Below are 57,671 nucleotides of genomic sequence, written 5' to 3' on the forward strand. Positions count from 1 at the left end.
GGGTAAAACGGGGTGAAACAAAACCATGTGGACGAGGAAACCGGGGCTTTCTCCAAGTGAAGGTGGGGCTCTCTGATCGTCCGGATCGATTGGAGTGGAAGGAAGAAGGCTTCGCTTCCCCGACTTCCGTTCCTCGCCCTTCGGGCTGCGGTACGGGTTCGGCTACGCCCACATCCCCCATCAAGTAGAGGTGCCACCATCACTTATATATTGGAAATTCATTTAGGCTCTTTCCCGTTGTCCGGATCAACTGGAAATTCGCTCAAAATGAGCTTCTAAACTGATTATACGAGGAGGGATAGTATGATTCGCGTTGCCGTAGTCGGCGTCAACAATATCGGTCTTATCCACTGCCGCTTTTACAGCCAACATCCGGATACGGAGCTGGCGGCTGTATGCGATTTGATGGAGGACCGCGCCCGGGAAGCGTCCCGGACGTTCGGTGTGAAGGCATATACCGATCTTCGCACGTTGCTGGATTGCGAACATATCGACATGGTCTGCGTGGCGACCGGCGGCGAGGAGAAGGGCAGCCATCACTACGAGCCGGTCATGGCGGCGATTGAGGCAGGCAAGGACGTGCTGGTCGAGAAGCCGATTTCGAACCGGATCGAGGAAGCGAGAGCGATGGTCCGGTCCGCTTCGGCCAAGGGCGTCCGCTTCGCCTGCAATTTGAACCATCGCTTCACGCCGGCGGCTGCGAAAGCCAGGGAGCTGATCAGGGAAAATCGGCTGGGCCAGCCGCTGTTTCTGAATATGCGGCTGACGATCGACAATAAGGCCGATTTTACCGAATGGTTCCATATGCGCGCGCTGCATCCGCATTCGATCGACGTCATGCGCTATTTGTTCGGCGATATCAAACGGGTGCAAGCCTTTATGACCAAAGCCGCCGGACGCCAAACCTGGTCGACGGCAAGCGTCAATATGGAGTTCGCGAACGGAGCTGTCGGCCATCTGACCGGCAGCTACGACATGTCGATGCTCCATCCGATCGAATGGTGCGAGGCCGCAGGTACGGAAGGTCGATTCGTTATCGAGAACGTTTACGAAAGCTTAAGCTTTTTTCCGCATCGCAGCAGCGAGCAGCTCGTGATGAAAAATTCGATCATGCGCGGCATGCAGGGCTTTAACGATACGTTCGGCAACCGGATCAACCGGTTTATCGAACAGCTCAAGCAGCAAGCGGCGCCAGCCGATATCGAAGGATCCGGTCTGGAGGCGCTGGCCGCGCAGGAGGTCATTGAAGCCGCCATCCGCTCCCATGAGTCCGGCGGACATGCGGTCGAGGTGCCGGACGTTGCCGCTCTATAAAGACGGAAGAATTCACAGACAGGGGAGAGAAGACCGTGGCTAATCCGATGCCGTATGGTCCGTCGCCGCACTTGCGTGCGGCGTCCCGCCGCAGGAGACGAATACGGCTGCATGTGAAAGCGTATTTGTTTCTTGCGCCTATTTTCATTTCCATAGGGCTGTTCAAATATACGCCGTTTGTTCACGCTCTCATCCAGTCGTTCTATGAGTGGAACGGGGCCAACATCAACCGGTTTATCGGGCTCCGCAATTTTTCGGAGCTGTTCCGCGATCCTGTTTTTTATGCGTCGATGAAAAATGTCGGTTTGTTTACGGCAAGCTTCATCGTTATCCAGCTCACCTTGCCGCTGCTGGCCGCGGTCGGAGTGTTCCGGCTTCGCCGGACGCGGCTGCAGTCTTTTTTCAAATCGATGTTCATCGTTCCGATGGTCGTACCGCATATTATCGTGTTTCTGCTGTGGCGATGGATTTATGTGGGCGACGGACTGCTGGACCGGACGCTGGAGGCCGTCGGGCTCGGGTCGCTGATTCACGCCTGGCTGGGCGAAAGCGGCACTGCGTTATGGTCCATCGTGTTTATCAACTTCCCCTGGATTTCGGGCATCTATTTTTTGATTTATTTGGCGGGTTTGATCGCGATTCCGCAGGAGCTGTTCGAAGTCGGGCATATGGATGGGATGGGCGGCTGGCGCCGTTTTTGGCATATGGAGCTTCCCCTGGTTCGCAACCAGATGAGGCTTGTCGTCATCTTGGCGTTCATTCAGCAGTTTCAAAGCTTCGAAAACGTGCTGGTGCTGACGAACGGCGGTCCGGGCTTTTCCACGCTGACGCCGGCTCTTTATTTGTATAAAAAAGGGTTCGAGTACAACGAGCTGGGCTATGCGTCCGCGATCGGCGTTATCGTTTTTGTTTTATTGCTGTTCGTTACGCTCGCGTTCAACCGCTTTATTCGAGCGGCGGACCGGATGGAGTAGAAGGGAGGACGTTATGCGGAAATTTTCGTTCGGTGCGGCAGTCAATTTCAGCTGCTTATCGGTGCTGTTGGTATTGACGTTCATCCCGTTTTATATGCTGATCATTACGTCCTTCAAATTTCGCGAGCAGATCGTCCACGAATTCTGGTTCCCGGCGCTGCCGCTGCATATCGCCAATTACGGGAACGCGTTTCTGCAAATTTGGCCGTTCATATGGAACTCTGCGCTGATTACAGGCGGGATTATCGTGTGCGTGCTGATCAATTCCACCCTGGCCGGTTATGCGTTCGCGCGATTTGCTTTTTTCGGAAAAAGCTTGCTGTACTATTTGATTCTGATGCTGATGATGGTACCGGCTTTTTTGCTGCTGATCCCGCAATTTATATTGTTTAAAAACCTGGGACTGCTCAACACGTATTGGGCGCAAATTTTCGGTCCGATGGCCGGCGCTTCGGCGATGGCGACGATGCTGATCCGGACGTTTTTCGAGGGCTTGTCTGGAAGCCTGCTGGAATCGGCCGAAGTCGAGGGTGCGGGAGACCTGCGAATATTTGCACAAATTGCCGTCCCGCTGTCCGTTCCGATCATTTCAACGGTTGCCGTCATCAATGCGCTGCTCGGGTGGAACAATTATGTGTGGCCGCTGGTCGTCACTTCCGGCGACAAGGTGAAGCCGATCATATTGGCGCTTGGCAGCGTGCACGGCTCTCTCGATCAGGTTCAAGGCATGCAGTTCGCGGGCTTCGTTATTTCATCCGTTCCGCTGCTGCTGCTGTTTTTGTTCGCTACCCGTTCGTTCGTCTCCGGCCTCACTGCAGGCGCGGTCAAAGGATAACGCAATGCGGTCAACCGCCAACTTCATGAAAGAGGTGTTAAATAATGAAAAAGGAAACACGGAGGAACCGCGCTTATTCTCTGGTGGCTGCACTTTGTACGGCCTTCCTGCTGAACGGCTGCTCCGGCGATCAGACGCCCGCTCAAGGAACCGGCAAAGCCGGCGACGGGAAGCCGGTCGAGCTTAATGTCATGGTTATGCTGGAGAGCAGCGGCGACGAGGCCGAGCGCAAATCATGGCAAAGCATCGCTAATCTGTACATGGAATCGCATCCCGGCACCAATATTAATTTGCTGATGCAAAACTTCGCGGGCGTCGAGCAGCACCGGACCTGGGTAACGACGCAACTGATCGGCCAGACGGCCCCGGATATTTTTACAACCCGTTATATTTGGGATCAGGAAGATTTGAAGAAAGGACTGTTGGTCGACCTGACGCCGTATTATAAAAAGAGCAACGCTTATTCCGGCGGCCAGCCTTGGGAGAAGCTGTTCTCGCCGACGATTTTGCAGCAGCTGATCGGGGACGACAAGACGTACGCCAGCATTCCGAACTACGTGAATTCGGTACGCGTGCTGTACAATAAAGATTTATTCGCCAAAGCGGGCATTGCGGACGTGCCGAAAACTTGGAACGAATTTATGGCCGTGCAGGAAAAGCTGAAAAACATCAACGTCGTGCCGTTCGCTTTTCCGAACTCGAAGCCGGGGGATTACAATTACAACTGGACGGTGCGCATCCTGACGGAGGAACTGATCGCCGGATCTTACGCCAAGCTGGACGTGGACAACAGCGGGGTCATCGAGATGAACGAATATGCGAGAGGCGTCGACCAAGGCATCATCGATATCGAAAAATCGCCGTATAAGGACGTTTTTGCGATCGTGAAGGATTGGAGCAAATATTGGCCGAAAGGCTATAACGGGCTTGATTTTGAAACGGCGGGAGATATGTTTTTGCAGGGTAAAGCGGCAATGGTGATGAGATCGTCCGCACAAAGCAAGGTGTTATTCGAGACGTCCGCGCGCAAATTCGAAATCGCAGCCTTTCCGCTGCCCTATTTGACGAAAGAGAATCATCCCGATGCGGCCGGTAAATTAATGGAAATCGGCGGCGTGCCTGCGGGCAATATGGCCATTCCGAAAACAATCGCGCCGGAAAAAATGGATAAAGCCATCGATTTCCTCGCCTTTACGACTTCGGCCAAGGTTCAGGGGCTGCTGGCGGAAAATTTGTACCGCACGCCTGTCATCGGGAACGCCGAGCTGCCCGACAAGCTGAAAGGGTTCCAGTTCGTGGGCGATCGGATGCAGCTGAACATTTACGCCGGCGAAGTCGACAAAAACGTGACGGAAAACAATCAAAAGCTGGGCCAGCTTTATTTGGAAGGTACGGTTACGCAGGAGAAGCTGCTGGGCGATCTGAAAAAAATTATGGTCGACGGCGTCAAGAAAAAAATGAGCGAGAACCAATGGACGGCGGAAAACAATTACGGCATCAAAAAATAACGTACGTGCAGAGGCTGTCGATTCAATGGGAGTAATCAATCGACAGCCTCATGCTTCCAAACAGCTAACCGAGAAGGAGAGGAGCCGTCGGAAACCGATGAAACAGCCGAATTTGTTGTTTATTATGCTCGACCAGCTGCGGTACGATTGTATCGGCTTCAGCGGGATCAATCCGGTCAAGACCCCGAATATAGACCGGTTGGCAGCGGAAAGCGTATGGTTTGCGAACGCGTTTACCCCGATTCCTACCTGCTGCCCGTCGCGGCAGTCGTTGATCAACGGGCGCAGAGCGGAAACGTTCGGAGCGCTGTGGAATTTCAAGAACGGGTTGAGCATTCCCGCTCTGGAGCCGGCCGAATACGCTTGGCCCCGCGAGCTGTCCAAGCTGTCCTACACCAATGTGCTGCTCGGCAAATGGGATGTCCATCCGTCAAGGACGCCTCTGGAGTACGGCTATGACAAGCATGTCGGGTTCGGGCCGTATAAGGAGCTGATGGCGCAAAAGTATCCGGAAATCCGCTACGAAGCCGGCTATATGGGTGAACGCGATCCCGTGCCGCTGGAGCATGCTCAGACGCACTGGCTTGCGGATCGGGGATGCGACGCGATCCGCGAGCTGTCGGCGCGGGATGAGCCCTGGTATATTCAGCTCAACTTCACGGAGCCGCATCTTCCATGCCGGCCGGCGGGTAAGTTCGCAGACATGTATCGCCCCGAAGATGTTCCCGTATGGGGCAGCTTCGGCGAGACATTCGCCGGGAAGCCGTATATCCAGAGACAGCAGCTGCACAGCTGGAATATTCAGGACTATACATGGGACGACTGGGCGCCCATCGTCGCCCGCTATTACGGCATCATCAGCCAGGCGGACGACGCGATCGGCAGCGTGCTTCGGGCGCTGGAGCTTTCCGGAGCCGCGGATCATACGATGATCGTCCTCACCTCCGATCACGGCGATATGTGCGGCGCGCACCGGATGATGGATAAGCACTATATTTTGTATGACGATGTCGTCAAGGTTCCACTCATGATCAAATATCCCGGACTGGCGAAGCCGGGCCACATCTGCGAGCAGTTCGTCTACAATATGCTCGATTTGCCGCCGACGCTGCTGGACGCTTTGAATGTGGAGCCGCCTTCGTTTTTTCACGGACGTTCGCTGCTTCCTTTGCTGAAGCAGGAGGAAGTTGCGGATTGGAGGACGGAGATCGTTTCCACTTATAACGGGCAGCAGTTTGGACTGTACACGCAGCGGATGCTCCGCACGGAGCGGTGGAAATACATTTGGAACACGACCGACGTCGACGAGCTGTACGATTTGACCGGCGATCCTTATGAATTGAACAACCTCATCTATGATCCGGGTTGTACGGAGCGAGTGCAGGAGTTCAGGCGCTTATTGTATGCCCATTTATCGGAGGAAGGCGACGGACTGGTGCAAAATGAATGGATGAGAAACCAACTGCTGCATAATCACAAGCTGTAAACCGGTGCACTCCGTACGAGCGGATTTATGTGCATGGACCGGGGCATCATATTGGCGGCAGGTGTGCATGCCGGGTATGGCTAGGGGACAGTTCATTGAAACAGGGAGCCGTCCTCTATTTGCTTAGGAAAGCGGGCAGGAAAAAGCCGGTTGGAGGCGAACTATACAAACATATGATCCTTGCGGATGGGAGGCGAAGCCATGGGCAATCGAAGCTGCGCCGCTGTGTTAAATCGGGAACGGCAGTTAATGGTCAGGCAGCGTTATAAAGGCGAGCAAATATGGACATTTCTCGGCGGCGATATCGAGGACGGAGAGACTGCAGAAGAAGCGGCGATTCGTGAGGTTTATGAAGAAACCAATCTGCGAATTGAAATCGTTCAGCCTCTGCTCCAAGGATATAACGATCGGATTCAAGGCATGTATTACTGTTTCTTGGGTATCGTAATGGGCGGAGAGCTGAGCATGGGCACGGACCCGGAGCTGCCGGAACAGGAGCAGGAGCTGCAGGAAGTAAGGTGGTTTCAGCTGGATGAGCTGCCGGTAACGAAAGAAGTTCAAGCCGTTTTGCCTTATATTCGGAATTCCGGGAGGATGCCATGACCTATCATACTCGAATCAGGTCGTCAGCTCTGATTATTGAAAATGATTCCGTTTTATTTACGCCATAGGACAGAAAAATGTCGAGCTGATTGAAGATCATTCCGGGCATTAACGTAATTAAGGATGCTGTGACACTCAACTATCGCCTCATATTTGGTAAAATATCGTTATAATCAAATGTTCGCAATCATTTATCCGGCCGTTCGTGTAAAATGATAAAATTGTGTCAAATCGCATCCACAACACCAGATATGTATCCTCTACATCAGGAATTAGCTGCTTGTTCCTTCTATTTGGCACATTCGCGGACTTTATCCCAATAAAGCGAGGCGAAACGGCAATGTCTATTTTGATAAGACAGTATCGTCAGGAAGATCGGCAGGAGGCTATGCGGCTTCATGTAACGGGACTTAACCAATTCGGCGCAAGCATAGGCGACCCTTTGCTGGATCAGGACATGTCGCGGATCGAAGATGTCTATCTTCGAAATCATGGACAGTTTCTGGTAGGACTACTGAATGAGCGGATTGTTTGCATGGGCGCCTACAGAAAGTACGACAACGAGACGGCGGAGCTGAAAAGAATCCGTGTCGATCCCGACTTTCAACGGCAAGGCTTCGGGCAGCTGATATTGACCACGTTAGAGCAATCCGCCCAAGAGCAAGGCTACAGTCGGCTTGTACTGGATACGACGTCCAGACAATCACCGGCTCAGCGATTGTTTGAAAATAACGGATACAAAGAGACCCGACGAATGCGGTACAACGAGCTGGAGCTTATTTTTTACGAAAAAAGGATCGGAATATGAGCGGATGGAGCAGACGATGGTAACTCTGCCAAGCCGGTATTGGATATGGGCCCTGACGGCTCAAGGAAAGAGGGGCTGGCCATGCAGATCAGAAATGCGGTAAGAGCTTTGATCATACACGATGATAAGCTGCTGTCGATTAAAAAGGAAAGAGCGAACGTAGGCATATACTATGCGCTGCCTGGTGGCGCTCAGGAGCTTGATGAAACATTGGAGCAAGCGCTGGTCCGCGAATGCCGGGAGGAGCTTGGCGTGGAAATAACGGATAGCCATTTGCTATGCATAAGAGAATATATTTCGAATAACCATGAGTACTCGTTTATTATGAAGAAGGTCCATGCTATTGATTTTATGTTTTTGTGCAAGATCGACCCGATCGCGGACGATTTAAGAAGCGTCCGTGCGGACATTGGACAGATTGGGATCGAATGGCTTCCCATTCCACATATTCGGGAATCGCTTCTGCAACCCGACAAATTGGAACGGCCTTTAAAATTTCCCGGAAGACTTCACGAATTTTATTATGATTTTTTTGTTACCGGGAAAGTAGGGCTTTTACAAAGTGAATCTTATTTACATACAGCTGCAAGCCGATCGGATAACAATAACAGGGGGAATTGATATGCTGCAGGACGTGGAGCTGACTGGAAGCAGGGTCAAGCTGGTGCCGCTTGATCCCACACACATTGACGGGCTATTCGCCGCGGGGCAAGATCCGCAAATATGGAGGTATCTTCCGATACAGGTGGCGGCGAAGGAAGATATGGTCGCACTTGTTTTGGAAGCGCTTGAAGAGAAAAGCAGGGGCTCGCAGCTTCCATTTACGGTATTCGACTTAACCAACGATCGGATTGTGGGGAGCACCCGGTTTTTACTTATAAACGAGCCGAACAAAAATTTGGAAATCGGCTGGACGTGGTACTCATCTGACGTTTGGAGGACGGATGTCAATTCGGAATGTAAATTTTTATTGTTGACCTACTGCTTCGAGGTTCTCGGCTATGTACGCGTTCAACTGAAAACTGACGTGCGGAACGAAAGGTCGAATCAGGCGATCCAAAGAATCGGCGCCAAGTACGAGGGGACATTACGGAACGATCGGATTCTCCCTGACGGCTACATTCGGAATTCAAATCTTTACAGCATCATTGATTCCGAATGGGCAACGGTCAAACACAATTTTCAAAGCAAGCTGCTGCGAACGAACTGATGTGAGCATCAATCAGAGAGGCGGGACGGCGGTGAGGGTTCAGATTCCAGACGATGTCCTTTCACTAGTATCGGATTTCGCATTCACGAGGAGCGGGGACCGGAATGAAGGGGGTTGAATGCAATTGCAAATTCGAAAAGCGCATCCTGACGACATACCGAGGCTTGTCAAGCTAAGATGGGATTTTACAGCTGATTATAAAGAAATAGCGGAGGCCCAGTTTGAACCGTTTTATGAAGAATGCTCGGCCTTTTTAAGTCAGGCTATAGACGGAGATCGGTGGGGGGATTCTCACCCTCGCTGGAAATGCTGGAGAAACATCTGAATCCCTATTAAATAACGCCGGAGATACCGGTTAATAAAAGGAGCTGGGAGCCATGGCCGAAAGAACAAGAGTGATTGAAGTGGTGCCGTATGATGCCGAATGGAAGATACAGTTCGAACGGATCAAAGAAATGATTGTCGGTTATATTGGCGATCTCGTCCTTGCCGTGGAGCATGTCGGAAGCACCTCTGTCGAGGGGCTGTCCGCCAAACCGATTATCGACCTTGATGTCGTGATGGACAGCTATGACGTATTGCCGACAATTATCGAGCGTCTGGAGCAAGCGGGCTTCGAGCATCAGGGCAACCTGGGGATTGAAGGGCGCGAGGCATTCCGCAGAACTTACGACGACGGATTCATGAAATACCATCTGTACGTATGTCCCAAAGACGGCAAGGGCTATTTGGAGCATATCGCCTTTCGCGATTACTTGCGAGCGAACGAAGAGGCGAAAAAAGAATATGAAGCGTTAAAGCAGCGTTTGGCCGAAGCTTACCGCTATGATATCGACAGCTACGTCGACCGCAAAACGGCGTTCGTCAGGGATATATTGAACAAGACGATATACAAGACCGATGATTCCAAGAAAGCCCGTGAATCCGGCTAAGCAGCTTTGCCGGTGACGCAGGGCTTTTTTTGCGTGTTCATATTTGTTAACACTTTTTTAATAGTTTAGTCTTGTTTTCAACATAGAACGGTCATTTTTTTATTGTACATTGTAGATGTGCTTAAGGAAGCGGTAATGCTTAAGTGCGAATTCAACGATAGGAAGGAGATTGTGAACATGAAGAAAACATTGGCTTATGCGTTAAGTGTGATGATGATTTTTGCAGTGATAACAGGGTGTTCCGGGGGCAGCGGCGGCAGTGGTGAAGGTGGAAGCTCGGGCAGCGATTCCAGTGTTCCGACAACGACGACGCCGTCGGGATCTTCATCCGGCTCCGGATCGTCGCCGAGCTCGTCATCGGGTAAGAGCGATACGGGAGCTTCATCCGGCTCGACGTCCGGCAGCACGTCTTCCGGCGGAAGCTCGGGCAGCACCGGTTCAACCGGCAGCTCCGGCAGTACAGGCTCGTCAAGTACCGGCTCCGGTAGTACGGGATCCGGCAGCACAGGATCGACTGGTAAATAAAGTTAACATACACAACGGTTACCGCCTTTCTTCCGTCCGGGAGAAGGGCCGTTTCCATTTTAGCCCCCGAAAACACGGTCTGCAAAACGAAAACTATACATATAACGCCAAAAGAAAAGGATAAGCCTATGAACCCTTATAAAGTATTGGTTGTAGATGACGATCCTAATGTGCGTGAAATAATACGCTTATATTTTGAAAAACAGCATATCGAGATGATTGAGGCGCAGGACAGCTTCGTTGCGCTTGAGATGATGGAGAAGGAAGCGCCCGATATTGTCATTTTGGATGTGATGATGCCGGTTATGGATGGCTATGAAGCCTGCAGGGAAATTCGGAAGCGGTACGAGACGCCGATCATTATGCTGACGGCAAAAGGGGAGGAGTTCGACCGGGTGCTGGGTCTGGAGCTGGGCGCGGACGATTATGTGACCAAGCCGTTCAGTCCGCGGGAGCTGACCGCCAGAATCAAAGCGATTTTTCGCCGCATGCAGCCGAGAAAGCAGAGCGAGGAGGCGGAAGCGCCGCAATCCTACGAATTCGACGGCCTGACGATCAACGTGGAACGGCGCGAAGTGATTGCCGGTTCGGAAAAGCTGACGCTGCGGCCCAAGGAATTCGATTTGCTCGCCCATATGGCGAAATCGCCGGGCAGCGTCTTTACGCGGGAGCAGCTGCTTGAGCAGGTTTGGGGCTATGATTATATCGGCGATATCCGAACCGTCGATGTTCATGTGAAAAAGCTGCGTGAAAAATTAAACCCGTACGTCAACGACTGCATCCAGACCGTATGGGGGGTCGGGTACAAGTTTGCGGTGGAATCATGATATTTGATATTAACAAAAGCATTTTCCGCCGCATCTTATTCAGCAGCATGTTCACGGTACTGCTCGGGCTGTGCGTTGTCGGGCTTCTGATTTCGTTTTTAACGAAGGATTACATCGTAACCTCGAAGGAAGACGAATTGCTGCGAAAAGCGAAGCGGGTCAATCTGGCAGTGCAAAATATTACCGTGCTCGACGAAGGCATAAAGGATCTGCTCATTTTTTTCGATCAATCGTACGAAACCCGGATATGGATCTTCGATCTGCAGGGCAAAATCGTCGCCACCTCGGCCAAGGATGAAGTTTATATCGGCAAATCGGTCGACAATTCGGTGGTCGCTAAAGTCAGCAAAGGCGAAAATGCCGTCATGAATATCCAGTTCGAAGGCATGAAGGAATCGATGCTGTCCGTCATCGTCCCATGGGGCAAAGATAATAAGGTGTTCGGCGGGATCATCCTTCAGGCGCCTGTAACCGGCATCAACGAGACGATTACGAATCTGCGCGAAACGATTTTATGGGGCACGCTGTTTGGCCTTCTCTTGTCGGCGGTCATCGCCTCGTATTTGTCATGGACGATCTCCCAGCCGCTGCAAAAAATAGATAGGGTCGCCGCCAAAATCGGCATGGGTGATTACAGCCAACGGATTCACATCCAATCGAAGGACGAGATCGGCGATTTGGCGGCGACGATCAATCATATGGTGGAAAAGCTGGAAATCGTCGATCTGGAAAAGAAAAAGCAGGAACAAATCCGGCAAGATTTCCTGGCCAATGTCTCGCATGAGCTGCGGACGCCGCTTACCGCCATGCAGGGCTTTCTCGAGGCGCTGCAGGACGGCTTGATCGATGAAGGGGCCAAGCCGCGCTACTACGGAATTATATATAATGAAACGCTGCATATGAACCGGCTGGTCGACGATATTATGGATTTGATCAAGTTGGAAAATAACGAAATAACGCTCTCCCGTTCGGCGGTCGACATCGCGGCGGTGGTGACGCAGGCGGCGTTTAAATTCGAGCCGGAGGCGACGGAGAAAAACACGTCCATTTCAATTCATACCGAGGAAGACTTGGCGAAAGCATTAGCGGATTCCGGACGGTTGGAACAAATATGCAATAATCTCATTAAAAATGCGATCAAATTTACGGAAAATGGCCGCATTACGATCCAGGCGTTCAATGAAGAGCCGTACATTCACCTCGTCTTCTCCGATACGGGGATCGGGATTTCTGCGGACGACCAGGAAATGATCTGGGAGCGGTTTTTCAAAGTTGATCGCGGACGCTCAAAAAAAAATCAAGGCACTGGTCTGGGGCTGGCCATCGTTCGGGAATTGGTCGAGCTGCATGAAGGGAAGATCGAGGTTCAAAGCGAAATTGGAAAGGGTACGACCTTCGATGTATGGATTCCGAATGTGGAATCGTCGCAAAAATAGCGTGCGTCTGCCGTACAGCCGGAAATTAGGGTTGGAATTGCGAAGGCGTTTGGCTATGACCTATAATACGTATAACGGCCAGACATTGGAAAACATCATGAGCTACTCGCGCTGGAGTATCGTCATGATGTTTTTTTCAGTTTCTGGAAGGGCGGCGAAGCCGTATATCATTGGTTGAATAGATCCTTTCAGAAAAAAGGAGGCAGCGTATTTGGAGACGAATGGCGGTATCCGTACAAAACCGGAGACGACGATACGATATGTGGAGGCGGTAAGCCTAAGCGCAACCCACACGTTTAGCAAAATGTCTCAGAGCCGCATCCGATTATTAGCCGGACTTGGCGTCGAAGGCGATGCGCATCTGGGCAGGACGGTCAAGCACCGTTCGCGTGTTGCGGCCGATCCGACGCAGCCGAATTTGCGTCAGGTTCACCTTATCCATGGCGAGCTGCATGATGAACTGCGGGAAGCCGGCTTTATCGTATCGCCCGGACAGATGGGCGAAAATATAACGACCCGGGGAATCGATCTGCTTGCGCTGCCGACCGGTACACGACTATATATCGGCGAAACGGCGGAAGTTGAGATTACCGGCTTGCGCAATCCTTGCGACCAGCTGGATCGGCTGCAGCCGGGACTGATGGCGGCCGTACTGGGACGCGACGAGCAGGGGCAGCTGATCCGCAAAGCCGGCATCATGGGCATTGTGATCGCTGGCGGCGATGTTAAGCCGGGCGACCCGATCCGTATCGGGCTGCCGACGGAGCCGTATCGGCCGCTTGAACGGGTGTAGCGCAGGCAAGGCGGACGCAGCAATCGGTAGCGGTTGCTTCCTGCATCCTTATAATTTGAAGCAGCCGGGATAAGCGCCCGCGCCTTTCGGGTGAATGCCACATAAATTGTGGTGTATCATAAAACCAACCTTTTTTCGCACGGCCTTCTTCCTTGATGAGGGTCGTTTTTTTTGTATATGCGTAATCATGGCCTGTGAACGGTTTTTAAATGCTGCACATTCCAGCAGATGATGTCCCCGTTGGCATTGACGAGCTCGATGATCGGATAATCCGCCTTTTGCAGCAGCCCTATTTTGTTGGAATTGTCGCCAAGATCGAACACGACCAGTTGGCCCTCCATTTTTTTACATTGATCCTCGAACGTTCGGGACAGCGGAAAGTTAATTGGCTGCAAAGAATAATTGCTTAATGAATAAGGCGCCAGACCCGGGCGGTAAGGAATCAGCCATTTCAGATGGTTCATCGAGATAAACATCGCTTTGTATACCGGCGAATAAAAGACGAAGTAGTCGTTCATAATGCTCGTCAAATAGCCATGAATCGCTTTATTTCCGGTCATATTAATTTCGACAAAGCTGCCCTTTGCATTTTGCAAAATTTTCCGGAATGAAAGGCTATCCGTCTGATAATCGATCGGTTCCACCGGGACCATGTCGGGATCTTCGTGTAAATAGTAGCTTAGCTTGACGTTCTGGATATGGACAATAGGAATATAATAAAACCGCTGTTCGTGAAAAAGAACGATCAAATCCGAGCCGACGTCGATGACTTTCCCTTTAATGAACTGCTTTCCGGATATTTCTACCTCCACATCTTTATTAATGAATTGTCGTAGAGCGCTCATAGCAAAACCTCCAAATCTGTATGATGGATTAAAAGATCCAGTTCACCCAATAGGCCAGAATGACCAGTGTAAATAACAGGGTAATTGGAATGACGACGGAAGTGACCTTCAAATATTCCCCCCAGCTGATCATGACTCTTCCTTTTTTCAGGATATGCATCCACATTAATGTAGCCAGAGTTCCGATCGGTAGAAGCAGAGAACCGATATCGCTGCCGATTACGCTGGCCAAGTAAGAGATTTTCAACGTAAGCGGATCGAGTCCCATATTTGTCAAAGTTAGCGTGCCTACCATCAAGGCCGGATGATTATTGAATATATTCGATAAAATGGAGAGCAGGAAGCCCATGACCATGCTGGCATGCAGCAAGCTGCCGGAAACGACGGGCTCGAAGATGTAAATGAGCAATCGGGTTAGACCGATGTTGTGCAGGCCGTAAATAATGACATACATGCTGAAGGCAAATACAAGAATATACCACGGCGTTTTGCTCAGCATGTCAGCAGGAGATATTTTCAAATAAAACCACCGCCAGCCGAGCAAAAAGATCGAACCGATGACCGCCATTAAAGGGACGGGAAAATGAATATAGGAAGCGGCAAACAGGCTCAGTCTTACGCAAAACACGAAGATCAAAATATTCCGCATGATGGCAGCCCGTTTTTCATTGGGAATGGGTGAAATATTGTCCTGCAAAGGATGCCTGCCGGCGACCAGCGGGTAGCTCCCGATTTTAATTTTGGGTGTAGGCAGATTTCGCGGCAGTATGCGGTAAAACATCGCGAACAGCAGCAAGGTGAGCAGCCCAAGGCCCAACGATGCCGGGACGAACATCATGGCCGTATGCATGTAAAGGTCCATGTTGACGATTTTTAATGCAATCAGATTGACAATATTGCTGACGCCGATGGGCGCGCTGGAGGCGGTTGCGATCAATGCGCCCGATAGCAGGTAAGCGATTTTTTGCTTATTTTTCAATCTCAGGTTGCGCAGCACCATTAATAAAATCGGCGTTGTAATTAATATACTGCCGTCATTGTTAACAAACAGCGTCATCAGAAAGCAAAACAGATTCGTATACCAGAAAAGCCGGATGCCGGAACCGCTGGCCTTTTCCAGCAGCTTCTCGGCCGCCCAATGGAAAAATCCGAAGCTTTCGAGTACGATCGCCATGACGATCGTCGCCATAATCGTAATCGCTGCGCCGCCGATCGTTTCCGTAATGATGCCCAGGTCCGACAAGGTGACGCTCCCGCTTATAAGCACAAGCACCGCACCGGCGGTTGCCGGTATCGCCTCATTGACATTAGGGCGCCAAAAGATGAAAATAATGGTGCATAGAAAGCTGATTACGGTCAGGGGAATCATAATATCATGCATTGGAATTCAACCTCTTCTCGCTAAAAGATGCTTCAAGCTCTTTTTTATCTATTTCTATTAAACCGAGCGATGTGCAGTAGTCGAATGGCCCGACAGTTCATTTCACCTCCCTCTGCATTTGTCTTCTATTCACATTTGCAGTGTATGTTTACATCGCATAGCGTGTACTAGACATTAGCTCTATTTCTCATAAATTCAACTAATAGAGACCCGAGATATATATCTTCTACGGATATTTGCTAGGGAATGACATTCGTCCCCGGCGGATCAAGCGCCCTCAACAATAAAAGTCACATAATGACAACAGCATTCGAGCGTATTTTCAGCCGTTTCTTGGTAATCTGGTAACAAATGATAGATTCATATGAGGAGGGCTAATGAAGATGTCGCATGAGCTCGCAATATATGGTTTGGGTGGTTTGTCGGTTATCATTATGCTAGCGCTTTGTCTGGATATCGTAAGAAGAAACAGCGAAATTGCAGCATCCTATAAAAAAGCATCCGTTCAGGTCATAGAAACGGCGGCGGCGCAGCAGAAAGATACGCCGGTGTATCCGATCTATGTCGATTGCAGTCAAGAGCTTCTCGCTTACGAGCCGGAGACGCCGAATACTGCGGATTTGAACGTTTTGGCAAGCCGGCCGAGTGCTTAATACCTTCATACGGCTGCATTCCCGACCATGGGGCAATCATTCCAATGTCAAATAAGGAAGGAAGATATGAGATGCAAATCAAAAAGAAAGTCGATATCGAGTCCATCCTGGACAACTTTCATGCGATCGCCCGATGGGACGCCCTTGGAAACAAACATTATCTCGTGTTTCCCGACCGCAAGCGCGGTGGCCAATGGACGTTGATGAATTACGGCGGCGACCGGTTCAGTGTGCATGGACTCGGCGACAATTATTCGGATGAGGACGAATCTTTTTTTGACGAACGCGGCGGTATCGTAGCGTTTATCTGGGAGCATCGTTCCGCAATTAACAACGCGATTAGACAAGCGATTTAACGATCATATGGAGGCTTACGGTATGCATCTGCTTGGCGTGGACGGAGGCGGGACGAAAACCGCCTTTATGGTAATGAATGAGCAAGGACGTATCGTTTCACGGGCGACGTTGGGCAGCCTGGATTGGTTTCAAATCGGCGCACAGGGCCTTGCGCGTACGCTTGAGCAAGGAATCGGCCTCGTGTGCGGGGAGGCAGGCATCGACCGGTCCGAGCTGTCTTACGCGATGCTTGGCGTTCCATGTCTCGGGGATGAGCTAGTCGACGAGGAGCCTGTTGTCCGCGACATAATCAGGCAGGTCATGCGGCACGACCGCTTCGAGGCCGTCAACGATGCCGAGGTTGGCTGGGCCGGCTCGCTGGCCTGCCAACCGGGGATACATCTCGTATCCGGTACAGGTGCGATCGGATACGGCGTCGACTCGAGCGGCCGCACGGCGCGTGCAAGCGGATGGGGGTACGCCGTCGGCGACGAAGGCTCCGCCTACTGGCTGGGCCGGCTGCTGCTTGCGACGTTCACGCGGGAAGCGGACGGCAGAGAGGAGCGAAGCATGATCTACGAAGTCGTGCGCAGCCATTTCGGGCTGAGCGACGATTTTCAACTGCTGAAGGTCGTTCAGCAGGAGTGGCATTGGAACCGCGAGAGAATAGCTGGATTAGCTCTTCTGCTTCATCAGGTCGCCAAGGCGGGCGAGAGCAAAGCGGTAAGAGCGTTCGAGCAGGCAGCTTGCGAGCTGTCGCTGATCGTGCGCTCGATCGCTCGGCAGCTGCAGTTCGGGGCGGAGCAGGGCGATGTCCCCGTCTCCTATTCGGGCGGCGTATTTCAAGCGGGGGCTTATATGATTGAGCCGCTGCGCGCCCAGCTCGCCGACGGCCGGTTCAGCTTAATCCGGCCGATTTTCGAGCCTGCAGCCGGCGCCGCTCTGTACGCGTACAAGCGGCTGAGGCCCGGTGCGGATTTGACCGGAATCGCCCGTTCGCTACAGGAACAGACAGCCGGAGGAAGCGTCTAATATAGGAATCAGTACCATGAAACAAGCTGGAGCGGCGCACGATGCGCCGCTCCAGCTTGTTTCATGAACCGCAATAATTTAAGTAGAGCGGTGAAAGGCAACAGTTTGAACGCAGAGACCTATTGCAATGCGGATGAATCGCCCTTTGTCGCGCTTTAACTGCCTTCCTTCATAAAGGGTCCCGGAAACGGCGCGAGCGTCTCACATAATAAATGATGCCGGTCTCGGCACTATATAACCTCTTGATGAGCAGAGCGTTTTACGATAGTCTAGAAAGATAGACGCCCCTGCGGTATCATTCGCTCGGAGTCGTTCAGAACGGATATGGAAGCTTTAGGAGGTTACAGCTGCCGCGAATCCGGACAAATTTTGTTTGAGCAGTAATATCGATCATAGGAGGGTGATGACCTTGCACGTACAGACTCATCGGATTTTTGATCAGCTACAACGCCCTCTCCGTGATCTGCGTATGTCCGTTACGGATCAATGTAACTTTCGCTGCCGGTACTGCATGCCGGAAGAAATATTCGGGCCCGGCTACCAATTCCTCACCAAGGAAAAACTGCTCAGCTTCGAGGAGCTGACCCGTCTTGCACGAATTTTTGTCTCACTCGGCGTTGAGAAGCTGCGTATAACCGGCGGCGAACCGCTTATGCGCCCAAACCTTCCGTCGCTGATTCGTATGCTGAGAGAAATCGAGGGCGTCCGCGATATTGCCGTAACGACCAACGGCTCTTTGCTGGCGAAGCATGCGGGCGCCTTGAAGGATGCCGGATTGACCCGGGTGACGGTCAGTCTGGACAGCTTGAATGACGAACGGTTCGGTCGGATGAACGGCCGCGGCTATAAAGTTTCGCAAATTATTGAAGGCATCGATGCGGCTGCGGCAGCCGGATTGCTGGTTAAGGTGAACATGGTTGTGCAAAAAGGGGCGAATGACCAGGATGTGCTGCCGATGGCCACCTATTTTCGGGAAAAAGGGCATATTTTGCGTTTTATCGAGTATATGGATGTCGGCAACTCGAACGGCTGGAAGCTGGACCAAGTGATGCCCAGCCGGCAAATTATAGAACGGATTCACCGGGAAATGCCGTTGGAGCCGATCGAGCCGAATCATTACGGCGAAGTCGCGGCGCGCTACCGTTATGTCGGAACGACGAACGAAATCGGACTGATTTCATCCGTCACCCAGGCTTTCTGTTCCACCTGCACGCGGGCAAGGCTGTCTGCGGAAGGGCAGCTGTATACCTGCTTGTTCGCTTCCGCCGGAGCCGATCTGCGGAAGCCTTTGCGAGAAGAATGGGACGATGCGGAAATTCGGACTTATATTACGGATTACTGGAACCGGAGACAGGACCGATACTCCGAAGAACGATTGTCCCATACGCCCGGACTGAACAAAAAGAAAGTGGAAATGTCTCATATCGGGGGCTGATCGAAAGCGGCCCGTTAATGTCCGCGGTTGTCCGCGGATTTTCGATTACATGGCAGAGAGGCTTGCATGTTGCTGAATTTTGGACGTAAAGGAGCGCGACAAGGATGAAACTCGAAATGATGGACAAACCATCCGTTGTTCAATTGTTCGGCTTCAGCAAAACACATGCTGCGGATAAAAGCTACAGCGAAGACGTGATGGAGCTGATCGGTCAAGTATGGCGGGAAGTCCATGAACATCGACTATCGACAACCGGAATCAATTATGTAGCGTACGAGGATGGCGATGTCCTGTTTGCCGGAGTCGAATTGGCGGCGGAGCCCGACCGCCCGACGAGCCTAATGAAGAAACGGTTCAGCTTTTCACGTTATGCCCGTTTCATCCATATTGGCCCGTACAGCGGTCTAGACGAAGCTCACAGCAGCATTCGCGCGGCATTGCAGGCGTCCGGCCACCGATACTGCCAGCCGACAATGGAAATTTACGGTCATTGGAACGAAGATTCCGCCAAGAATGAGACGGAAATCCGTTACACGCTAGTATAAGGATGTTAAAGGAACAGGAGGCGTATTCAATGGGAACTGACAGGGACAAAGATCCGATCCTCTACTCGTTTCCCGAAAGCTTTGAAACGGAACGGCTGCTCATTCGCGCGCCGTTATGGGGCGATGGACAGGCGGTAAACGAAGCGGTGCTGGAAAGCATGGAGCAATTACGGCCATGGATGCCTTGGGCGCAGCGCGCTCCCGGTGTCGAGGAGTCGGAAGCAGGCGTCCGGCGGGCCAGACTCAAGTTTATGGAGCGGACCGACCTGAGGCTGCATCTGTATCTGAAGGAGACGGGGAGCTTGATCGGCTGCAGCGGCCTGCATCGGATCGATTGGAAGGCAAGAAGATTTGAAATCGGCTATTGGGTGCGCACGTCATGCAGCGGGAAAGGGTATATAACGGAAGCCGTGGACGGAATAACGGATTTTGCGATTCGGCAGCTGCAAGCCAACCGCATCGAAATCCGCTGCGACGCCCGAAATGAGAGAAGCAAGCGGGTGGCCGAACGGCTGAGCTTTACTTTCGAGGGCAGACTCCGACAAGAGGTAAGCGACACGAACGGCTCGCTGCGCGATACGATGATTTTTGCCAAAGTCCGCGGGCTTGAATTTTGAATGAAATAGGGAAAATACGCTTGACAGCAATTTTTTTTACTGGTACTGTATTAATCAATTAATACAGTGATACTGTGCTTGTCCCTCGGAGGTCATATAGATGGAATTCAATCAGAAGGAACCTATTTACACGCAAATTATCGACGACATCAAAATTAAATTTATAAATGGCACGTATCAGCCCGGGCAGGAGATTCCGTCTCGTCGCGAGCTGGCCAAACGGTTAGGCGTAAATCCGAATACCATTCAAAGGGCATACCGGGAGATGGAGGAGATGAAATTGATTATTACGGCAAGAGGGCAAGGGAGCTTTATGACAAGCGATACGAGCATCCTTGACGCACTCAGGGAGGAAGCGCTGGAAGCCACGGTCAGCCAAAGCATTGAGCTGCTGCGTTCTTTCGGCAAGTCGGATGAGGAGATTGCGACGGCAATCCATAAATATTTGGAAAAGGGGAGTTCGAGATGATCCAGGTAGAGCATGCGGTCAAAGCATTCGGCAGCAAATCGGCCTTAAACGATATTTCCTTTACGGTCGAAGAAGGGCGTATCGTCGGTTTGCTCGGAACAAACGGCGCGGGCAAATCAACCCTGCTTAAAACGGCCGCCGGTCTGCTGCGGCTGGACCGCGGCTTGATTCGCATCGACGGCAAGCCGCCGGGCATGTCGACGAGAGGGATGATGGCTTATCTTCCCGATACCGACGGTTGGTACTCATGGATGAAATTAGCCGATGCCATGCAGTATATGAAGGATATGTACTGGGACTGGGACGATGCCAAAGCCCGCTATCTGCTTGACTTCTTCGGATTACACATAAATACGTTCATTCAGCAGGCGTCCCGGGGAACAAGGGCCAAGATGAAATTGCTGCTGGCGCTGAGCCGTCAGGCCAAATATTTGCTGCTGGACGAACCGTTCGCCGGTATCGACCCTTTGCCCGCGAGCAGATCGCCCAGGCCATTGTAGAAGATTTTATGGAAGAAGGGCAGATGATCCTGATCACGACACATGAATTGACGGAAGTGGAAAACATGTTGGATGAAATCGTATTTATTCATGACGGCAAACTGTTGCTGACCGGTCACGTGGAAACGTTGAAGGAGCAAACCAACGAATCGTTGATGAATATTTTGAAAGAGGTGTATGAACGTGCATCCGTTTAAACGGTTGTTTATGACCGATTTGCGAAATCGGAGAAATGCGATCGTTGTGTCGATGGCCGCAATGCTGCTTGTGCATACCGCAATCATGATTTTAACGGACCATACGCAGGAGCTCGCTTCGCTCGGATTTATTATGGTCATCAATATTGTTTTTTTCGCCATCATGCTGTTTATTCCTTTTTTGCACAGCTTTTCCGCCTGGCGCGAGGAATGGAAGCAGCATTCGATTTATTATTTGTTGTCGCTGCCCATTCCAAGAACGTATTTGCTGCTTTCCAAATATTTGGTCATCCTGCTTGAGGCATTGCTCATTACGGTCGTCATGGTTGCAGGGTTATGGATTCAGCTTGGATTAAGCAACGGCATGCTGTTCCGGGTTGAACCGCTGCTTTTATGGGATGCAGCCAAGGTTCTACTGCTCTTGAAATGGCTGTTCGCGGCAAGCGGTCTTATTTTTCTGAATTTCACGAGCGTATTTCTTGGAAAATGGAGCGGCAAGCTTTCCTTGCCAGTCGCGTTTGTCAGCTTCGTGGCCGGATTATTCGTGTGGATCGTTGCTTTTGCCAATTTTCCGTCTTTTATTACGCTGGCTAGCTTTACTTTATTGTTCTTTGGGGCAAGCTACTATTTATTGGATAAGAAAGCGGAGGTCGCTTAACGATGACAAAGCCATCATTTTTCGGGCAGTTTTTGAAACATTCGGGGCAGGTGGGCAGCGTCGTTCCAAGCTCGGGATTTCTGATCCGCAAAATGCTTCCGGCAGCGCTGCCGTGGCATAAAATGGTGCAAATCGCCGAGCTTGGACCGGGGACGGGGGTATTCACCCGATATATTCAGAAGCAGATGAACACGCAAAGCCGGCTGTATTTATTCGAACAAAACGAACAGTTCCGCAACGACCTGGAGCGGCGGTTTCCGCAGTTTCAGGTGCTCGACGATGCATTGAAGCTCGGCGAAGTCGTGCGGCAGACCGGACGCCCTTTCGATCTCATTGTCTCCGGCCTGCCTTTCGCCAACTTTTCCGGCGAGCTGCAGGTGCGGCTGTTTCAATCGATACATGACGCTTTGGCGGATAATGGAACGTTCGTCGCCTTTCAATATACGCTGCTGCTCCAAAAGCAGTTTCAAAAATATTTCGTTGCCGTCGATCGTGGCTATACGTGGATGAATATTCCGCCGGCATGGGTATTTAAATGCAAGAAGAGAAGAGGCAAGACTGTAAACCATGAAACTGCCGCAAACTGCGGTATCGGGTCATTGTAACGGTGCATTACCCAGAGGCTGCTGTTCTGCAAGCTGCTCATGTATTTCCTCGGCCAAACCGCTTGAACCGGAAGACCAGCCGTGCAATTGATTCCATTAGCGGACTCACTCCTTAAGGAGCGGGTCTTTTTCTTTTGCTGTGCACGGGTTCGGAGGAGCGGCCATTATTTGCGGATATTAGCCGATCTTGGGAACTTTTGTCGAAGTCGTTGTGCAAACGGACAAAGTTGACTACTTTTAAGATGACCGACCGCGAAACCTACAGGTCAATTTGACGCTCAGGGGGCACAGTATGTTCAAGAGGATGGAAACCATCAAGCTGAAATCGCAGCTGTTCATTTTTATCTGCATATCGGCAGCTATTATCATCTTGATTCAAATCGTATATTTAAGCTGGTTTGAGCAAATCAATCAGCGCAATTATTCGGAATTTTTGAAAGACACATTGAAGCAGATTGAATTGAAAGCGGTATCATTCTCGACGGACATCGATACGATCGCCAATATTATCGCGTTCAACGATCTGACGTATCAATTCGTCAACACGCAGGATATCGACGGCAGGCTCAAGCTTAAAAACAGTATGCAGGTGATGATCGAATCGATTATGCTGTCCAACAAAAACATTAACGACGTTATCGTTACCGACCTGGATATGATTCATATCGGCGCATACCGGCGGGAAGATTTCGCCGTTTTAAACGAAGTCAAACGCCGGTACAAGGAAGGACGCTTGCAGCTTGATCGGCCTGCTCATTACGTATTCGACAGTACGGAGAACGACAAGCCCTTCTATGTCTGCGTGGCAAGATCGTTCAGCACGTCCGACAATCGGACGAACGGGGAGTTTATTACGGTTGTCATCTATAATACGGACAGCTTTGTCAATATCGTCTCCAGTATTCAGCCCAACGACAATTCGCTGTTTATGCTGGCGGATGCGAGCGGCAATATTATTGCATCCAATCGTAAAGATGCAGCGGTAAACAAACACTGGGGCCAAGCCGCCATGTTCAATGACCATCCGGACGGCTACATCGGGGGGACCGGGGACGGAAAATCGCTGGCTTACCAGCGGACCGTCCGCAATTTGGATTGGCGGGTCATCGGAGCGATACCCGATATCGAGATTGGCAAAGATTTGTCGGCGTTGAAGCAGTTCGGCATCGTAACGGGAATTATCGTTGTCATCGTACTGCTTGGATTCGGGCTGATGATCAACCGGAGCATCATGCGGCCGATTGTCCGGATGGCTCATTTTATGAAGTCGATCGGTCCGAATTACAGTACCCGCCGGCTCGACATTCGCAATGAGAACGAAATCAGCCTGTTGGCCAGAGTAATGAATAAGATGCTGGACAATATCGACGAAATGACACGCGAGGTGATGGACTCCAGGGAAAACCTGTATCAAGCCGAGCTGGCCAAGAAGCATGCCCAGTTTTTGGCCTTTCAAAGCCAGGTCAACCCGCATTTCTTATACAACACGCTGGATTGTATCCGTAGTATCGCCTTGGCCCGGGATGTGGCGGAAATATTCGAGATGACGACCGCGATGGCCAAAATTTTCCGGTACAGCATTAAAGAAAACAATCATGTGCGGGTGGCGGACGAGCTTGGCTGCATTCAAGATTATTTTAAAATTATTCAAATCCGTCAAAGCAACCGGTTTGCGCTTGCTTATGACATCGATGACGAGGTCATGGAGCTGACGATTCCAAGGATGATTTTGCAGCCGATTGTGGAGAATGCGGTCTTCCACGGCCTGGAGCAGAAAAAAGGGCCGGGAAGCCTGTCTATTCAAGGCTTTATGTCGCCTGACGGCAGCCTGATGTTTGAAATAGCGGACGACGGGAAAGGAATGCCGCCGGATGTGCTGGATATGCTCAGATCGAAGCTGGTTGCATGGGATCCGATGGAAGGTACGCAGGTCATCACCGAAAAGAAAAGTATCGGCCTCATGAATATCGACAGACGCATCAAATTGCTGCACGGGTTCCGCTATGGAATTTCGATTGCAAGCAGCCAGCAGGAAGGAACGAAAGTCAGCATTAAGCTGCCGGTTATGAGCAAAAACCGAAACTAGTCTCAAAATTCCGAAATCAGTACATTCAAATGATGACGACAGTTCCGTACACTATAAATAAAGCGATTGCATTTTTCCGAACAGGAGGAGGAGGCATACAGATGGAACAAGCCGTTCCTGCGGCTGCGAAACGATCTTTGAAGCAGAAGTGGCCGCTCCGAAGGAAGCTGTATTATAATCACCGTTTCGCATACTTGCTTGTCATTCCCGGTTTTATTTATTTTCTTATGTTCAAGCTCGCTCCGATGTGGGGGCTGCTGATCGCTTTCAAGGAATACAGCCCGTTTGCTGGCTTTTGGCATAGCGAATGGGTAGGATTCAAATATTTCGCCGAATTTTTCAGCAATGTTTTTTTTTATTTAATGCTCCGCAATACGGTCGTGATCAGCCTGATGAATTTGCTCTTTTTTTTCCCGGCGCCGATTTTGCTGGCTCTGCTGATCAACGAGATCCGGATTGAAAAGTTCAAACGGTTGAATCAGACGATCATTTACATGCCTCATTTTTTATCCTGGGTCGTCATCGCGGGCATTACGTTTTTCATGCTTTCATCGGATGTCGGTCTCGTCAATAAAGTCATTGTCAGCATGGGCGGACAGCCGGTCGCGTTTCTCTCCAATCCGAAGCTGTTCTGGTGGGTGCTGCTGCTGCAAAATACATGGAAAGAAATCGGCTGGGGAACGATTCTGTTTTTGGCCGCCATCACCCAGATCGATCCCGCCCAATACGAAGCGGCAACCATCGATGGGGCGTCAAGGCTGCAAAAGATTATGCGAATAACGATTCCCTCGATTCTTCCGACGATTATCGTGCTGTTTATTTTAAGGCTCGGCCATATTATGGATGTCGGATTCGAGCAGGTGCTGCTGATGGGCAACCCTTACGTGCGGGATGTAGCGGAAGTGTTCGATACGTACTCGTATAACCAGGGGATTAACCAGGGCAATTTCAGCATCGCGATTACGGTCGGCATTTTTAAAAGCGCGGTAGGGCTCGTCATGGTAGTTTTGTCGGACCGCATTGTCAAAAAGCTTGGGCATAGCGGGCTGTATTGATTCAGATGACAAGGGAAAGGAGAGCGAGAACGATGCGTGCAGCAAAAATAAGCTTCGCCGACGTGATGATTTATACGGCAGCCAGTCTGATCTCGTTCATGTGTATCGCCCCGTTTATTTACGTAATCAGCGTATCGCTGACCGATCCTTCCGTTTATGTGCCGTTCAAGCTGTATGTCATTCCGGATAAACTATCGTTTGCTTCTTACGCATTTATTCTTTCCAACTCCGGGTTTATTAGCGCTCTTAAAAATACATTGTTCGTCACGATAATCGGAACCGCGTTAAATATCGCTTTTACATACACGATGGCATTCGGGCTGACCCGCAAAACGATGCCGCATCGCGGTCTGATCATGGGAGTCGTTATTTTCTCCCTCGTATTTAATGCAGGCATCGTACCGAATTATTTGCTGGTTAAAAATGTCGGCCTGATTAACAGCCTGTGGTCGCTCATTATTCCCGTGCTGACCAATTCCTGGAGCCTGATTATCGCCAAAAGCTTTATCGATTCGCTGCCCGAAGAGCTTGAGGAATCGGCCAAAATGGACGGCTGTACCGATATCGGCATTTTTTTTCGGATCATCCTTCCGTTATCCAAAGCCTCGATCGCTACCTTGACGCTGTTTTTTGCGGTTGGCCATTGGAATACATATTTTAACGCGCTCATTTATTTGACCGACTCCAGCAAGCGGACGCTTCAGGTGTACGTCAAATCGCTGCTGGTCGATGCGTCCACGAACGGCGCCGGTACGACGGGCTCCGTCGATATGCTCAATATGCCGACGGAGACGGTACGGATGGCGACGGTTGTACTGGCGATGCTGCCGATATTGGCCGTATATCCATTTGTTCAGCGTTACTTTATCAAGGGTGTTATGCTCGGTTCGATCAAGGGCTGAGCGACTCCATATTTATTCTGAATCAGAAGGAGGAAGGAAAACGCTATGCCCAAACAAACCTCGGCATTAATTAGAAGCACAGCTATTATGCTCACAGCAGCGGCGCTGTTATCCGCATGCAGCGCAGCCGGCACCAACGCACCGCGGGCTCCCAGCGATTCTGCGGCGGGGGACGTCAAAAAGCCGGAGCCGCTGGTCATTAAGGGGATGGCCAACCTGTACAGTCAGGCGCCGACCAAGGACAGCGAGTTTTGGAAAAAGATGGAGCAGGAATTTAACGTGAACTATACGGTGGATTGGGTACCCGCGGACACCTACCAGCAGAAGCTCGATCTTGTACTGGCATCGGGCGACATTCCGGACCTTATGCAAATTACGAACACGACGGCGCCAAGCATTTTGAAGGCGGCAAAAGCCGGCGCGTTTTGGGATTTGACCCCTTACTTGGGCGACTTCAGCAAGTATCCGAATTTTAAAAAATATACGAACCAGAACGCATGGGTGCTGAGCAAGGTAAACGGCAAAAACTTTTTCGTGCCGAGAACGCGTGGCAATCTCGATTCCGCCGTGTTCATCAGGCAGGATTGGCTGGATAAGCTCAACCTGAAAGCGCCGGCGACGCTGGAGCAATTCGCGGATGTCGTGAAGACGATCGCCAAGAGCGATCCGGACGGTAACGGCAAGGCGGATACGATCGGCGTACTGCCGAATGCCGGTTACTTTGCCGCAGCCTTCGGCACGCGGGAACCGGTCCGCGACAGCAACGGCGGCATCCTTCACACGAACCTTACTGCGAATTATGCCGATTATGTCCAATATATGCGCGAGCTTTATCAAGCCGGGGCGATTCCAAAGGAATTTGCGCTGATCAACGGTACCCAGCAGGAGGAAATGTTCATGACCGGACGCTCGGCCACCTTCGTGAAGAACGCATGGCACAAATACCGGATGGAACAGGAAAATCAGAAGACGCAGCCCGGCGCCAAAGTGACGATTTTGCCTTATCTTAAAGGCCCCAGAGGATACGCGCATATTTACGATCTTGGTTATTTCGGCGGCATGGCCATTTCCAAAAAAGTGGATGAGAAGAAAATGCTGCGCATACTCGATTTTCTGCATGCCACATCGGATGAAAAGTATTATAATTTCGTCAATTTTGGTATCGAGGGCATTCATTACGTCTTGAAGGACGGCTTCCCTTCGCTGACCGATGCCGGCAAAAAGGAAGTCAACAGCTCGTTCAACGCACCGTTCATCTTTTCTACCGCGGAGTTTGCCAAGGTGGACAGTCCGCTGGCACCGATGTCCTACAATCTGCAGGTTAGGGAGGAAATGAAGGCGCTTTACAAGATTGACGCCAAAATCGAGCTGTTCAACGTTCTGCAATCGGATGCATGGAGCAGCGTTTGGTCCAAAGTGAAGGACGAATTCGCATCCATGGAGGCCAAGGCGATCAGCGGAGCCATCACAATGGACGAATTTAAAGCCTATCAGAAGAAGCTGCTGGAAAATCCGGACGTCGTCAAATCCGCCTCTGAATTTGCCAAAAGCTATGAAGAGTTTTTCGGCAAATCCGCTGCCAAGTGAACTCGTTCAGCTTTGCTGAGCATCAGGAAATCAGATGGGGACTCTACCCACCTGATTCAAGGCCTACCTTAGAGGTGGGGGTCTTAACCCGATAATGTCGTAATCGGATAAATCATAAACGGGAGTGATCTTAATTATGTATATCAAAGAAGTTGCATCCAGCCTATACCCATGGGATTTGGCCGATGAAGGCGTCGAAACGTGCGTCGATAACGTCGTAGAGCACAGCCTTGTGAACAGCGTCTATTTGGTCGGCATCATGCATAAGGAAAAGCGGCCGCTGACCAGTCTGTTTTATACCCATAATCCGAAAAGAAAATTTTATTTGCCCGAAGACAGCCGCATTTATTACCGGATGGATGAAGCGAACTTTAAAAATACGCCGCTCAAGCCGCTCTATTCGAACCGCGATTTCCTTAATGGGACGGATTGGCTTGACGAGCTGACGGCATACGGCAGGAAGAAAAATTTGAAAACCGGAGCCGAAATTTCCCATACGTTTTTCGATTGCGAAGTAGCGAAGAAAGAGTTTCCGGACGTGCTGCAAAAAAATATTCACGGCGGCATCATCGAACGCCATTTTTGCTGCAATAACGATCATGTAAAGGAATATATGAAAGCGATTTTTTATGATACCGTGAAAAATCACGATGTCGATTTTATTCAAACCTGCATGATGTTGTTCGCGACCGGCGAGCCCGTCAAAGCTCCGTGGTTTATGGAAAATGATCCCGAGAACAAGGTCGGCGCGCTGCTTGGCGTATTGAAGGGCGGCTGCTTCTGCGGCCACTGCCGGACGAAAGCGATGCAAATGGGCTATGACTGGGATGCGATGATTCATGAGCTGAAAGGGCTGGAGCAGCTTGTTTATGCGACGGCGTATCATAATCTGGACGCGGTGATGGACAATCACGTTTTGATGGGCAGCGACTTGCTGGAAACGGGCTTGTTGTTGGAATTTCCGGCACTTTACCAGTTTCTGGAGTTTCGGGCGAAATCGATACAGGGCTTGTTCCGGGAAATTAACGCCGCGATCAAATCCGCCAATCCGCATGTCGATTTCCGCTACAACAATTATTTGAAATATCCGGAGCTCGCGGGCCTCGATTTCGCCAAAGTCAAAGATTGCCTCGATTCGGTCCGGGATTCGGATTATTCGGAGCAGACCGGAGCGCAGGACCGGTTTAGACGGAAGCGCAATACGCTGCTTAAAATAAGACGGGGGATCGGCTACGACAAAGATTTGATCGCCGCCTTCGCGCCCAGACCGAACGCAACGCCCGAGCTGATCCGCGAAAGCATTAAAATATTAAGCACGCTCGGCGTGGACGGCTTGTCGCTCGGGCATTACGACGGAGCTACTTTCGAGCTGCTCGATGCAGTGAAGCAGGGAATGTATGAAGCGGGAATCGTAATCAGAAAATAACGTTCAAAGCTCGGGGATCGGGGGGAACGTATGTACAAGGTTATTCTGGTTGACGATGAGATTTGGTCCCTGGAAGGAATAAGAAAAGTATTCGATTGGCAGCATATGGGGTTTGCGATAGCCGCCCAGACGACCGATGCTTCGGAAGCGCTGGAGCTGATCTGCAGTCTGAAGCCGGATGTCGTTGTGACCGATATTCGAATGCCCGAAATATCCGGCATCGATTTATTGACCCTTTCCCGAAAACGGGGAATAACGAGCGAGTTTATCATCATTAGCGGGTTCGCCGAGTTTGCTTATGCCCAGGAGGCGATACGCTACGGCGCCTTCGATTATCAGCTCAAACCGATCGATCCTGTTGAAGCGAAGCAGCTGCTGACGAAGCTGAAGCTCCGTCTGCACGAAAAACAGCTGGCCGAAAATGTGAATACCGTGAAGCAACTGGTCTCGGGCGCGTGCCCTCCGGCAGAATGGCTGTGCGAGCGGAATTTTGCTCCTGAGGGCGGAGCATATTGGCAGGTCATGACGATTTGCGGCGCGGTTCCGGACGGCTTCGCCGAGTTTCCGTATGCACCGGCATCGTCGGCTCCGTTTCAACCGCTTGCGCTTCAGCTTGACGAAGTGCAAGCGGTCGTCATCGCGAACGGCGGCCAATGGCTGGAACGCGACATCATGATGTACATGAGCCGATGGAACAAGCCGGGGAATTGCCGTATCGGGCTCAGCCGTGTGACGGATGAAGCGGAACAGCTGCCGAGGCTGATCAAGGAGTCGGGCATGGCGTCAGCCCACCATTTTATTGATGAACGGCCCGAAGTCATCCGTTTTTCGGCCGGCACAAGCTTCGCGATCGAGAACATCGTGCTGAAGACGGAAAAGTTAATCATGTTAAAAGATTTTGACGGCATATGCTCCATCATCGACAGCATCCCGGATCTGTTCAAAACAGACGGCCTGGGCATGTACCACGCCACCTGCTTATGGAACCAGTACGCATTCGTCATTCGTAAAAGATTGGAGCGCGATGCGCTGCTGAATCGGGTCGAGTTTCTCGATTATGAGAACATTGTCAGCCGTTTCAACAGCTTGTCCGCCATGTGCGAGCATATCAAAGGTCTGCTCAAAGTGTTGTGCAGCAGCGATTCGGCTTCCGGCGCCGGCAGGTCCGGTACCCGCAACGGAAACTTCATTGCGCTGCTGCAGCAGGTCAACCTGAACTACGACAAGCCGTTATCGTTAAGCGAGTTGGCCGACACACATTATTTGAACATGAGCTACTGCAGCGAGCTGTTTAAAAAGGTGACCGGCTACACATTCAGCGATTATGTGACCAAGCTGCGCATGGAGGCGGCGGCGGAGCTTATCCGCTCGGGCAGCTATACGGCCGAAACGGTCTGTTCGATGACCGGCTATAACGATTATTATTATTTCAGCAAAACTTTCAAAAAGTTTTACGGCGTGGCGCCGTCGAAATTCGCTCCGACCATGCCGCTGCCCGTTTCGCAAAGCATGTCGCAATAGCGGAATTTTTAAAAAACAGTGGGAGATTAGAATCGATTTCGGAAAAAACGTATGAGACAACACAATCGGAAGAACGATCCGCCTGCACAGCGGTTATTATTCAACGGACTATAATATTGGAGGGGAAAGCGATGTATTGGAAAGAGCTTACGACCGGCATTTATCCATGGGATATGCATGACGAAGGGATCGAAACGATTTTGGACAACTTGCAGCAGCATGCAGGCAACAACGCAGCCTATATGCTCGCCATTATGCATCACGAGAAACGTCCGCTGCACGATAACTACTACCACCATAACCCGGTGAGGAAGCGGTATTTGGCGGAAGACAGCCGAAGCTATTTCACGATTCATCCCGAGGCTTATAAACATTCGAGAATCAAGCCGCTGCCAAGCGACCGCGAATTTCTGAAGGGAGTGGACTGGCTGGACATCTTCACGAAAGCGCTCCGCAAGCGGGGGATGAGCCCCGGCGCGGAAATTTCGCATACGCCGCTTGATTCCGTCCGTGGAGCGGGAGAATTCGCCGATTGCATCCAGCGCGATATATATGGGAATCCCCCCGCGCACGGTTATTTTTCCAACCAGCAGCTGTGCTGGAGCAGTCCCGATGCGCGTGCGTATATGTGCGCTATCGCAACGGATCTCGTTACCCATTACGATATCGACATGATCCAGACTTGCTCGTTTCTGACAAACCAGGGACAGCTGGCGCTTCATCCGTTTCTGGGCGTAACGCTGGGCGGATGCTTTTGCCAAAACTGCGAGCAGGAGGCGCGCAAAGCCGGCCTGGATTGGGAGCTGATCCGCAAGACGGTGAGGCGTTACGCGGACGTGATGAAAAGAGCGACATTGGAAGCGAACGAGGAATGGCTGCTGCTGCAAAGAGGCAATTCGTCGGCCGTCATGTTTTTGCTGGAGCATCCGGAGCTGTACCAATGGCTCAAGTTCCGCAGCGATGCCATTACCCGCTACTTCAAAGAGCTGTCCGAAGCGATTCATGCCGCGAATGCTAAGGTTGACTTCCGGTTCAATACATGCTGGCCCGAAGCCGAGTTTATCGGACAAAATTTGACACAAATCGGCAAATATGTCGATTCGATTCGAATTATGGACTATGCGGAACAGACCGGTGACGAAGAACGGGTATTGAATAAGGGGAAATGGCTGGCCAATGTGAGACGGCAGGTCGGAGAGGATAAAGTTATTATCGATAGTATCGCGCCCCGCGCCAAAGCGACGCCCGACCTGATCAAGAAAGGGATTCGCGTTGTGGCGCTGGGGGGAGCGGACGGCTTGGCCTACGGTTTCTACGACGGCGCTACGATGGAACGGCTGAACGCCATACGCGAAGGCATGGAAGATTGCGAAATCCGGCTCAGAAACCGGGATTGAACTGAGTGACCCGGCAATTCGAACGCCGGGTCGTTTATGCAGGCGCTGTATTCTGGAATGACAGAATACAGCGCCTGTTTTTTAATTTTCGGAGCGTAAACCGCGGACGCAGCAATCATTTCAAGTATTGGTATTGAAAACCAGAATTTCATTGTGTAGCTTATATAGAGAGGCAGTCGATGAATAGCAATAAGGCCTGGAGAATTTCAAGGCGAGTTTGAAATTCCATGCCGCTGCAACGCGGAATCCAATCAAGGCAATCAAACCGGCGGATTTCGAAGCCATCAATCAGCTATATTTTAGGGGGAGGAATGATGTTTTGAAAAAAATTGCAATTATATTGGTGGGAATTATGTTATTGGCCTGTTCTTCAATCTCTTACTCTTCGAATTCCTGGGACCCTACATCCTCTCGCTTCATTCCAAGAAGGAGATTTATACACCAAGCGACCCGATCGATATTTGGGGATCGTTTCGGTATACGGGCGATCAGGAAACAAGCATGACTCGCGGATCTTCCGTCTTATTATTTTCATTAACAGACAGCGAAGGCTTTACGGAATATCAATACCGCCACCTTGCCGCGCTGACCAGCCATTTAAAAAAAGACAACGAATTTATGACCACCTTGCCTCCAATATTTATTCAGAGCTATCATTTTCATAAAGCCGGTTTGAAAAGCTGGGAGGATATGGCGAGCTGCCCCGCAACTTTAAAACCGGGAACGTATACAATCGGCATTTCGGCCTTGTTTAATAAAGAGACTGAGGATAAGATCCAAACGGAGTTGACTATAAGAGTTGAATAGGGGGGCCGACGCGTTGTGGAGAAGGCAGCCTGGCCGAAGTCGAAAAAAAAGCGATGGCGTTGCCGATAAACATCTTTTCAAATGCATGAAAACAAGGTATGGTTTGTATGATGGTTAAGAGAGACAAACATCACCGCGATACGCAGCGCAGCATACATGATTCGACAGCCATCCAACGGCATCATGGAAGCCCTTACAACAAGCTCTTGCATCTAGCCTTTACAACGAAAAAAATGTAAATGGAGGTATGCAGTATGGCAGAAGTACGGTTTATTATGATTGGCGTAGGCGGTATGGGGAGGGAACATATCCGGAGATTGCTTGAAGTGCCCGAGGCGGCGATTGCCGCGCTGGCCGACCCGTCTTCGGCGGCTGTCGACGAAGTGAAGAAGCGTTTCCCCGGACTGGCCGATGTACCGGTCTATACCGATTATCGGGAGGCGATCGCTCAGGTTGAAGCGGACGCCGCCGTCATCGTATCGCCGCACAGCATGCATTACGAACAGGGTATAGCCTGCATGGACGCCGGGCTCCATGTCTTGATGGAGAAGCCTTTCGTCGCAGGATCGCGGAATGCGGAGCAGATCATCGCCCATGCTGAACAAATGAACAAGCATCTCGCCGTTGCCTACCAGCGCCATCTTCTGGGGCCGTACATGTATATTCGCAGCTTGATCCAGAGCGGCGAGCTGGGAGAGATCCGCTATATTTGCGCTTACCAGGCGCAAAGCTGGCTGAAAGGCACAACCGGTACGTGGCGGCAAAACCCGGAGCTGTCATGCGGCGGACAGCTCAACGATTCCGGCAGCCATCTGCTTGATGTTGTGCTGTGGGCGACGGGGCTTGAGCCGGAAAGCGTATCGGCGTTCATCGACAACAGGGGCTCGCAGGTCGATATCGATTCCGCGGTGACCGTCCGGTTCCGCGGGGGCGCCATTGCGACGTTCAATGTCGTCGGCAGCGCCAGCATCGGCTGGCATGAGGATGTATCGATCCACGGGGACAAAGGCACCGTACTGTACCGCAACGGCAAGCTGTTCGTCGCCAGGGAAGGCGAACGCGTACCCGCGGAGGTACCGGATGACGAGCTTCCGGCCGCCAGCGATCCGAACCGCGATTTTGTCGACTTGATTCTAGGCCGGGTTCAGCAGGCGGCGGCGCCGTCCAGCTGCGGCTTGACGATAGCCCGTTTGACCGAAGCGGCATGGCAGAGTGCAGCCAACGGTAGCCAGCCGATCCGGCTGTCATAAACAGTAGATCGGCTGGCTCATTAGCTATTATACATCCGGGTGGGAACATAAGCCTTAACGGTGAAACGATGACCGGACTGCTGTCAAGCAGTCCGGTCATCGTATTTACGGATTTGCTCCGGCTTGTTTAAAAAAATCAACCGCAAACTTGCGGAAGTCGACGGCCGCCCGGGAAATAAACCGCCGCTTGTGCCAGGCAAGCCCGATCGTACGCCGGCAGTCGGGTTCTCGGATTCGCAGCGGTACGGATGCCGGTCTGTGGAAGCCCTTTAATGTAAGAACAGGCGTAAACGTCACGCCCAGGCCGAGCTCCACCAACGTCTGAACGGCGCCGATTTCCTCCAGCTCAAAAGCGATTTGCGGCTCAAAGCCTGCCGCTCGGCAAAATTCATCCGTAATTTGCCGGAAGCTGTAGCCGGAACCCATCGCGATAAAAGGCTCGTCCTTGGCCTCGATCAGCCGGATGCTTCCTCTGCCGGCCAGCCGATGGCCATTCGGGACGGATAAGAAGATCTCTTCATCGACCAGAGAGAGCCATTCGATATCCGGTCCTGTAACCGGCCGCGTCGAGATGCAAAAGTCGGTTTCGCCGCTTTCGAGATCGTTGCGCATTTCGAACGGAGAGATCGCCTGACGCTGCATGATGCGGACGTCGGGACGGAGCTTCAAGAAGTCTCTCAGCAAAACGGGCAGTATGTTCGGAAGCGTGATCGCCAGCGATACGACTCCGCGGTCCAGTCCGGCCATATCCTGAATTTCCCTGCGCCCTTCATCCAGCTCAAGAAATGCCCGATCAACCCGCTGCAAAAAGGCTTTGCCGAACGAATTCAAGCGGATTTGCCGGCCGTGTCGGACAAATAACGGAAGGCCGAGCTGCTGCTCCAAGCGTTGAATCGAATTGCTGAGCGACGGCTGGGAAACGTTCAACTCCCGAGCCGCTCTTGTCATATGCTCATGGCGGGCGACAACCTGAAAATAATGAAGCTGCAAAAATTCCATAACCGGGGCAACCTCTCTTATAGCTTTCATGTGATGATTACATTTTAAAATATGTATTATTATTTATCAATCGCTAGAGCTATAATGAACGGAAATAAAGAGATAAGGGAATGGAGAGAGCCAACTTGGACGGCGGGAAAATATGGACGAAGCCTTTTTTATTGTTAAGCATGAGCAGTTTCTTTATGTTTCTCAATTTTTACATGCTCGCGACGACGCTGCCGCTGTTTGTGAAAGATGTGCTCGGCGGGAGCCAGCAGCAGATGGGACTGGTCATCACGCTCTATGTAGTCGGTAATGTCCTGTTCAGACCTTTTTCGGGTCGATGGGTCGACCGGTTCGGCAAAAAGAAGATGGCTGTGCTCAGCTTGGCCGTCTTTTTTATTGCCTCGCTGCTTTACTTGGGTACATATGAGCTGGCGCTGCTGCTCATGGTGAGAATCATTCACGGCGCGAGCTATGGCGTCGCCTCCACGGCTACAAGCGCTATTGCGGCGGATATCGTGCCCGCTTCGCGCAAGGGAGAAGGCATCGGCTATTTCAGCATGTTTATGAGCATCGCGATGGTTATCGGTCCCGCACTGGGCCTCGTTCTCTGGAATGCATCCGGCGATACGGCGCTGCTGGGTACGGGACTTGTCGTATCGCTGTGTTCGCTGCTGCTGGCTATGGCGCTGCGAATGCCGCTGGAAGACCGAAAGCCCGAGCAGGCGATGCCGCGGACAAAATGGACATGGAGCAATTTGATCGAGAAGAAAGCGCTGCCGGTTTCGATGGCCGGCTTTGTGCTCGCTTTTTCTTACAGTTCTTTGACGGCTTTTATGTCCTCGTATACGATCGAGCTGCATCAATCAGGTATAACGAGCTACTTCTTCATCTGCTTCGCCGTCATGATCGTCCTGTCGCGGCCGCTGATCGGTAAAGTATTCGATAAATACAGCGAGCATTATTTGGCCTACCCCGGCATCGTTCTGTTTATCGTCGGGATGGTATTGGTGAGCCAGGCTCAAACCGGCTGGATGCTGCTGGCAGCGGGAGCGATCATGGGTCTGGGCTATGGCGCTTTGCTCCCGTGCTTTCAGACGCTGGCGATGAAGCTGGCGCCGGCTCATCGGACAGGACTGGCAACCGGTACGTTCTTCCTGTTTTTTGACCTGGGCTACGGCTTCGGTTCCTATGTGCTCGGACTTATCGCCGCAGGCACCAATTATCGGACGATGTTTTTGGCCGCGAGCATCATTGTTCTACTGTCTGCCGTTATTTATTACGTATTCCATCATCGCGCCCAATTGAGCCGCAAGCCCGTTTTGGCAGCGAACAAATAACGCAGGGATGCATCCATGAAAATCAGGGGATCACGGATATTCAATCACGCTTTATTTTTCACGCTCTATTCTTTAGCTCGCCCCTCCAAGCGGGTTTGCTTATTTGCTTATATGGAAGACGCGAGTGAACTTTTGTTCATTGGCGTTTTTTTGAGTTGTAAATAAGTTTTAACTTTGCTCTGCACAACCTTGACTAACTCGCCTGTCCTGTAAGGCCGACGGAGCCGTTTATTACTGCATTGTAGAGTTTGTAAAATTCCACGGTGGGAGCGGGTCGATTCGAATCCGCGGCGTAACGGACAGGAGGAACGTTATTTGTACCGAGTTCGTTCTTTTAACATTGTAACGGACACGAGAGACCTTATCTGGTCCGCCATAAACCCCAGCTGCTGCAAAATAACGCTTCCTGGGAGACTGTCGATTAATAGGGATAAGGGCTTGGAGAATGGCTTCAGGGCGAGTTTTTTTATTGCATTGATACCGAAAAGTTCTAATCAAATCAAGGCAATAAAACGTGTTTGAGCTTCGAAGTCGTATCCATTGCCCGTTCCCGTCCTTTAATCGACAGTCTCCCTGGGTCCGTTAGACTGGGAAATCATCGGATTGACTGCATTTAAGGGTTCCGGATGTCCGTTAGAGCTCATGATGCCGTTCGATCGACTGCTGGAGCGTGCATACGTTGCTTTTGGGATGGACGGAAGCTTCATGCTGGTTGTCTTATTCAATATAATTTGGATTTTTTGGAACAAATGGCCGAGGAGATGCGTCTACTTCATATGGAAAATATTTGATGCCATAAAACAATTAATGCTTTAGGCGAAAAGGAAAAGGGAGAGAGCGAACAAAATGAAACGTTGGTGGAGTAAAGGCGCCGTGATTTGGGCGGCGGCCGGAATTACGCTTGTCGGCTGCACGGGGGGACTCGGCGGTTCACAGCAAGGCTTGAAGCAGCTCGGTAAGGACGAGCAGGCGACGATTAAAGTCATGAGCAATATGGACGAAAGGTACTTTTATCAAGTATATGGGGCGTTATTTTCGGCTAAATATCCGAATATCGACGTTCAGGTGGTCTCCACGCAGGGCTTCATCCAATACGGTCCGGACACCGATATCAATAAAGAGCATGCGAAGTTTATAGACGAGCAAAAGCCGGACGTGCTTTTTTTATCGTTGGAGCAATATGAGAAAATGGCCGAGGAAGGTCGGCTTTACGAGCTCGATACGGTAATCAAGCAGGACAAGTTCGATCTGGAAGGAATATTGCCGAACGTCATCGAGGCGATTAAATCCCGAAGCTCGGGCAAGCTGTACGGTCTAGCCCCGGGATTCAACTCGCAAGCGCTGTTTTATAATAAAACGCTGTTCGAAAAAAACGGCGTCCCGCTGCCTAAAGACCAGATGAGCTGGGAAGAGCTGTTCGAAGCGGCGCGGCGATTCCCGACAACGGGCGATGAAAACAGCCGAATCTACGGTTTCGGCATGAATAATTATTCGGACAGCCTTTTTCAATATGTGAGAATGATCGGAGACACGAAAGGATTAAGCTTCGTCAATCCCGAAACGGGGAGCGTGACGATTCAAACAGATGCGTGGAAAAAGACGGCGCAGCTTGCCCTGGACGCTTTGAAATCCGGTGCCGTTTACCGGCCGACTCCGGGCAAGCAGTTTATGGGCGGGTCGATGGAGGAATATTTCAAATCGGATCCTTTTATCGCCGGTAAAGTAGCCATGACAATCAGCGGAAACTATTTGATGGACAATTTGAAGCAGGCGAAAACGCATCTGAAAGACCAAGTACCGGAATGGGATATGGTTACGATCCCGGTCGATCCGCAAAATCCGGAAAGCTCGGGTATTATGGTCAACCAAATATTTGCCGTCAATGCGCAGTCGCAGAGCGTCAGAGCGGCATGGGAATTCGTTAAATACATTAACGGAAACGAATACGCGCGAGTCACGTCCAAGTCGTCGGGGATGGGAAACATGCCGTCCCGCATTCAATATTTAAAAGATCCCGACGGCCGCAGCCTAGAGCCCTTTTACAAGCTGAAAGGGGACGGGATGCTCGCATCAAGAGCGCTCGGCAAGCTGCCGTCCGAATTTTACCGGTCGTTCAGCATGTTAGGCGATACGGAGCTTAAAGCGGCGCTGGAAGGCAAGAAAACAGTGGATGAAGCATTGAAATTGATTCAGGAGAAAGGACAGGAGGAGCTGATCAAAGCGAAACAGGCGGAGGAAGCAAAAGGAAAGCCTTAATGTAATGTCATTCATATGCGGTAAGGTGGAGCTATCGATGCAATCCTGGAAAGGATCGATGAACGAATGGGTAAACGAACAAGTTTTGTACCGCTATGGATACTATTGTGCCTGCTCGCCTTCGCGGGCTGCAGCGGCAGCGGAACTCCAGCCGGTCCTTCCTCCGCCGCAGCGTCTGATGCCGGTTCGGCGCCGTCAGCGCCGCCCTGGCCCGCTGCATCCGTACCTGTTTCAGCCCCCGAACAGGCGGAAACCAGGAAAGAGGATCTTTCCGTCAGAGCGGTCGGAAAACATCCGGCCGGGCAGCTGCTAGTCAAGCCTGCAAGCAAGGCGGAAGTTGTCCCGCTGAGGGCGCCCAGCTGTTACGGGCAGGAGACGGACCTGAGCTGGAGGGGGGATTATGAGGCGCTGTGGGAGCCCTCATCCGGTGGAGAGGTAAGCAATATTATGCCATTCCCCGCCGATTTCGAGATCATTCAGCGAGACGATACGCCGCTCGAAATGCAGCCATTTCGGTTTGGCGAAACGGATCTGTTTGCTTACGTTCCACGTTATACCGATTGCCACGCGCTCGAGACCTATTTGTTCGGGGTAAGCGGCGGGGAAGTTTTTCCGGTAACGTTCGAGCTGACGCCTGAACGGATATGGGGACAGATCGATCAGCTGCCGAACCGTCGATTCAAGGTAATCGGCAACGAGCTGATTGTGACCGGCGGTTACGGGGCGGGTCAGGACTATATCAACATGTATCATTTCCGTTACGATGCGAAGAAGAAGTCAATGGTCCTGCAGCAAACCGATCTGGTAAAACCGAATGAAATCGAGTTCGACGACTGAATATCAAAAATAATTCGGAAAACGGGCCGCTATCTGGTTGACGGATAGCGGTTAAAAATATAAAATGGAAACTATAAATACCAATAGGGTTTCCTTGGGTGTCGAGAAAAAGGAGGTGACCACCATATGGATGAAACTATCCGGCTGCGGATTATTCAGTCAGCGTCCGATTTATTTAACCAAAAGGGGTATAAAAGCGTCAGCGTCAGCGATCTGGCGGCTCGGCTCGGAATGAGCAAGAAGACAATTTATTTGTATTTCAGCGGAAAAGAGCAGATCGCCGAGGCGGTTCTCGATCTGACGATGAATGCCATTGCCCGCAGCATTAGCGAACAGACAAAGCGTAGTGGAAACCCGCTGTACGTTCTGGAAGCAACCTTTAAAGGGATTAAAGGGGAAATTGTGAAGCTGAATCCTTTGTTCTTGGAAGATATGCAAAAATACGCCCCCGCTTTATGGAACAAGCTCGAAGCGTTCCGCGGACGGCAGCTCCGATTTATCGAAGGGCTATTAACGAAAGCGAAACAGGACGGACATGTGCGCGACGATGTGAATATTCATCTCGCAACGGTCATCATGCTCGACAGCATTCAAAGATTAGTCAGACCCGATTTTGCAGCCAGACACAACGTTAGTATGGTGGAAGTGGCGGACACTTTATTCGCTTTATTTTTGCAGGGACTGTACAAGGATCGTCAAAAATAAAGGAGCGTGGATCATATGGATCGCTATGTGCTTGATTTCAGCCGGATTGATAAAAGCAGTCTCCCTCTGGTCGGCGGGAAGGGGGCCAATCTGGGGGAAATGACGCAGGCGGGATTTCCCGTACCGTCCGGATTTTGCGTTACGACGGAGGCTTATCGGGACTTTCTGGAGCAAAGCTCCGAAATGCCGGCTTATTGGGAGCAGCTCGATCGGCTTCAGGCGGATCAGCTTGACGACATCGCTCACTTGGGCCGCATCATTCGCGACCATCTCGTTTCGGTGCCGATTCCGGAATCGGTCCGTTCCGACATCGTAAGGGCTTGGCGACGCGCGGGGGGAGACCATGCTTATGCCGTCCGCTCGAGCGCAACGGCGGAAGATTTGCCACATGCCTCGTTTGCCGGGCAGCAGGACACTTACCTGAACATTTGCGGGGAAGAGCAGCTGCTGCAGGCGATCCGCAAATGCTGGGCATCGCTGTTTACGGACCGCGCCATTTCATACCGTGCGAAAAACAGGTTCGGCCACCGCTCGGTAATGCTGTCTGTCGTCGTGCAGCGGATGGTGTTCCCTGAAGTATCCGGCATCATGTTCACCGCCGATCCGATCAGCGGACACAGGGGTACGGTATCGATCGACGCCAGCTTCGGCTTGGGCGAAGCGCTCGTCTCCGGCCTTGTTTCGGCCGATCTGTATCAGGTGCGCGCAGGGGAGCTTATTCTGCAGAACATCGCCCGTAAAAAGCTCGCTATTTTCGCGCTGCCGGAAGGCGGCACAGTGACGAAAGAGCTGCCGGAGGAGGAGCAGGAGCGGCAGGCGTTGAATGCCGCGCAAGCCATCGAGCTCGCGGCGCTCGGGGAAAAAATCAAACGGCATTACGGCTCTGATCAGGACGTGGAATGGTGTCTTGCAGAAGGCCGGTTTTATATTGTACAGAGCCGGCCAATTACCTCGCTTTATCCATTGCCGTCTGTTGCCGTACCTGCTGGAGAGAGTCCGCATTTGTTCATCTCTTTCGGTCATCAGCAGATGATGACCGATGCGATAAGGCCGATGGGGCTATCGCTCTTGCGGACAATGTTTCCGTTCGGGAAATCGGATGTGCGAGCGGAAAACGAGAATACGGCCGCTGCCGGCGGCAGACTGTTCATCGATATTACGCCGTTGCTTGCCTTGAAGCCGGCCCGTACCCTGCTCCCGAAGGTGCTGTCCAATATTGACGAAATGATAGGCGCCGGCGTTGGCGAATACGTAGGGCGGGAATCGTTCGTCCGTCATCTACCGCGCAAGCCCGGCGTGCGAACGGCTGTCGTTCGCTTTCTCGGTCCGATCCTGCTGCGCGCCGTCCGTAATCTGCTGTTTGCATCGCCGGATAAAGCCCATCCGTTCGTTAATGCTTATCTCCGCGATTCCGACTCGCGCGGAAAAAAAACGATCAGCGCTTCGGCCGGCGCGGAAAGGCTGATTCTCCTGCAGGACCAGATCGGCTTGCTGCTGCGGCGGATGTTTATGGAATTGATGCCATACCCGCTGGCAGGTATAATTGCATCGCGACTAATCCGGGCACTGTCGAACCGCTGGTTGAACGATCCGGATATTGTTAATGTCCTTAACAAATCACTGCCCGGCAATTTGACGAGCGAGATGGGTTTGCTGATTGGCGATCTTGCCGATACCGCCAGATCGTATCCGCAGGTCGTCGAGCTCATTCGCAGCGTCGATCCGCTGCAGTTCCGCGACAAGCTGCGGAAGGTGGTGGGCGGCGACGTATTTGGCGAGGCTTGGGACCGATTCATGGAGGTGTACGGGATGCGGTGTCCGGGTGAAATCGACATGACGCGGCCCAGGTGGCTGGAAGACCCAGGCACGCTGCTGCCGTCGATCGACAGCCATATGCGCACCGTCCGGCCGGGCGAGCATCGGGTGAAGTTCGTGCAAGGCGTCAAGGAAGCGGAAACGGCTGCGCGGCAAATGCTTGAGCGGCTTCGTCTGCAGCCGTTCGGCTGGTTGAAGGCGAGGCTGATGTCGCGGCTGCTGCGCGTTTTCCGCGGGCTGATGGGGCTGCGGGAGCATCCCAAATATTTGATGATGCTGCATTTCAGCATCATTCGCGGTGTGCTCCGCGAGGAAGGCCGGCAGCTGGCCGTAGCGGGTGTGCTGGAGAAGGAAGAAGATGTCTTTTACTTGACATTGGATGAATTGCTGCGGCTGCTCCAGGGTGAACGAGCCGGGCAACTGCAGGCGCTGCTGGAACGGCGCAAGCAGGAATTCGAGCGGTTCTGCGAGCTCACGCCGCCGCGCATCATGACGAGCGAAGGCGAGATCATCACCGCTCGACGCAAACGTCAGGACGCGCCTGAAGGCGCGCTGCTCGGGACGCCCGTATCCGCAGGCGTCGTCGAAGGCATCGCCCGCATCGTGCTGCGCCCGGAAGAGGCGCGGCTGAATAAGGGCGAAATCATGATCGCGCCATTCACCGATCCGGGCTGGACGCCGTTGTTTCATTCCGCCGTCGGGCTGGTCATGGAGGTCGGCGGGCTTATGACGCACGGGGCCGTCGTTGCCCGCGAGTACGGGCTGCCCGCCGTTGTTGGAATCGACGGGGCGACCGAGCGGATTTGCGACGGCGACCGCATCCGTCTGGACGGAACGCGCGGCTATGTGCTGGTGCTGGAGCGAAACGGCGGCGAACGTTAGGCCGATAGACCAACCAATGTTTTGAAGGCCAAATAAAACCACCCAAACCGCTTCGCAGGGTTGGGTGGTTTTTGTCTTTCTTTACAGGTCTTGGCGGTAAGCTGCTTTCTTTAACTTCGTGAAGAACCGATGCGATTCAGCTGTCGCCGGCCGGTGCGGACAATCCGGCAGCGGCGGGTGCGACCGGCTGCGCACGCTTCCGGCGGCGGGTCGATTTCTTTTCCACGCCGAAACTCAGGACGGCGAAGGCTAGGCCGAGCGCGGCCAATACGGCGGCTAGCCACGGAACAGAATGCAGGCCTGAATAGGTGATCGCCAATCCGCCCATGTAGGCGCCCGATGCGTTGCCGAGATTTAACGCCGAATGGCTGGAGGTGGCCGCAAGCAGCGGCGCCTCATGCGCCAAATTCATAATTCGCAGCTGAATGCCGGGCATGATGCCGAAGGCCGCAACGCCCCAGACAAAAACGGTAACGACGGCAAGGACTGGGTTTTGGATTGTGATCGTCAGCAGAGCCAGAATGACGGCCAAAACGGCAAAATTAACCATTAAGAAAGGCATCAGCTTCCAGTCGGCTAACCGGCCCCCGAGCATATTTCCGATCGTCACCCCGAACCCGAACAAGACGAGAATCCATGTTACGCTATGCTCGGCAAAACCGCTGATTTGTTCGAGCATCGGTGTAATATAGGTGAACACGGAGAACAGGCTGGCGCATCCCAGCGCTCCCGTAAACAAGATCAGCAGCACCTGAGGCTGAAATAAGCTCCGGAACTCCTGGGCGAGACTCGAGGGCTCGTCCTGGCGTATCGTCGGAATAAAGCGGATAATACCGATCAACGATAATAAGCCGAGTATCGTAATCGCACCGAACGACGCTCTCCAGCCGAGCTGCTGACCGATGAAGGTGCCGAACGGCACGCCGACAATATTGGCTACGGTCAATCCGGCGAGCACCATCGAGACGGCGCCGGCCCGCCGTTCCGGCCGGACCAGCCGCGCGGCGATCAGCGTTCCGACGCCCAGAAAGGTACCGTGCGCGAACGCCGTCAAAATCCGGGCGCCGATCAGCAGCGCATAAGTAGGCGCAATCATGGACAGCGCATTGCCTGCGATAAAAATGGCCATAAGCAGCAGGAGCAGCTTTTTTTGCGGTACACGATGGGTAAAGATGGTAAGCAGTGGAGCTCCGACGGCGACGCCGATCGCGTAGCTCGTAATGAGCTGGCCGGCCTGCGGAATCGTTACAGACAAGTCATGGGCGACGTTCGGCAGCAGTCCCATGATTATAAATTCGGTCATTCCGATAGCGAAAGCGCCGAGCGTGAGGCACAGAAGCGATAACGGAAACTTCTCCCGCCGCGACGGGAGTGGCGATTCGTGAACAGTTGCATGCATGATGTCTCTTTACTTCCTATCCATATGAATTTGAGTTTTTCTATTGAACGAGTATACCACCAACAACCATATCCGTGAATACAGGGGGACGAGCCCATGCTGTCAACAGCCTGTTCGCATACATTCGGTTTCTTGCGAATATGAATTAACTTAAGGTCATAATTATGGAGATGGACACGACATGAGCATGCAACCTTCATCATTTGTGCGGGGTACATTTATTCTCGCGGCGGCAGCTTTCGTTACAAGAATTCTCGGCTTCCTCAACAGCATTATATTGGCGCGCTATTTAGGACCGGAAGGTATTGGATTGCTCATGATGGCTCAACCGCTCGTCCCGATGCTGATCACACTGACAAGCCTTGGACTGCCCGTCGCCATTTCCAAGCTAGTGGCTGAAGCGGAGGCCCAGGGCGACCCGGGCAAAGTGAAACGCATACTGCAAGTTTCCCTAAGCGTTACAATTACGATCAGCGTAGTGTTAACATTAGCTACACTGATCGGGGCCGAATATTTCTCCTCGCTCATATTGGCGGACCAAAGAGCTTATTATGCGATGCTGGCCATTATTCCGATCACGCCCTTGGTCGCCGTATCCTCGGTGCTGAAAGGCTACTTCCGCGGCAAGCAAAATATGAAGCCGATTGCCATTTCCGATGTCATCGAAAACATCGTGTACATCGTTCTGATTATGTCCCTGATCCAGCTGCTGCTGCCTCGCGGGATTGAATACGCGGCTGCCGGGGCTATGGCGTTTACGGTCATTGGCGAAGGAAGCGGACTGCTTTATTTGGCGCTCATGTATGCCTTGCATCGGAAGAAGTCAAGCCGTCAGCGAATCGATGCGGAGCGGCTGCCCGGCAAAAAGCAGACGATGTACGAGCTGCTGCACATCGGTCTGCCTACGACCGGCCAAGGCTTCATTCACTCGATTTACAGGGCGATTAAGCCTGCGCTCGTCATCAAGAGCCTGGCGATTGCCGGCATCGGCACGGCTGTCGCGACCAAACAATACGGTCTGCTTGTCGGTTATGCGTTTCCTTTGCTCGTGTTTCCCACCTTTATCATGCACTCGCTGTCGACAGCGCTCATACCTTCAATCAGCGAAGCGCTTGCCGCCAACAACCGGAAGCTGATACATCAGCGAATCGACCAGGCGATCCGGCTCGCCTTTATGATCGGGGCACCGTGCACCATCATTTTGTATATGTGGGCCGTCCCTTTGACAACGGTGCTTTACCATTCTCCTGAAGCGGGCATCATTCTGAAAATGCTGGCTCCATTTTTCCTGCTGCACTATTTTGAAGACCCGCTGCATGCGGTTTTACTCGGAATCGGTAAAGTCAGGACCGTCATGTGGAACTTCATTATGAGCACGCTGCTGCAGGCTGTAGCGATCTTTATTTTTGGCTCGGAGTGGGGGATTTACGGAGTCGCGACCGGCATTAACTTCGGAATTTGCTTGATTACGATGATGAACTTTTTGGCTATTTCCAAGTTTATCGGTTTTTCTCTCGATATGCGGCACTATGTGAAAACTGTAATTTGCTTGGCGCTCATGGTGATATGCGGACAAGGGACCTATACCTATATGAGTCATACCGGATTTGCTGCGCTGTGGGTCATTTTAAGCTCCGTCGGCGTATCGCTGTTAAGCTATGGCATGTCGCTCTTGCTGACCAATGCGATCAAACAGCCTGTGCGAAACGGCGCGGCCAAAGGTTTTTTTCCGAAACTGTAACGATAGGCACGACAGCAATGCCTTCTTCGAAGATAACGAAGAGGGCATTTTTATTTGATCTGCCAGTTAACTGCAAGGCAAACGGTTAAGTTTTGCACCCTGCTTGACACATAACGAAATATTGCCGGAGCCGACCGGATGCGGAGCCGAATATTTTTGTAAAAGGGTTGATTAAAAATAGATAATATATTAATATATCTAAATAATAATAAACAAAACGTATAAATATCTATTATTATGTAATTAACATCACAGTGAATCGTTATCGTTCCTCCGGCGCTGTCAATATCGGCGGATACCTGCTTCCTGTTTTGGTGTCTATGGGGCACAGGCAGTCCGGCAAAACGGCGATGAACAGAGAACAATTAACAATTAATATGGAAGAGGAGAGTCAATCATGCTTCACAACAAGTATGTACGAACGGTTATTTTATCCCGCGTGCTGTTGCAGCTGGGGGTTTGGATACGAAATTTTGCCATTCTTTTATATGTCACCGATTTAACGCATAACAATCCGCAATACGTATCGCTGATCTCGGTGGCGGAATTCGCGCCTATTTTTATTTTTGCGATCATTGGAGGGACGTTTGCGGATCGCTGGCGGCCCAAGCTCACAATGGTATGGTGCGATATACTGTCGGCGTTATCCGTATTTGCCGTACTGGCCGTGCTCATGAGCGGGTCGTGGTATGCCTTGCTGTTCGGGACGTTTATATCCGCCGTGCTCTCGCAATTTTCTCAGCCGTCGGCGATGAAGCTGTTCAAGCAGCATGTTCCCGGCGAGCAGTTGCAAGGCGTTATGGCCATGTTCCAATCGTTGATGGCTGTCTTCATGGTCATTGGTCCGATTATGGGGACGTTTGTTTTTCAACATTATGGAATCGGGTATTCGCTTGTCGTAACGGGAATCATGTTTGCCGGATCGTCGATCGTGTTGTCCTTTCTGCCGCGCGACGCAGTGGAACCGGCTGACGAAGGCAGCCGCAATTTTAGCAAGGAGCTGATGGACGGCCTCCGTTATGTAGGAGCGAGCCGCCCCTTGCGCACGCTTGCCGTCGCATTTGCCGCTTCCGGGCTCGGAGCGGGCTTGATCCAGCCGCTTGCAATTTTCATCGTGATCGAGAAGCTCGGACAGGGGAAGCCGTTTCTCCAATGGCTGCTGATGACGAACGGTCTGGCCATGCTGATCGGCGGCGCCTTCCTAATCGGAATTGCCAAAAAAATGAGGCCATATACGCTGCTGGCCGCGGGCCTGCTGGTAAGCGCCGTTTGTACCATTGCCGTCGGCTGGTCGACTAATATCGGGTTGACGCTGCTGCTGCAAGTGCTCAGCGGATTCTTTTATCCTTGGGTCCACACCGGCATTCAAACGCTTATTCTTAAAAATACAGAAGCCGCGTATATCGGCCGGGTCGGCGGAGCCGTTATGCCGGTGTTTATGGGGATGATGGTGATCGGCATGTCGCTTGCGGGCTATTTGAAGGATGCGCTATCGCTGTTTACGGTTTATGCAATAAGCGGCGCGTTGCTTATCATCGGCGCACTATTGTTGGTCCCGTTGTATTGGAAACGGCGTGCAGCAGAATCGGCGGCGAATTAATCCCATGGATCAATCAACACAAAAGTGAGATTCACCGTACTCCGGTTGTTGTATGGTCTTGCAAGCCTAAGTTCGGTTTGTCCTGCAGCTATCATCAAAAAGATATCGAATATTGTGATTATCCCGCTTACTACAATCATTCTAGAGGCATATATCATTCACATAGCGATAAAACAAATTGGAGATGATAGCTGTATGAATTCTTGGAAAATTAAGCCGGGGAAGCGCCGTGGCCGCACCAGCAGATCATTCCCATCGAACCGGAATACGTGTTGAAGACGTTTAAAGCGGCGGTTTATTACTACAAGGAGACTCGGTACGAACGCAAACCGGAGCAAGTTGACGGCTTGCAGGCGTAAGCTCATCCGCTGCAGCTCTTGTAAGGTTGAACCGATAGGCTGCACTTGGGTCTTAAAAAACATTCAGGCTTCCTAAGGGCAAACATCGCTCTCAGGAAGCTTTTTTCTCTTCGTAAAAAGGGTTGACTTTGACGCTGCGTAAAGGTGTACGCTTAAGCTGTCAGGAGGTGAAGCGAGTGGAATACACCGTACAGAAGCTTGGGCGGCTGGCGGGAATCAGCACAAGAACGCTGCGATACTATGATGAGATTGGCATTCTAAAGCCGGCTAGAGTCAACTCGTCCGGATATCGCGTCTATGGCCAGGCGGAAGTCGACAGGCTGCAGCAAATATTGTTTTACCGGGAGCTCGGGCTTCGTCTGGACCAGATCAGCGAGCTTGTGAATTCACCGTCCTTTAACGGGACTGAGGCGCTGAAGCAGCACCGCGAGCAGCTCCTTGACAAAAGAAAGCAGTTGGACGTACTGATTGCCAATGTGGAAAAAACAATTGCCTTTAACGAAGGGAGAATTACGATGAGTGATAAAGAAAAATTCGAAGGCTTCAAGCAAAAGCTGATTGATGACAATGAGGCGAAATACGGACAAGAAATTCGCGAAAAATATGGCGAGGATGCCGTCAACAAGTCGAACGCCAAAGTGAAAAATATGACGCAGGAGCAATATGAAGAGGTAACCCGCCTGTCGGAGCAACTGGCCGAGACGCTGGCCGAGGCGTTCAAGCAGGGGGACCCTGCGGGCGAATTGGCTATGCAAGCGGCCGAGCTTCATAAGCGGTGGTTAACGTACTATTGGAGCGAATACAATAAAGAAGCGCACGCTGGCATTGTCCAGATGTATGTCGATGACGAACGGTTTACGGCCTATTACGATAAGCTTCAACCAGGAACGGCGCAATTTTTAAGAGATGCCGTCCACATTTATACAGGCTTCAAGAAATAATAATGCTTGAGCAGCTGAGGCTGCGTCGCGGGTCATTTTGATCGGGTGCAGCCTTTTTTCCGTTGTGTCGCTGCTTCCGCAGTTTGTCGTATTTTTGCTGTTTCAGCGAAATATCGTTGAAGGCATTTGCGACAAACGGGATCAAACGCTAGCCGGTCAAAGTCAGAATGCGGCTTATGCCCGGTAGTATGGAGCAGTACGCCGCATATTATGTAGGAGTCGGAGTGCAAATGAATTGCAATCGGCTATTGACAAAATACAATTATAGGAGTACGATTCGTTAGTAATTTCATATGTCCTCGTTAGGTGAGGCTCCTATACAAATACAGGCCACTGCCCGGAAACATCGAAAGATGCCAATGGGTAGAACAGGGATTGCCGGATTAAGGCTTTTCATAAGGTGGCTAAGAGGCGAATGCTCTCTTTACGTTGTATAGTGCCAAAGCTCGACTAGGGGGAACGGAAACCATTTTGCATGCGCGTTTTTCGAGCCCTCTAGCCGGTCTAGGGGGCTTTTCGATTTTATTTCATAAGGGGGAATACGCACATGGACGGTAGCCCGAGTCCGAGTAGCAGGTCTTACGATTTTCAATACCCAGTGTTCGGGGAGAACCGGGTTTTTATCGCATTTGCAAGCTGTCCATACGTATATTTCAGTCCCCCCCCTGCGGTGGGGCAGGCTTATTTCAGTATGCGTATTTGACTTGTGAGCGATTCAGACAACGGTAATGCGATCAGCTCTCCCTGAGCCGGGGAGGGCTTTTTTGTGTTTACTTTTGATCGTTTATATGAAAAATACGGGAGGCTATGAACATGAAACAGAAGCAAACGAAAGCTGAAACGCTAAACCTTCAAATTTCCGAGCGGCTCATCCAGACATCCGCATGCCATATCGACGACCTGATGGAGGAATTGTCGACTATTGCAGCGGGACTTACGGATTTAGAAGCTGTACAAAGACAGGAACGGTACGGGAAAAATCAAATCGTGCACGATAAGCCTGCGGTCTGGTTTATCCAGCTGCTTGGCTGCTTTAAAAATCCGTTTATTCTCATTTTGCTGGCGCTGGATGCATTTTCATTTTTTACAGATGACTCGAAAGCCGTAACGATTTTAAGCGTCATGATCTCGATCAGCGTACTCATCACATTTACCCAGGAATATCGTTCGGCCCGCACAGCGGAAAAGCTGAAAGCGATGGTGAAAATGACAGCATCGGTCACCCGACAATCCGGCAAAAAAGAGATCGACATGGGGGAGCTGGTCCCCGGTGACATCATCCATTTGTCGGCGGGCGACCTCGTTCCGGCCGATGTGCGCTTGCTTTATTCTAAAGATTTATTCACGGCCGAATCCGCTTTGACGGGTGAGACGATGCCGGTTGAAAAACAGGATGCGCATACCCGGAGAACGGACAAAGCAACAGGCGGTCTGCCGGCGAACAATGCGCTGGATCTCGCTAATATGTGTTACATGGGAACCAATATCGTCAGCGGAACGGCGACGGCCGTTGTCGTCGCTACGGGGGATTCGACTTACCTGGGCTCGATGGCCAAGGCGCTGACCGACAAACGGCCGCTGACGAGCTTCGATAAAGGCGTCCACAGCGTTACATGGGTCATTATCCGGTTTATGCTCATCATGGTTCCGATCATTTTCTTGATCAACGGCTTCACCAAAGGGGATTGGACGGAAGCTCTCTTCTTCGGCTTATCGGTAGCCGTCGGCTTGACGCCGGAAATGCTGCCGGTTATCGTCACTGCCAATTTGGCCAAAGGAGCCGCCGTCATGGCCCGCAACAAGGTGGTCGTGAAGAAGCTCAATGCGATTCAAAACCTAGGCGCGATGAATATTTTATGCACGGATAAAACCGGCACACTGACCAAAGACAAAATCATTTTGCAGCGGCATCTGGACATTCACGGTCAAGAGGACGGCAAAGTGTTGGAATACGCTTATTTGAACAGCTATCATCAAACCGGCTTGAAAAATTTACTGGATGTCGCCGTATTGGAGCATGCGGAGCTGGGCGATGTGCTTGGGGCACAGCAAAACTATACGAAAATCGATGAAATCCCGTTTGATTTTAACCGCAGACGGATGTCCGTCGTGTTGAATCAAAGCGGCAAAGGGCAAATTCTCATTTGCAAAGGCGCGATGGAGGAAATCATAGGCGTCTGTACCCATGCCCTCGACGGCGGGGAGACGGTTCCGCTCACCTCTCAAATGACGCAGAAGGTGAAGGAGCTTGTCGAAGCATTAAATACGGACGGCTTGCGGGTTATAGCGGTTGCAATCAAGCATGCGGAGACGTCGGACAGAGCGTATGGGATCAAGGACGAATGTGGCATGGTTCTTGTCGGTTACATCGGCTTCCTGGACCCTCCGAAGGAAAGCGCGGCATTGGCGATTCAGGCTTTAAAGTGTAACGGAGTAGCCGTCAAGGTGCTGACCGGCGATAATGCGGCAGTTGCACGTAAAGTATGCCGCGAGGTGGGCTTAGACACTGAACCGCTTGTGCTGGGCAGCGATATCGAGCTGCTGACGGATGCTCGGCTGGCCGATTTGGCCGAGAAGACGACGATCTTCGCCAAGCTGAATCCGCTGCAAAAAGTGAGAATCGTCCGCGCGCTGCAGAGCAAGGGGCATACCGTAGGCTTTATGGGCGACGGCGTTAACGACTCGGCCTCGCTCAAGGATGCGGATGTGGGCATTTCCGTGGACACGGCCGTGGATATCGCCAAGGAATCGGCCGCTATTATTTTACTCGAAAAAAGCTTGCTGGTGCTGGAGGAAGGCGTGATCGAAGGCCGCAAAACGTTCGGCAACATGATCAAGTATATCAAGATGACGACAAGCTCAAATTTTGGCAATATGTTCAGCGTCCTGGGCTCAAGCGTCTTTTTACCGTTCTTGCCCATGCTGCCGATTCATCTGCTCATCCAAAATCTGTTTTACGACATTTCGCAGCTGTCGCTTCCTTGGGATCGTATGGATGAACAATTTTTGGCGAAGCCGCGAAAGTGGGACGCCAAATCAGTCGGACGATTTATGCTGTTCATCGGACCGATCAGTTCGATTTTCGATTATGCGACTTACTTTGTTATGTATGTGGTGTTCGCCGCAAATACGGCGGGGGAGCAATCGTTATTCCAATCCGGCTGGTTTATCGAAGGGCTCTTGTCGCAAACGTTAATTGTGCATATGATCCGCACCGAAAAAATACCGTTCATCCAACGGCGGGCCAGCATGCCGGTTATTCTGCTGACAGGAGCGATTATGATCGCGGGAATCTTTATTCCATTCTCGGCATTCGGCGCCAGCATCGGGCTGCAGCCGCTGCCTGCATCTTATTTCCCATGGCTGGCGGGAATTCTGTTGAGCTACTGCGCGTTGACGCAGTTGATCAAAAGATGGTATATCCGCAAATTTAACGAATGGCTGTAAGCGAGACATTGTCAAATCCCGTCCTGAATCCGGCGGGATTTTTTGTTTGTAATTCATAAGTGTGCGTAAGTCTGAGCAGCGATTAGTCAAGTAAACACTTGACACTTCATTTTTTATACTATAATCTTATAGTTATGTTGTTGTATTAACGTTAATATTAAACTGTTCCTCGCAATTAATCGACAGTCTCCGTTTTTTCGTTGCTATGCAACCGCTGCCAACAGGTTGTCGCATTTTACTACATTAAAAGAGGTGTATGGACATGAGTCTGGATCAAAACCGGGAAGAACGCCGCATTTACGAGCAAGTACCTACCAGCCATTATTTGAAGGATATCCGCAAAGACACTTATTACACCGGCGATTTCAAGCTGGGGCTTAATTTTTACAGCTTCAGCCATAATCTGGCTTCGTGGGTGAAGGGGAACACGGACGGGGCTCCTCCCATCGATACGATGGGCGTCATCCGCTTTGCCAAAGAAGCCGGATTTGACGCTGTTGACATTACGGCTTACTACATACCCGGCTATGATAATTTTACGATGCCGACCAAGCCGGATGAAGAGATCTATGCTTATGCCAGAGATGTGAAGAAGCTGTGCGAGCAGCTTGGAATCGCGATCAGCGGTACGGGAGTGAAGAACGATTTTGCCGACCCGAACGATGAGCGCAGAGCGTTGGATGTGAAGCGCGTCAAATATTGGATCGACGTGGCTGCGGAAATGGGTGCTCCCGTGATGCGCGTGTTCAACGGCGATGTGCCGAAAGATATTCAAGATTCGGATTGGGAAACGATAGCGAAAACCAGGATCGTGCCGGCACTGAGAGAATGCGCCGAGTACGGGGCGAAGAAAGGCGTAGTCGTCGGCATGCAAAATCATGGGGACATGGTTTGTACGGCGGATCAAGTTATCAAAATTTTGAAATGGGTCGATCATCCGAATATCGGATTGATCAACGACACGGGATTTTTCAAAACTTTCCGCAGCCGCACCGGGGAGGGCTACAGCTGGTATGACGATATCGAGGCCGTTTTGCCTTATACAGTAAACTTCCAGGTGAAGAAAAAGCCGGCAGGCGCCAACACCGAGATTCCGATCGATCTCGAGGAGCTGTTTACGCGAATCCGTTACAGCGATTACCGCGGATATATTCCATTGGAGACGCTCTGGGTCAACGGCGATGCGAATCATCCGAAAGATTTGGCTGAACCTCCGTTCGATCAGGTCCGCGATTTTCTGAACAAGATGAAAGCCGCCTCCGAGAGTACGAAATTACAAAAGAACTAATTCATGCGATTAGCTTATTATACAAAAGCTCTCCAGCAAAAAGCCGCAGCGATGCGGTTTTTTGCTGCATTCGAAGGCGGGTGTTCGCCGGAATGCCAGCATCCGTGGCATGAATCGGCGACCGTCAACGTAAAATAATTAGAAACCCGCACGTTTGTTGAACAATCAACATATCGGCAAATGCGGGTTCGCCGCAAGTGATGGGAGGGGGGCTCGGACAAAATGGATAATAACCGCGATTTGGGAGTCACGTTATCAACTATATTGAAGGAGCGCTCGCTGTCGATGCGCAAGCTGAGCGCGCTTACCGGAGTCGATACGTCGACCATCTCAAGAATTATCAATGGAAAGCAGCAGGCCAAGCCGGAGCATTTGCGGCAGTTTGCTCTTCATCTCGGAGTGCCGGCGGTGCGGCTTTTCCAAGCGGCGGGCTTCGAGGTGGACGCATCGCCGATCAGCGATACTTCCGGAATTCACGCTTCGATAGACAGTATTAAGGAAGTGCTCCAATCGACCAATTTAATCGATCGCCAATTTACAACCGAGCTTGTTCAGAAGGAACTGAAAAAATATGAGCAGTACGCACTAATGGAGGAAGGCGAGCGGATCATCCGCGACGAGTTTGCGGCTAAAGTGCTGAGCGTGAACGGCGCCGGTCCGTTTATCGACGAGTTGAAGCATATGTTCGCGCTCTTCTGCAAAGAAGACACCTCCTTGGAAAAGCGCGCCCTGCTCGGAAGCGCCTTGCTTTATTTCATTTTGTCGACGGATATTATACCGGATTACGTGTTTCCGCTCGGTTATTTGGACGATGCGATTGCAGTGCAGCTAGTCATCGACCGAATCAAACAAATGGACCGGATATAGCCAACGGCTCTTCACAATTGACAGTATGAATGATGTATTTTATATTAAGGATATTAAGAGTCTGTAATAACTTTGATAAATCAGGAGCAAGGCAGCAATCGCGGTCAATTCCGACCTGTTTGAAGAAATTTGGCGTTAATCCGTATCTTGTGATTTAAGCTCGCACTTCCAAGTGACGGGCTATTTAACTTTTTTGCAGCAATGATCAAGGCCTCTTTACAAAAACAACGTACTCACGATCCGCTTATCCGTGATAAAATAAGCTTGTACGACCATTTAGGCTTTAATGACAAAGGAGGAGAATAATGGAAATGTTCTCGGGCTGGAAATTCAAATGGTTAAAAACCGCGCTTGCCTTAACCATCGCGTTGCCGATTCAAGCATTTGCCGTCAGCGGCTGGCAGGCCGCGTGGGCGGAAGGGCCGAACGATCCGGCGCCGTTCATCGAAGCCAAGGTCGTGAATGGCAATGCCGGCAAAAAGGTACTGTTCGACAATACCCATGAACAGACGGCTGGAGCGGCCGACTGGGTAATTGACGGCGGTTTCTCGGACTTTGCCAATGGCCTCGCGAACAACGGCTACTATGTTAAGGAACTGCGCAAATCGGTCCCGATTGCATTGAGCGATTTGACCGGCTATGACGTATTCGTCGTTGCCGAATCGAATGTTCCCTACAAAACGAGCGAGCAGCAGGCGATGCAGCAGTACGTCCAGGGCGGCGGCAGCATCCTGTTCATAGCCGACCATTACAATGCGGACCGCAACAAAAACCGGTGGGACGGCTCGGAAGTGTTCAACGGTTACCGGCGCGGCGCATGGAGCGACCCGGCTAAAGGGATGAGCGCCGAGGAACGCGCCTCCGAAGCGATGCAGGATGTGGCGAGCTCGGACTGGCTGGCAGAGCAGTTCGGCGTGCGCTTCCGGTATAATGCGTTAGGCGATATCAACGCGAATCAAATCGTTGCGCCGGATCAGGCATTCGGCATTACGCAAGGCGTCGGCAGCGTAGCGATGCATGCCGGCTCAACGCTGGCGATAATGGATCCGACAAAAGCGAAGGGGATCGTATATCTCCCGCAAACCAACGCGGCATGGCCCAACGCAGTCGATCAGGGTGTCTACAATGGCGGCGGCATAGCGGAAGGCCCGTTTGTGGCTGTGGCCAAGGCGGGAGCAGGGAAAGCCGCATTTATCGGCGATTCTTCGCCTGTCGAGGATGCGACGCCGAAATATGTGCGCGAGGATACTGGCGCGAAGAAAACGACTTATGACGGCTATAAAGAGCAGGATGACGCCGTCTTGCTCATGAACCTCGTAGACTGGCTCGGCAAAAAAGAAAGCTACACGAGCCTGGCGCAGCTCAGCGGTCTGCAGTTGGATCAGCCGACGGCGCTGCTGCCGTTTGAAGATCCGGCGAGCTCTACGGAGCCGCAGCCCGAACCGTGGGCACCCCCGAATGCCGGCTACAAATGGTATGACCGGAGTACGTTTAAACCGGGCTCTTACGGCAGCGCAGCGGCTGCCGCAAATCCTGCTTACAAATTCGTCCATCAGTCGCAGCTGCCGAATGCGGAGCCGTTCCAAATCCGCGTGGCTGCCGATAATCTTCCTAAAAATGCAACCGTATCCGGATTCAGCGCTGGCATTTATTTGACCGGCGGCACACAGGTGGCAGCTATTCAAAATCCGGACGGCACGTGGCCTGCATCCTACGGCTACAGCGCGCCGTTCAGCCTGACCGCCGATGCCAACGGTCATGCCGCTGTCGAATTGAACGTTCGCATGAAGCCGGGGACGAACGGTCCCGCGAATTTGCGGCTGCGCCAGAACGGCAACAATCTGGTGACCGAGGCGGTAACGGTAGCCAACGTTCCGGCCGAACCGCTGCCGGCGGAAGAGGGACCAATTCCTGTGAAAATTTCGATCGCGGAAGCGCGCGGCAAAGCGGAAGGTGCGCTTGTCACAGTGGAAGGCGTCGTGACGACAGAGCCGGGCATTTTTGGCGGGCAATCGTTTTACTTGCAGGATGCGACCGGAGGCATATATGTGTTCCAAAGCTTAAGCGGTTTTCATCAGGGCGATACCGTGAAGATCACGGCATCAACGGCATTGTACAATACCGAATTGGAGCTGGTTGATCCGGTTCAAATCGCCAAAACCGGCACGGCCGCGCTGCCCGTTCCCGCAGACGTACCAGCCGTTACGAACGACAATCAAGGACAACTGGTCGAGTTAAGCGATGTGATGATCGGCGCGATCGTTAGTGCGGTACCAGCAGGCTCGTTCGAGTTCGACGCGGTGAAAGGAACAACGAGTACCCATATTCGCGTAGATGCGCGAACAGGACTTACCGAGAGCACTTTTCCGTATCATGCAGGACAAAAGATTTCGATCAAAGGAATTGCTTCCGTGTTTAAAGGTGTCTTCCAGCTGAAGCCTCGCGGTTCATCCGACTTTACGACCCAGGCCGATACGACTGCGCCCGTAACGACGGCTGCATTATCGGGCGCTCCGAACGCCCAGGGCTGGTTCAACAAAGATGTTGCCGTTACATTGACGGCCAAAGATGATCAGGAAGGTGCATTGACGACTCAATATGCTGTAAATGACGGAGCTTTTGCCGATTATACAGCTCCTATTACAATTCAAACAG

50 protein-coding genes and 1 riboswitch (1 of these 51 running past the window's edge) are annotated in these 57,671 nt (G+C 51.7%); of the genes, 45 read left to right on the forward strand and 5 right to left on the reverse strand.

Annotated features, from left to right (window positions below; genetic code table 11):
* Positions 1-303 precede the first annotated feature (303 nt).
* The 10 genes from E1757_RS20980 (at position 304) to E1757_RS21025 (ending at position 9,670) form a co-directional block, all read left to right on the forward strand.
* A complete protein-coding gene (locus E1757_RS20980; RefSeq protein ID WP_133231760.1) occupies positions 304-1,314 on the forward strand; it encodes a Gfo/Idh/MocA family protein in 1,011 nt (336 codons plus the stop codon).
* A 35-nt stretch (positions 1,315-1,349) separates the two neighbouring features.
* A complete protein-coding gene (locus E1757_RS20985; RefSeq protein WP_133231762.1) occupies positions 1,350-2,288 on the forward strand; it encodes a carbohydrate ABC transporter permease in 939 nt (312 codons plus the stop codon).
* Between the two features lie 13 nt (positions 2,289-2,301).
* Positions 2,302-3,123, forward strand: a complete 822-nt coding sequence (locus E1757_RS20990; RefSeq protein WP_165972209.1) for a carbohydrate ABC transporter permease — start codon at positions 2,302-2,304, stop codon at positions 3,121-3,123.
* A gap of 44 nt (positions 3,124-3,167) precedes the next feature.
* Positions 3,168-4,631: an ABC transporter substrate-binding protein gene (locus E1757_RS20995; RefSeq protein WP_133231766.1), complete on the forward strand. Its 1,464-nt coding sequence runs from the start codon at positions 3,168-3,170 to the stop codon at positions 4,629-4,631.
* Positions 4,632-4,728: 97 nt separating this feature from the next.
* Positions 4,729-6,117: a sulfatase family protein gene (locus E1757_RS21000; RefSeq protein ID WP_165972210.1), complete on the forward strand. Its 1,389-nt coding sequence runs from the start codon at positions 4,729-4,731 to the stop codon at positions 6,115-6,117.
* Positions 6,118-6,318: 201 nt separating this feature from the next.
* Positions 6,319-6,720 (forward strand): NUDIX hydrolase, encoded by a 402-nt coding sequence (locus E1757_RS21005; RefSeq protein WP_165972211.1) that lies wholly within the window; start codon positions 6,319-6,321, stop codon positions 6,718-6,720.
* Between the two features lie 340 nt (positions 6,721-7,060).
* Positions 7,061-7,528: a GNAT family N-acetyltransferase gene (locus tag E1757_RS21010; protein ID WP_133231772.1), complete on the forward strand. Its 468-nt coding sequence runs from the start codon at positions 7,061-7,063 to the stop codon at positions 7,526-7,528.
* Positions 7,529-7,609: 81 nt separating this feature from the next.
* Positions 7,610-8,149, forward strand: coding sequence for an NUDIX domain-containing protein (locus tag E1757_RS21015; protein ID WP_165972212.1), 540 nt, complete (start codon positions 7,610-7,612; stop codon positions 8,147-8,149).
* Position 8,150: 1 nt separating this feature from the next.
* A complete protein-coding gene (locus E1757_RS21020) occupies positions 8,151-8,738 on the forward strand; it encodes a GNAT family N-acetyltransferase (protein WP_133231776.1) in 588 nt (195 codons plus the stop codon).
* A 377-nt stretch (positions 8,739-9,115) separates the two neighbouring features.
* Positions 9,116-9,670, forward strand: a complete 555-nt coding sequence (locus E1757_RS21025; protein WP_133231778.1) for a GrpB family protein — start codon at positions 9,116-9,118, stop codon at positions 9,668-9,670.
* 194 nt (positions 9,671-9,864) lie between these two features.
* Here E1757_RS21025 and E1757_RS21030 read toward each other — a convergent pair whose 3' ends face one another.
* The gene (locus E1757_RS21030) at positions 9,865-10,176 is read right to left on the reverse strand and encodes a hypothetical protein (RefSeq protein ID WP_133231780.1); all 312 of its coding nucleotides are present in this window, start codon (positions 10,174-10,176) and stop codon (positions 9,865-9,867) included.
* Between the two features lie 147 nt (positions 10,177-10,323).
* Between E1757_RS21030 and E1757_RS21035 the strand changes: the two genes are divergently transcribed.
* The 3 genes from E1757_RS21035 (at position 10,324) to E1757_RS21045 (ending at position 13,251) form a co-directional block, all read left to right on the forward strand.
* Positions 10,324-11,022, forward strand: a complete 699-nt coding sequence (locus E1757_RS21035) for a response regulator transcription factor (RefSeq protein ID WP_133231782.1) — start codon at positions 10,324-10,326, stop codon at positions 11,020-11,022.
* The gene (locus E1757_RS21040) at positions 11,019-12,458 is read left to right on the forward strand and encodes a sensor histidine kinase (protein WP_342774580.1); all 1,440 of its coding nucleotides are present in this window, start codon (positions 11,019-11,021) and stop codon (positions 12,456-12,458) included. Before E1757_RS21035 ends, E1757_RS21040 begins: the two co-directional genes overlap by 4 nt.
* A 304-nt stretch (positions 12,459-12,762) precedes the next feature.
* Positions 12,763-13,251 carry an MOSC domain-containing protein gene (locus tag E1757_RS21045; RefSeq protein WP_220446520.1) on the forward strand — a complete coding sequence of 163 codons (489 nt, stop codon included), beginning with the start codon at positions 12,763-12,765 and terminating at the stop codon, positions 13,249-13,251.
* Positions 13,252-13,436: 185 nt separating this feature from the next.
* Here E1757_RS21045 and E1757_RS21050 read toward each other — a convergent pair whose 3' ends face one another.
* Positions 13,437-14,096 carry a DUF2642 domain-containing protein gene (locus E1757_RS21050; RefSeq protein ID WP_133231784.1) on the reverse strand — a complete coding sequence of 220 codons (660 nt, stop codon included), beginning with the start codon at positions 14,094-14,096 and terminating at the stop codon, positions 13,437-13,439.
* Between the two features lie 28 nt (positions 14,097-14,124).
* Complete coding sequence (locus tag E1757_RS21055) at positions 14,125-15,477, reverse strand: arsenic transporter (RefSeq protein WP_133231786.1); 1,353 nt, start codon at positions 15,475-15,477, stop codon at positions 14,125-14,127.
* 383 nt (positions 15,478-15,860) lie between these two features.
* On the opposite strand from E1757_RS21055, the gene E1757_RS21060 reads away from it, so the two are divergent.
* The 20 genes from E1757_RS21060 (at position 15,861) to E1757_RS21155 (ending at position 34,555) form a co-directional block, all read left to right on the forward strand.
* Positions 15,861-16,130, forward strand: coding sequence for a hypothetical protein (locus tag E1757_RS21060; protein WP_133231788.1), 270 nt, complete (start codon positions 15,861-15,863; stop codon positions 16,128-16,130).
* A gap of 71 nt (positions 16,131-16,201) precedes the next feature.
* Positions 16,202-16,486, forward strand: coding sequence for a hypothetical protein (locus E1757_RS21065; RefSeq protein ID WP_133231790.1), 285 nt, complete (start codon positions 16,202-16,204; stop codon positions 16,484-16,486).
* A 22-nt stretch (positions 16,487-16,508) separates the two neighbouring features.
* Positions 16,509-17,498 (forward strand): N-acetylglucosamine kinase, encoded by a 990-nt coding sequence (locus E1757_RS21070; protein ID WP_165972213.1) that lies wholly within the window; start codon positions 16,509-16,511, stop codon positions 17,496-17,498.
* A 403-nt stretch (positions 17,499-17,901) separates the two neighbouring features.
* On the forward strand, positions 17,902-18,933 hold the full coding sequence (gene moaA / locus E1757_RS21075; protein WP_133231794.1) for a GTP 3',8-cyclase MoaA: 1,032 nt from the start codon (positions 17,902-17,904) through the stop codon (positions 18,931-18,933).
* A gap of 104 nt (positions 18,934-19,037) precedes the next feature.
* A complete protein-coding gene (locus E1757_RS21080) occupies positions 19,038-19,478 on the forward strand; it encodes a GyrI-like domain-containing protein (RefSeq protein ID WP_133231796.1) in 441 nt (146 codons plus the stop codon).
* A gap of 29 nt (positions 19,479-19,507) precedes the next feature.
* Positions 19,508-20,095: a GNAT family N-acetyltransferase gene (locus E1757_RS21085; protein ID WP_133231798.1), complete on the forward strand. Its 588-nt coding sequence runs from the start codon at positions 19,508-19,510 to the stop codon at positions 20,093-20,095.
* A 100-nt stretch (positions 20,096-20,195) separates the two neighbouring features.
* Positions 20,196-20,564 (forward strand): GntR family transcriptional regulator, encoded by a 369-nt coding sequence (locus tag E1757_RS21090; protein WP_133231800.1) that lies wholly within the window; start codon positions 20,196-20,198, stop codon positions 20,562-20,564.
* On the forward strand, positions 20,561-21,064 hold the full coding sequence (locus E1757_RS21095; RefSeq protein WP_133231802.1) for an ATP-binding cassette domain-containing protein: 504 nt from the start codon (positions 20,561-20,563) through the stop codon (positions 21,062-21,064). The genes E1757_RS21090 and E1757_RS21095 overlap by 4 nt, the downstream gene beginning before the upstream one ends.
* 8 nt (positions 21,065-21,072) lie before the next feature.
* A complete protein-coding gene (locus E1757_RS21100; RefSeq protein WP_133231804.1) occupies positions 21,073-21,261 on the forward strand; it encodes a hypothetical protein in 189 nt (62 codons plus the stop codon).
* Positions 21,248-21,919 (forward strand): ABC-2 transporter permease, encoded by a 672-nt coding sequence (locus E1757_RS21105; RefSeq protein ID WP_165972214.1) that lies wholly within the window; start codon positions 21,248-21,250, stop codon positions 21,917-21,919. The genes E1757_RS21100 and E1757_RS21105 overlap by 14 nt, the downstream gene beginning before the upstream one ends.
* A gap of 2 nt (positions 21,920-21,921) precedes the next feature.
* Positions 21,922-22,524, forward strand: coding sequence for a class I SAM-dependent methyltransferase (locus tag E1757_RS21110; protein WP_133231808.1), 603 nt, complete (start codon positions 21,922-21,924; stop codon positions 22,522-22,524).
* Positions 22,525-22,816: 292 nt separating this feature from the next.
* Positions 22,817-24,610, forward strand: coding sequence for a cache domain-containing sensor histidine kinase (locus E1757_RS21115; RefSeq protein WP_133231810.1), 1,794 nt, complete (start codon positions 22,817-22,819; stop codon positions 24,608-24,610).
* Between the two features lie 101 nt (positions 24,611-24,711).
* A complete protein-coding gene (locus tag E1757_RS21120) occupies positions 24,712-25,665 on the forward strand; it encodes an ABC transporter permease (RefSeq protein WP_133231812.1) in 954 nt (317 codons plus the stop codon).
* Between the two features lie 32 nt (positions 25,666-25,697).
* The gene (locus E1757_RS21125; RefSeq protein ID WP_133231814.1) at positions 25,698-26,567 is read left to right on the forward strand and encodes a carbohydrate ABC transporter permease; all 870 of its coding nucleotides are present in this window, start codon (positions 25,698-25,700) and stop codon (positions 26,565-26,567) included.
* Positions 26,568-26,612: 45 nt separating this feature from the next.
* A complete protein-coding gene (locus tag E1757_RS21130) occupies positions 26,613-28,154 on the forward strand; it encodes an extracellular solute-binding protein (protein ID WP_133231816.1) in 1,542 nt (513 codons plus the stop codon).
* A gap of 136 nt (positions 28,155-28,290) precedes the next feature.
* On the forward strand, positions 28,291-29,580 hold the full coding sequence (locus E1757_RS21135) for a hypothetical protein (RefSeq protein ID WP_133231818.1): 1,290 nt from the start codon (positions 28,291-28,293) through the stop codon (positions 29,578-29,580).
* A gap of 30 nt (positions 29,581-29,610) precedes the next feature.
* Entirely contained in the window at positions 29,611-31,101 is a 1,491-nt protein-coding gene (locus tag E1757_RS21140; RefSeq protein ID WP_133231820.1) for a response regulator transcription factor, read from the forward strand.
* Between the two features lie 131 nt (positions 31,102-31,232).
* Positions 31,233-32,498, forward strand: a complete 1,266-nt coding sequence (locus E1757_RS21145; RefSeq protein ID WP_133231822.1) for a beta/alpha barrel domain-containing protein — start codon at positions 31,233-31,235, stop codon at positions 32,496-32,498.
* Positions 32,499-32,999: 501 nt separating this feature from the next.
* A complete protein-coding gene (locus E1757_RS21150; RefSeq protein ID WP_133231824.1) occupies positions 33,000-33,305 on the forward strand; it encodes a hypothetical protein in 306 nt (101 codons plus the stop codon).
* Between the two features lie 254 nt (positions 33,306-33,559).
* Positions 33,560-34,555: a Gfo/Idh/MocA family protein gene (locus E1757_RS21155; protein WP_133231826.1), complete on the forward strand. Its 996-nt coding sequence runs from the start codon at positions 33,560-33,562 to the stop codon at positions 34,553-34,555.
* Positions 34,556-34,660: 105 nt separating this feature from the next.
* Here E1757_RS21155 and E1757_RS21160 read toward each other — a convergent pair whose 3' ends face one another.
* A complete protein-coding gene (locus tag E1757_RS21160; protein WP_133231828.1) occupies positions 34,661-35,554 on the reverse strand; it encodes a LysR family transcriptional regulator in 894 nt (297 codons plus the stop codon).
* A 110-nt stretch (positions 35,555-35,664) separates the two neighbouring features.
* Between E1757_RS21160 and E1757_RS21165 the strand changes: the two genes are divergently transcribed.
* The 5 genes from E1757_RS21165 to E1757_RS21185 all read left to right on the forward strand — a co-directional run bounded on the left by E1757_RS21165 (position 35,665) and on the right by E1757_RS21185 (position 43,374).
* Positions 35,665-36,879, forward strand: coding sequence for an MFS transporter (locus E1757_RS21165; protein ID WP_133231830.1), 1,215 nt, complete (start codon positions 35,665-35,667; stop codon positions 36,877-36,879).
* 846 nt (positions 36,880-37,725) lie between these two features.
* Positions 37,726-39,135, forward strand: a complete 1,410-nt coding sequence (locus tag E1757_RS21170) for an ABC transporter substrate-binding protein (RefSeq protein ID WP_133231832.1) — start codon at positions 37,726-37,728, stop codon at positions 39,133-39,135.
* A gap of 66 nt (positions 39,136-39,201) precedes the next feature.
* On the forward strand, positions 39,202-39,972 hold the full coding sequence (locus tag E1757_RS21175) for a hypothetical protein (RefSeq protein WP_133231834.1): 771 nt from the start codon (positions 39,202-39,204) through the stop codon (positions 39,970-39,972).
* Positions 39,973-40,098: 126 nt separating this feature from the next.
* Positions 40,099-40,677 (forward strand): TetR/AcrR family transcriptional regulator, encoded by a 579-nt coding sequence (locus E1757_RS21180; RefSeq protein ID WP_133231836.1) that lies wholly within the window; start codon positions 40,099-40,101, stop codon positions 40,675-40,677.
* A gap of 15 nt (positions 40,678-40,692) precedes the next feature.
* Positions 40,693-43,374 carry a phosphoenolpyruvate synthase gene (locus tag E1757_RS21185; RefSeq protein ID WP_133231838.1) on the forward strand — a complete coding sequence of 894 codons (2,682 nt, stop codon included), beginning with the start codon at positions 40,693-40,695 and terminating at the stop codon, positions 43,372-43,374.
* 136 nt (positions 43,375-43,510) lie between these two features.
* On the opposite strand, the gene E1757_RS21190 is transcribed toward E1757_RS21185, so the two are convergent.
* Positions 43,511-44,773 (reverse strand): MFS transporter, encoded by a 1,263-nt coding sequence (locus E1757_RS21190; RefSeq protein WP_133231840.1) that lies wholly within the window; start codon positions 44,771-44,773, stop codon positions 43,511-43,513.
* Positions 44,774-44,954: 181 nt separating this feature from the next.
* Here E1757_RS21190 and spoVB point away from each other — a divergent pair, with 181 nt between their 5' ends.
* The 7 genes from spoVB to E1757_RS21225 form a co-directional block, all read left to right on the forward strand.
* The gene (spoVB, locus tag E1757_RS21195; protein ID WP_133231842.1) at positions 44,955-46,514 is read left to right on the forward strand and encodes a stage V sporulation protein B; all 1,560 of its coding nucleotides are present in this window, start codon (positions 44,955-44,957) and stop codon (positions 46,512-46,514) included.
* 397 nt (positions 46,515-46,911) lie between these two features.
* On the forward strand, positions 46,912-48,114 hold the full coding sequence (locus E1757_RS21200) for an MFS transporter (protein ID WP_133231844.1): 1,203 nt from the start codon (positions 46,912-46,914) through the stop codon (positions 48,112-48,114).
* A 535-nt stretch (positions 48,115-48,649) separates the two neighbouring features.
* Positions 48,650-49,414 (forward strand): MerR family transcriptional regulator, encoded by a 765-nt coding sequence (locus E1757_RS21205; protein WP_133231846.1) that lies wholly within the window; start codon positions 48,650-48,652, stop codon positions 49,412-49,414.
* 291 nt (positions 49,415-49,705) lie between these two features.
* Positions 49,706-49,879, forward strand: a riboswitch (M-box (ykoK) riboswitch).
* A gap of 348 nt (positions 49,880-50,227) precedes the next feature.
* Positions 50,228-52,861 (forward strand): magnesium-translocating P-type ATPase, encoded by a 2,634-nt coding sequence (mgtA, locus tag E1757_RS21210; protein WP_133231848.1) that lies wholly within the window; start codon positions 50,228-50,230, stop codon positions 52,859-52,861.
* A gap of 262 nt (positions 52,862-53,123) precedes the next feature.
* Positions 53,124-54,149 (forward strand): sugar phosphate isomerase/epimerase family protein, encoded by a 1,026-nt coding sequence (locus E1757_RS21215; RefSeq protein WP_165972215.1) that lies wholly within the window; start codon positions 53,124-53,126, stop codon positions 54,147-54,149.
* Between the two features lie 222 nt (positions 54,150-54,371).
* Complete coding sequence (locus E1757_RS21220; protein ID WP_133231852.1) at positions 54,372-55,016, forward strand: DUF1232 domain-containing protein; 645 nt, start codon at positions 54,372-54,374, stop codon at positions 55,014-55,016.
* A 305-nt stretch (positions 55,017-55,321) separates the two neighbouring features.
* Positions 55,322-57,671, forward strand: partial view of an OmpL47-type beta-barrel domain-containing protein gene (locus E1757_RS21225; protein WP_246079351.1) — the 5' portion only. Its footprint extends 941 nt past the window's final position; the window shows 2,350 of its 3,291 coding nt (coding positions 1-2,350); the start codon lies at positions 55,322-55,324; its stop codon lies off the right edge, out of view.

The organism is Paenibacillus piri (assembly GCF_004354045.1).
Taxonomy (GTDB): Bacteria; Bacillota; Bacilli; order Paenibacillales; family NBRC-103111; genus Paenibacillus_S; species Paenibacillus_S piri.

Excerpts from the sequence above, each read along its gene's own strand:
- E1757_RS21100 (WP_133231804.1), top strand. The coding sequence starts at position 21,073 with ATGGAAGAAGGGCAGATGATCCTGATCACGACACATGAATTGACGGAA.
- E1757_RS21085 (WP_133231798.1), top strand. The coding sequence starts at position 19,508 with ATGGGAACTGACAGGGACAAAGATCCGATCCTCTACTCGTTTCCCGAA.
- E1757_RS21145 (WP_133231822.1), top strand. The coding sequence starts at position 31,233 with ATGTATTGGAAAGAGCTTACGACCGGCATTTATCCATGGGATATGCAT.
- E1757_RS21175 (WP_133231834.1), top strand. The coding sequence starts at position 39,202 with ATGGGTAAACGAACAAGTTTTGTACCGCTATGGATACTATTGTGCCTG.
- E1757_RS21180 (WP_133231836.1), top strand. The coding sequence starts at position 40,099 with ATGGATGAAACTATCCGGCTGCGGATTATTCAGTCAGCGTCCGATTTA.
- E1757_RS21080 (WP_133231796.1), top strand. The coding sequence starts at position 19,038 with ATGAAACTCGAAATGATGGACAAACCATCCGTTGTTCAATTGTTCGGC.
- E1757_RS21050 (WP_133231784.1), bottom strand. The coding sequence starts at position 14,096 with ATGAGCGCTCTACGACAATTCATTAATAAAGATGTGGAGGTAGAAATA.
- E1757_RS21135 (WP_133231818.1), top strand. The coding sequence starts at position 28,291 with ATGTATATCAAAGAAGTTGCATCCAGCCTATACCCATGGGATTTGGCC.
- E1757_RS21150 (WP_133231824.1), top strand. The coding sequence starts at position 33,000 with ATGACTCGCGGATCTTCCGTCTTATTATTTTCATTAACAGACAGCGAA.
- E1757_RS21165 (WP_133231830.1), top strand. The coding sequence starts at position 35,665 with ATGGAGAGAGCCAACTTGGACGGCGGGAAAATATGGACGAAGCCTTTT.
- moaA (WP_133231794.1), top strand. The coding sequence starts at position 17,902 with ATGACCTTGCACGTACAGACTCATCGGATTTTTGATCAGCTACAACGC.
- mgtA (WP_133231848.1), top strand. The coding sequence starts at position 50,228 with ATGAAACAGAAGCAAACGAAAGCTGAAACGCTAAACCTTCAAATTTCC.
- E1757_RS21190 (WP_133231840.1), bottom strand. The coding sequence starts at position 44,773 with ATGCATGCAACTGTTCACGAATCGCCACTCCCGTCGCGGCGGGAGAAG.
- E1757_RS21125 (WP_133231814.1), top strand. The coding sequence starts at position 25,698 with ATGCGTGCAGCAAAAATAAGCTTCGCCGACGTGATGATTTATACGGCA.
- E1757_RS21120 (WP_133231812.1), top strand. The coding sequence starts at position 24,712 with ATGGAACAAGCCGTTCCTGCGGCTGCGAAACGATCTTTGAAGCAGAAG.
- spoVB (WP_133231842.1), top strand. The coding sequence starts at position 44,955 with ATGAGCATGCAACCTTCATCATTTGTGCGGGGTACATTTATTCTCGCG.
- E1757_RS21045 (WP_220446520.1), top strand. The coding sequence starts at position 12,763 with ATGTCTCAGAGCCGCATCCGATTATTAGCCGGACTTGGCGTCGAAGGC.
- E1757_RS20990 (WP_165972209.1), top strand. The coding sequence starts at position 2,302 with ATGCGGAAATTTTCGTTCGGTGCGGCAGTCAATTTCAGCTGCTTATCG.
- E1757_RS21115 (WP_133231810.1), top strand. The coding sequence starts at position 22,817 with ATGTTCAAGAGGATGGAAACCATCAAGCTGAAATCGCAGCTGTTCATT.
- E1757_RS21090 (WP_133231800.1), top strand. The coding sequence starts at position 20,196 with ATGGAATTCAATCAGAAGGAACCTATTTACACGCAAATTATCGACGAC.
- E1757_RS21010 (WP_133231772.1), top strand. The coding sequence starts at position 7,061 with ATGTCTATTTTGATAAGACAGTATCGTCAGGAAGATCGGCAGGAGGCT.
- E1757_RS21170 (WP_133231832.1), top strand. The coding sequence starts at position 37,726 with ATGAAACGTTGGTGGAGTAAAGGCGCCGTGATTTGGGCGGCGGCCGGA.
- E1757_RS21065 (WP_133231790.1), top strand. The coding sequence starts at position 16,202 with ATGCAAATCAAAAAGAAAGTCGATATCGAGTCCATCCTGGACAACTTT.
- E1757_RS21160 (WP_133231828.1), bottom strand. The coding sequence starts at position 35,554 with ATGGAATTTTTGCAGCTTCATTATTTTCAGGTTGTCGCCCGCCATGAG.
- E1757_RS21005 (WP_165972211.1), top strand. The coding sequence starts at position 6,319 with ATGGGCAATCGAAGCTGCGCCGCTGTGTTAAATCGGGAACGGCAGTTA.
- E1757_RS21155 (WP_133231826.1), top strand. The coding sequence starts at position 33,560 with ATGGCAGAAGTACGGTTTATTATGATTGGCGTAGGCGGTATGGGGAGG.
- E1757_RS21035 (WP_133231782.1), top strand. The coding sequence starts at position 10,324 with ATGAACCCTTATAAAGTATTGGTTGTAGATGACGATCCTAATGTGCGT.
- E1757_RS20995 (WP_133231766.1), top strand. The coding sequence starts at position 3,168 with ATGAAAAAGGAAACACGGAGGAACCGCGCTTATTCTCTGGTGGCTGCA.
- E1757_RS21200 (WP_133231844.1), top strand. The coding sequence starts at position 46,912 with ATGCTTCACAACAAGTATGTACGAACGGTTATTTTATCCCGCGTGCTG.
- E1757_RS21020 (WP_133231776.1), top strand. The coding sequence starts at position 8,151 with ATGCTGCAGGACGTGGAGCTGACTGGAAGCAGGGTCAAGCTGGTGCCG.
- E1757_RS20980 (WP_133231760.1), top strand. The coding sequence starts at position 304 with ATGATTCGCGTTGCCGTAGTCGGCGTCAACAATATCGGTCTTATCCAC.
- E1757_RS21060 (WP_133231788.1), top strand. The coding sequence starts at position 15,861 with ATGTCGCATGAGCTCGCAATATATGGTTTGGGTGGTTTGTCGGTTATC.
- E1757_RS21040 (WP_342774580.1), top strand. The coding sequence starts at position 11,019 with ATGATATTTGATATTAACAAAAGCATTTTCCGCCGCATCTTATTCAGC.
- E1757_RS21015 (WP_165972212.1), top strand. The coding sequence starts at position 7,610 with ATGCAGATCAGAAATGCGGTAAGAGCTTTGATCATACACGATGATAAG.
- E1757_RS21025 (WP_133231778.1), top strand. The coding sequence starts at position 9,116 with ATGGCCGAAAGAACAAGAGTGATTGAAGTGGTGCCGTATGATGCCGAA.
- E1757_RS21110 (WP_133231808.1), top strand. The coding sequence starts at position 21,922 with ATGACAAAGCCATCATTTTTCGGGCAGTTTTTGAAACATTCGGGGCAG.
- E1757_RS21095 (WP_133231802.1), top strand. The coding sequence starts at position 20,561 with ATGATCCAGGTAGAGCATGCGGTCAAAGCATTCGGCAGCAAATCGGCC.
- E1757_RS21185 (WP_133231838.1), top strand. The coding sequence starts at position 40,693 with ATGGATCGCTATGTGCTTGATTTCAGCCGGATTGATAAAAGCAGTCTC.
- E1757_RS21215 (WP_165972215.1), top strand. The coding sequence starts at position 53,124 with ATGAGTCTGGATCAAAACCGGGAAGAACGCCGCATTTACGAGCAAGTA.
- E1757_RS21070 (WP_165972213.1), top strand. The coding sequence starts at position 16,509 with ATGCATCTGCTTGGCGTGGACGGAGGCGGGACGAAAACCGCCTTTATG.
- E1757_RS21055 (WP_133231786.1), bottom strand. The coding sequence starts at position 15,477 with ATGCATGATATTATGATTCCCCTGACCGTAATCAGCTTTCTATGCACC.
- E1757_RS21220 (WP_133231852.1), top strand. The coding sequence starts at position 54,372 with ATGGATAATAACCGCGATTTGGGAGTCACGTTATCAACTATATTGAAG.
- E1757_RS21130 (WP_133231816.1), top strand. The coding sequence starts at position 26,613 with ATGCCCAAACAAACCTCGGCATTAATTAGAAGCACAGCTATTATGCTC.
- E1757_RS21140 (WP_133231820.1), top strand. The coding sequence starts at position 29,611 with ATGTACAAGGTTATTCTGGTTGACGATGAGATTTGGTCCCTGGAAGGA.
- E1757_RS21000 (WP_165972210.1), top strand. The coding sequence starts at position 4,729 with ATGAAACAGCCGAATTTGTTGTTTATTATGCTCGACCAGCTGCGGTAC.